This is a genomic window from Mesorhizobium sp. WSM4830, from assembly GCF_055811495.1.
Genome location: NZ_JBVVQI010000018.1, coordinates 1 through 54,749, shown reverse-complemented (window position 1 = coordinate 54,749; position 54,749 = coordinate 1). Strand labels below are relative to the sequence as shown.

General features: G+C 62.2%; 53 protein-coding genes, 1 tRNA gene and 1 pseudogene (1 of these 55 running past the window's edge). 24 read left to right on the top strand and 31 right to left on the bottom strand.

Annotated features, from left to right (window positions below; genetic code table 11):
• Positions 1-620, bottom strand: partial view of an AAA family ATPase gene (locus tag AC0L2Y_RS22005; protein WP_473559459.1) — the 5' end (the start) only. The gene continues 3,250 nt to the left of window position 1, outside the view; 620 of the gene's 3,870 nt are visible here — the first part of the coding sequence; the start codon lies at positions 618-620; its stop codon lies beyond the left edge, outside the window.
• 447 nt (positions 621-1,067) lie between these two features.
• Here AC0L2Y_RS22005 and AC0L2Y_RS22000 point away from each other — a divergent pair, with 447 nt between their 5' ends.
• The 3 genes from AC0L2Y_RS22000 to AC0L2Y_RS21990 all read left to right on the top strand — a co-directional run bounded on the left by AC0L2Y_RS22000 (position 1,068) and on the right by AC0L2Y_RS21990 (position 2,802).
• Positions 1,068-1,319, top strand: a complete 252-nt coding sequence (locus AC0L2Y_RS22000) for a helix-turn-helix transcriptional regulator (RefSeq protein ID WP_473559457.1) — start codon at positions 1,068-1,070, stop codon at positions 1,317-1,319.
• A gap of 66 nt (positions 1,320-1,385) precedes the next feature.
• Entirely contained in the window at positions 1,386-1,607 is a 222-nt protein-coding gene (locus tag AC0L2Y_RS21995; protein ID WP_077383578.1) for a helix-turn-helix domain-containing protein, read from the top strand.
• Between the two features lie 4 nt (positions 1,608-1,611).
• Entirely contained in the window at positions 1,612-2,802 is a 1,191-nt protein-coding gene (locus AC0L2Y_RS21990; RefSeq protein WP_473559455.1) for a tyrosine-type recombinase/integrase, read from the top strand.
• Positions 2,803-2,918: 116 nt separating this feature from the next.
• On the opposite strand, the gene AC0L2Y_RS21985 is transcribed toward AC0L2Y_RS21990, so the two are convergent.
• Positions 2,919-2,994: transfer RNA gene (locus AC0L2Y_RS21985), tRNA-Ile, on the bottom strand.
• Between the two features lie 184 nt (positions 2,995-3,178).
• Here AC0L2Y_RS21985 and AC0L2Y_RS21980 point away from each other — a divergent pair.
• Positions 3,179-3,889 carry an SIMPL domain-containing protein gene (locus AC0L2Y_RS21980; RefSeq protein ID WP_473559453.1) on the top strand — a complete coding sequence of 237 codons (711 nt, stop codon included), beginning with the start codon at positions 3,179-3,181 and terminating at the stop codon, positions 3,887-3,889.
• A 131-nt stretch (positions 3,890-4,020) separates the two neighbouring features.
• On the opposite strand, the gene AC0L2Y_RS21975 is transcribed toward AC0L2Y_RS21980, so the two are convergent.
• On the bottom strand, positions 4,021-4,380 hold the full coding sequence (locus AC0L2Y_RS21975) for a hypothetical protein (RefSeq protein ID WP_473559451.1): 360 nt from the start codon (positions 4,378-4,380) through the stop codon (positions 4,021-4,023).
• 223 nt (positions 4,381-4,603) lie between these two features.
• Positions 4,604-5,050 carry a YcgN family cysteine cluster protein gene (locus tag AC0L2Y_RS21970; RefSeq protein ID WP_473559558.1) on the bottom strand — a complete coding sequence of 149 codons (447 nt, stop codon included), beginning with the start codon at positions 5,048-5,050 and terminating at the stop codon, positions 4,604-4,606.
• Between the two features lie 235 nt (positions 5,051-5,285).
• On the opposite strand from AC0L2Y_RS21970, the gene AC0L2Y_RS21965 reads away from it, so the two are divergent.
• Entirely contained in the window at positions 5,286-7,445 is a 2,160-nt protein-coding gene (locus tag AC0L2Y_RS21965) for an OmpA family protein (RefSeq protein WP_473559449.1), read from the top strand.
• A gap of 236 nt (positions 7,446-7,681) precedes the next feature.
• Positions 7,682-8,197 carry a TIGR00645 family protein gene (locus AC0L2Y_RS21960; RefSeq protein WP_352866311.1) on the top strand — a complete coding sequence of 172 codons (516 nt, stop codon included), beginning with the start codon at positions 7,682-7,684 and terminating at the stop codon, positions 8,195-8,197.
• A gap of 54 nt (positions 8,198-8,251) precedes the next feature.
• Here AC0L2Y_RS21960 and AC0L2Y_RS21955 read toward each other — a convergent pair whose 3' ends face one another.
• The 3 genes from AC0L2Y_RS21955 to AC0L2Y_RS21945 all read right to left on the bottom strand — a co-directional run bounded on the left by AC0L2Y_RS21955 (position 8,252) and on the right by AC0L2Y_RS21945 (position 10,745).
• Positions 8,252-9,118: an SDR family oxidoreductase gene (locus AC0L2Y_RS21955; protein WP_473559447.1), complete on the bottom strand. Its 867-nt coding sequence runs from the start codon at positions 9,116-9,118 to the stop codon at positions 8,252-8,254.
• A gap of 114 nt (positions 9,119-9,232) precedes the next feature.
• On the bottom strand, positions 9,233-9,868 hold the full coding sequence (locus tag AC0L2Y_RS21950; RefSeq protein ID WP_352566048.1) for a helix-turn-helix transcriptional regulator: 636 nt from the start codon (positions 9,866-9,868) through the stop codon (positions 9,233-9,235).
• A 7-nt stretch (positions 9,869-9,875) separates the two neighbouring features.
• Positions 9,876-10,745 carry a S1C family serine protease gene (locus AC0L2Y_RS21945; protein WP_473559444.1) on the bottom strand — a complete coding sequence of 290 codons (870 nt, stop codon included), beginning with the start codon at positions 10,743-10,745 and terminating at the stop codon, positions 9,876-9,878.
• 169 nt (positions 10,746-10,914) lie between these two features.
• Between AC0L2Y_RS21945 and AC0L2Y_RS21940 the strand changes: the two genes are divergently transcribed.
• Complete coding sequence (locus tag AC0L2Y_RS21940) at positions 10,915-11,865, top strand: S1C family serine protease (RefSeq protein ID WP_473559443.1); 951 nt, start codon at positions 10,915-10,917, stop codon at positions 11,863-11,865.
• Here the strand turns inward: AC0L2Y_RS21940 and AC0L2Y_RS21935 are convergent.
• Positions 11,862-12,287, bottom strand: coding sequence for a VOC family protein (locus tag AC0L2Y_RS21935; RefSeq protein ID WP_473559441.1), 426 nt, complete (start codon positions 12,285-12,287; stop codon positions 11,862-11,864). The genes AC0L2Y_RS21940 and AC0L2Y_RS21935 overlap by 4 nt on opposite strands.
• A gap of 66 nt (positions 12,288-12,353) precedes the next feature.
• Between AC0L2Y_RS21935 and AC0L2Y_RS21930 the strand changes: the two genes are divergently transcribed.
• Positions 12,354-12,980 (top strand): TetR/AcrR family transcriptional regulator, encoded by a 627-nt coding sequence (locus AC0L2Y_RS21930; RefSeq protein ID WP_473559439.1) that lies wholly within the window; start codon positions 12,354-12,356, stop codon positions 12,978-12,980.
• On the opposite strand, the gene AC0L2Y_RS21925 is transcribed toward AC0L2Y_RS21930, so the two are convergent.
• Entirely contained in the window at positions 12,913-13,869 is a 957-nt protein-coding gene (locus AC0L2Y_RS21925; RefSeq protein ID WP_473559437.1) for a LysR family transcriptional regulator, read from the bottom strand. The two genes, AC0L2Y_RS21930 and AC0L2Y_RS21925, sit on opposite strands and share 68 nt — an antisense overlap.
• 109 nt (positions 13,870-13,978) lie before the next feature.
• On the opposite strand from AC0L2Y_RS21925, the gene AC0L2Y_RS21920 reads away from it, so the two are divergent.
• The 3 genes from AC0L2Y_RS21920 to AC0L2Y_RS21910 all read left to right on the top strand — a co-directional run bounded on the left by AC0L2Y_RS21920 (position 13,979) and on the right by AC0L2Y_RS21910 (position 18,709).
• Positions 13,979-14,623: an FMN-dependent NADH-azoreductase gene (locus AC0L2Y_RS21920; protein WP_473559435.1), complete on the top strand. Its 645-nt coding sequence runs from the start codon at positions 13,979-13,981 to the stop codon at positions 14,621-14,623.
• Positions 14,624-14,753: 130 nt separating this feature from the next.
• Positions 14,754-16,136: a 3' terminal RNA ribose 2'-O-methyltransferase Hen1 gene (locus AC0L2Y_RS21915; protein WP_473559433.1), complete on the top strand. Its 1,383-nt coding sequence runs from the start codon at positions 14,754-14,756 to the stop codon at positions 16,134-16,136.
• Positions 16,133-18,709, top strand: coding sequence for a polynucleotide kinase-phosphatase (locus tag AC0L2Y_RS21910; RefSeq protein ID WP_473559431.1), 2,577 nt, complete (start codon positions 16,133-16,135; stop codon positions 18,707-18,709). Before AC0L2Y_RS21915 ends, AC0L2Y_RS21910 begins: the two co-directional genes overlap by 4 nt.
• 8 nt (positions 18,710-18,717) lie before the next feature.
• Here AC0L2Y_RS21910 and AC0L2Y_RS21905 read toward each other — a convergent pair whose 3' ends face one another.
• Together AC0L2Y_RS21905 and AC0L2Y_RS21900 are read right to left on the bottom strand one after the other, a co-directional pair.
• On the bottom strand, positions 18,718-19,008 hold the full coding sequence (locus AC0L2Y_RS21905) for an HlyU family transcriptional regulator (RefSeq protein WP_023678291.1): 291 nt from the start codon (positions 19,006-19,008) through the stop codon (positions 18,718-18,720).
• A 114-nt stretch (positions 19,009-19,122) separates the two neighbouring features.
• Complete coding sequence (locus AC0L2Y_RS21900; protein WP_352566061.1) at positions 19,123-19,803, bottom strand: PadR family transcriptional regulator; 681 nt, start codon at positions 19,801-19,803, stop codon at positions 19,123-19,125.
• A 272-nt stretch (positions 19,804-20,075) separates the two neighbouring features.
• Here AC0L2Y_RS21900 and AC0L2Y_RS21895 point away from each other — a divergent pair, with 272 nt between their 5' ends.
• Complete coding sequence (locus tag AC0L2Y_RS21895) at positions 20,076-20,333, top strand: DUF2798 domain-containing protein (RefSeq protein WP_473559556.1); 258 nt, start codon at positions 20,076-20,078, stop codon at positions 20,331-20,333.
• A gap of 58 nt (positions 20,334-20,391) precedes the next feature.
• Here AC0L2Y_RS21895 and AC0L2Y_RS21890 read toward each other — a convergent pair whose 3' ends face one another.
• From AC0L2Y_RS21890 to AC0L2Y_RS21870, 5 genes are all read right to left on the bottom strand, one after another.
• Positions 20,392-20,772 carry a thiol-disulfide oxidoreductase DCC family protein gene (locus AC0L2Y_RS21890; RefSeq protein ID WP_473559429.1) on the bottom strand — a complete coding sequence of 127 codons (381 nt, stop codon included), beginning with the start codon at positions 20,770-20,772 and terminating at the stop codon, positions 20,392-20,394.
• Between the two features lie 107 nt (positions 20,773-20,879).
• Positions 20,880-21,173, bottom strand: a complete 294-nt coding sequence (locus AC0L2Y_RS21885; RefSeq protein WP_352566065.1) for a GYD domain-containing protein — start codon at positions 21,171-21,173, stop codon at positions 20,880-20,882.
• 207 nt (positions 21,174-21,380) lie between these two features.
• Positions 21,381-23,402, bottom strand: a complete 2,022-nt coding sequence (gene rpoD / locus AC0L2Y_RS21880) for an RNA polymerase sigma factor RpoD (protein ID WP_352466688.1) — start codon at positions 23,400-23,402, stop codon at positions 21,381-21,383.
• Between the two features lie 374 nt (positions 23,403-23,776).
• Complete coding sequence (dnaG, locus tag AC0L2Y_RS21875) at positions 23,777-25,738, bottom strand: DNA primase (RefSeq protein ID WP_473559426.1); 1,962 nt, start codon at positions 25,736-25,738, stop codon at positions 23,777-23,779.
• Between the two features lie 159 nt (positions 25,739-25,897).
• On the bottom strand, positions 25,898-26,287 hold the full coding sequence (locus tag AC0L2Y_RS21870; protein ID WP_352669659.1) for an RcnB family protein: 390 nt from the start codon (positions 26,285-26,287) through the stop codon (positions 25,898-25,900).
• A gap of 378 nt (positions 26,288-26,665) precedes the next feature.
• Here AC0L2Y_RS21870 and AC0L2Y_RS21865 point away from each other — a divergent pair, with 378 nt between their 5' ends.
• The 3 genes from AC0L2Y_RS21865 to AC0L2Y_RS21855 all read left to right on the top strand — a co-directional run bounded on the left by AC0L2Y_RS21865 (position 26,666) and on the right by AC0L2Y_RS21855 (position 29,985).
• Positions 26,666-28,330, top strand: coding sequence for a Na/Pi cotransporter family protein (locus AC0L2Y_RS21865; RefSeq protein WP_473559424.1), 1,665 nt, complete (start codon positions 26,666-26,668; stop codon positions 28,328-28,330).
• Positions 28,331-28,465: 135 nt separating this feature from the next.
• A complete protein-coding gene (locus AC0L2Y_RS21860; protein ID WP_292658743.1) occupies positions 28,466-28,675 on the top strand; it encodes a DUF2061 domain-containing protein in 210 nt (69 codons plus the stop codon).
• Positions 28,676-28,803: 128 nt separating this feature from the next.
• The gene (locus tag AC0L2Y_RS21855) at positions 28,804-29,985 is read left to right on the top strand and encodes an MFS transporter (protein WP_473559421.1); all 1,182 of its coding nucleotides are present in this window, start codon (positions 28,804-28,806) and stop codon (positions 29,983-29,985) included.
• Between the two features lie 2 nt (positions 29,986-29,987).
• Here the strand turns inward: AC0L2Y_RS21855 and AC0L2Y_RS21850 are convergent, their stop codons facing one another.
• Together AC0L2Y_RS21850 and AC0L2Y_RS21845 are read right to left on the bottom strand one after the other, a co-directional pair.
• Positions 29,988-30,545 carry a GNAT family N-acetyltransferase gene (locus AC0L2Y_RS21850; RefSeq protein ID WP_473559419.1) on the bottom strand — a complete coding sequence of 186 codons (558 nt, stop codon included), beginning with the start codon at positions 30,543-30,545 and terminating at the stop codon, positions 29,988-29,990.
• 52 nt (positions 30,546-30,597) lie between these two features.
• Complete coding sequence (locus tag AC0L2Y_RS21845; protein ID WP_023678304.1) at positions 30,598-31,047, bottom strand: GatB/YqeY domain-containing protein; 450 nt, start codon at positions 31,045-31,047, stop codon at positions 30,598-30,600.
• A 263-nt stretch (positions 31,048-31,310) separates the two neighbouring features.
• Between AC0L2Y_RS21845 and carA the strand changes: the two genes are divergently transcribed.
• Positions 31,311-32,516, top strand: a complete 1,206-nt coding sequence (carA, locus tag AC0L2Y_RS21840; protein ID WP_473559417.1) for a glutamine-hydrolyzing carbamoyl-phosphate synthase small subunit — start codon at positions 31,311-31,313, stop codon at positions 32,514-32,516.
• Positions 32,517-32,571: 55 nt separating this feature from the next.
• On the opposite strand, the gene AC0L2Y_RS21835 is transcribed toward carA, so the two are convergent.
• The 4 genes from AC0L2Y_RS21835 to AC0L2Y_RS21820 form a co-directional block, all read right to left on the bottom strand.
• Positions 32,572-33,840, bottom strand: coding sequence for a TCR/Tet family MFS transporter (locus tag AC0L2Y_RS21835; protein WP_473559415.1), 1,269 nt, complete (start codon positions 33,838-33,840; stop codon positions 32,572-32,574).
• 148 nt (positions 33,841-33,988) lie between these two features.
• The gene (ypfJ, locus tag AC0L2Y_RS21830) at positions 33,989-34,906 is read right to left on the bottom strand and encodes a KPN_02809 family neutral zinc metallopeptidase (protein WP_352491508.1); all 918 of its coding nucleotides are present in this window, start codon (positions 34,904-34,906) and stop codon (positions 33,989-33,991) included.
• Between the two features lie 224 nt (positions 34,907-35,130).
• Entirely contained in the window at positions 35,131-35,586 is a 456-nt protein-coding gene (gene mntR, locus AC0L2Y_RS21825; protein WP_023678308.1) for a manganese-binding transcriptional regulator MntR, read from the bottom strand.
• 52 nt (positions 35,587-35,638) lie between these two features.
• On the bottom strand, positions 35,639-35,824 hold the full coding sequence (locus AC0L2Y_RS21820) for a hypothetical protein (RefSeq protein WP_352491509.1): 186 nt from the start codon (positions 35,822-35,824) through the stop codon (positions 35,639-35,641).
• Here AC0L2Y_RS21820 and AC0L2Y_RS21815 point away from each other — a divergent pair.
• A complete protein-coding gene (locus tag AC0L2Y_RS21815) occupies positions 35,823-37,190 on the top strand; it encodes an Nramp family divalent metal transporter (RefSeq protein WP_352466717.1) in 1,368 nt (455 codons plus the stop codon). The two genes, AC0L2Y_RS21820 and AC0L2Y_RS21815, sit on opposite strands and share 2 nt — an antisense overlap.
• Before the next feature lie 154 nt (positions 37,191-37,344).
• Positions 37,345-37,998 (top strand): dihydrofolate reductase family protein, encoded by a 654-nt coding sequence (locus AC0L2Y_RS21810; protein ID WP_473559412.1) that lies wholly within the window; start codon positions 37,345-37,347, stop codon positions 37,996-37,998.
• Between the two features lie 53 nt (positions 37,999-38,051).
• Here AC0L2Y_RS21810 and AC0L2Y_RS21805 read toward each other — a convergent pair whose 3' ends face one another.
• Positions 38,052-38,921: a LysR family transcriptional regulator gene (locus AC0L2Y_RS21805; protein WP_473559410.1), complete on the bottom strand. Its 870-nt coding sequence runs from the start codon at positions 38,919-38,921 to the stop codon at positions 38,052-38,054.
• 92 nt (positions 38,922-39,013) lie between these two features.
• On the opposite strand from AC0L2Y_RS21805, the gene AC0L2Y_RS21800 reads away from it, so the two are divergent.
• Positions 39,014-39,613: a LysE family translocator gene (locus AC0L2Y_RS21800; RefSeq protein WP_473559408.1), complete on the top strand. Its 600-nt coding sequence runs from the start codon at positions 39,014-39,016 to the stop codon at positions 39,611-39,613.
• A gap of 11 nt (positions 39,614-39,624) precedes the next feature.
• Here AC0L2Y_RS21800 and AC0L2Y_RS21795 read toward each other — a convergent pair whose 3' ends face one another.
• The gene (locus tag AC0L2Y_RS21795) at positions 39,625-40,416 is read right to left on the bottom strand and encodes an SDR family NAD(P)-dependent oxidoreductase (protein WP_473559406.1); all 792 of its coding nucleotides are present in this window, start codon (positions 40,414-40,416) and stop codon (positions 39,625-39,627) included.
• A 196-nt stretch (positions 40,417-40,612) separates the two neighbouring features.
• On the opposite strand from AC0L2Y_RS21795, the gene AC0L2Y_RS21790 reads away from it, so the two are divergent.
• Complete coding sequence (locus tag AC0L2Y_RS21790) at positions 40,613-41,071, top strand: MarR family winged helix-turn-helix transcriptional regulator (protein ID WP_473559404.1); 459 nt, start codon at positions 40,613-40,615, stop codon at positions 41,069-41,071.
• A gap of 37 nt (positions 41,072-41,108) precedes the next feature.
• Here AC0L2Y_RS21790 and AC0L2Y_RS21785 read toward each other — a convergent pair whose 3' ends face one another.
• Entirely contained in the window at positions 41,109-42,287 is a 1,179-nt protein-coding gene (locus AC0L2Y_RS21785; RefSeq protein WP_473559402.1) for an MFS transporter, read from the bottom strand.
• A 193-nt stretch (positions 42,288-42,480) separates the two neighbouring features.
• On the opposite strand from AC0L2Y_RS21785, the gene AC0L2Y_RS21780 reads away from it, so the two are divergent.
• Positions 42,481-42,837, top strand: coding sequence for an ArsR/SmtB family transcription factor (locus AC0L2Y_RS21780; RefSeq protein ID WP_023719360.1), 357 nt, complete (start codon positions 42,481-42,483; stop codon positions 42,835-42,837).
• A 94-nt stretch (positions 42,838-42,931) separates the two neighbouring features.
• Positions 42,932-43,678: a metallophosphoesterase family protein gene (locus tag AC0L2Y_RS21775; protein WP_473559400.1), complete on the top strand. Its 747-nt coding sequence runs from the start codon at positions 42,932-42,934 to the stop codon at positions 43,676-43,678.
• A gap of 96 nt (positions 43,679-43,774) precedes the next feature.
• Here AC0L2Y_RS21775 and AC0L2Y_RS21770 read toward each other — a convergent pair whose 3' ends face one another.
• Positions 43,775-46,201, bottom strand: a complete 2,427-nt coding sequence (locus AC0L2Y_RS21770) for a DNA/RNA non-specific endonuclease (RefSeq protein WP_473559398.1) — start codon at positions 46,199-46,201, stop codon at positions 43,775-43,777.
• 281 nt (positions 46,202-46,482) lie between these two features.
• Between AC0L2Y_RS21770 and AC0L2Y_RS21765 the strand changes: the two genes are divergently transcribed.
• Together AC0L2Y_RS21765 and carB are read left to right on the top strand one after the other, a co-directional pair.
• The gene (locus AC0L2Y_RS21765) at positions 46,483-47,334 is read left to right on the top strand and encodes an SH3 domain-containing protein (protein ID WP_473559396.1); all 852 of its coding nucleotides are present in this window, start codon (positions 46,483-46,485) and stop codon (positions 47,332-47,334) included.
• A 257-nt stretch (positions 47,335-47,591) separates the two neighbouring features.
• Positions 47,592-51,095 carry a carbamoyl-phosphate synthase large subunit gene (gene carB / locus AC0L2Y_RS21760; RefSeq protein WP_473559394.1) on the top strand — a complete coding sequence of 1,168 codons (3,504 nt, stop codon included), beginning with the start codon at positions 47,592-47,594 and terminating at the stop codon, positions 51,093-51,095.
• A gap of 151 nt (positions 51,096-51,246) precedes the next feature.
• On the opposite strand, the gene AC0L2Y_RS21755 is transcribed toward carB, so the two are convergent.
• The 5 genes and pseudogenes from AC0L2Y_RS21755 to AC0L2Y_RS21735 all read right to left on the bottom strand — a co-directional run bounded on the left by AC0L2Y_RS21755 (position 51,247) and on the right by AC0L2Y_RS21735 (position 54,558).
• Positions 51,247-51,885 carry a HEPN domain-containing protein gene (locus AC0L2Y_RS21755; protein WP_473559393.1) on the bottom strand — a complete coding sequence of 213 codons (639 nt, stop codon included), beginning with the start codon at positions 51,883-51,885 and terminating at the stop codon, positions 51,247-51,249.
• Between the two features lie 30 nt (positions 51,886-51,915).
• Positions 51,916-53,109, bottom strand: a complete 1,194-nt coding sequence (locus AC0L2Y_RS21750; protein WP_473559391.1) for a GmrSD restriction endonuclease domain-containing protein — start codon at positions 53,107-53,109, stop codon at positions 51,916-51,918.
• A gap of 190 nt (positions 53,110-53,299) precedes the next feature.
• Positions 53,300-53,598: pseudogene (locus AC0L2Y_RS21745) on the bottom strand (RidA family protein).
• Positions 53,599-53,709: 111 nt separating this feature from the next.
• On the bottom strand, positions 53,710-54,174 hold the full coding sequence (locus AC0L2Y_RS21740; protein WP_473559389.1) for a DUF6644 family protein: 465 nt from the start codon (positions 54,172-54,174) through the stop codon (positions 53,710-53,712).
• Positions 54,175-54,558 carry a DUF6152 family protein gene (locus AC0L2Y_RS21735; RefSeq protein WP_473559387.1) on the bottom strand — a complete coding sequence of 128 codons (384 nt, stop codon included), beginning with the start codon at positions 54,556-54,558 and terminating at the stop codon, positions 54,175-54,177.
• Between the last annotated feature and the right edge of the window lie 191 nt (positions 54,559-54,749).

Below are 54,749 nucleotides of genomic sequence, written 5' to 3'. Positions count from 1 at the left end.
GCTATATTGCCGTCATCATCCTGAAATGAAAGTCGGACCCAGGCTTCAGCAGTGCCTGTTAGTTTCAACGCATTGGACGGATAGGCGACCGTCGGCGGCCAGTCGCCGATCTGCACGCCGGAATCGTTGAACACAGGCATGCGCTGGCCGTCATCCTTTACAAGACCGTCCTGGTCCCGGCAGCGATAGCCCGTCAGCGCCCAGATGATCGCACTGGCGATCGACGTTTTGCCCGAACCGTTTTGCCCTTCGAGGCACCAGTTTTCCCGGTTAGCGGCCAGCATGAAGGGAGGACCATCCAGCAGGTTCAGGCCCCCGAAACCTCCCGCCTCCATCCTGGCAAGCCGCCAGCGTGCGCCGTCCGCCGCCGCTTTGGTGGTGGTTTGCTGCGAAGCAGGATCGAATGATGCGTTGTTCCAGGCGGCGATAAGGCCTTCGAACAATTCCTCGCTGGCCGCCGCAACTTTGGTTTTGTCCGAGGATAGCAGGAAATGAAATAAGCGCCTTCTGGCAGGGGAGGACAATTGAATCTGCCCGGCCTTGATTTCCCCGAAGCTCTTCCAGCTAAGGGGTTTTCCCGAGAGCAGTTTGTTTGTGGCCTCCGACAGTGAAATGGCCATGATTCCCCCCGCCCTAAAAAGACTAGAAGAGAAGCTCCTTGCGGGCCATCAAAAAATGTCAGCAATACATAACCGATGTGGTCGCGAGTCGACCTTACGGCTGTTGACATTGAGGTCGGTGGCGGAACGACAGCTAGCCGAAACTTCGCTGAAACCGGACTGTCGGCAATCGGCCTTCACCGAAGGCGACGTCTGAGTAGTGGCTCCCTGATCGCCAGCTCAGCGAAAAGCCGACCGCCGCGGCCCACGGATTGCTCTCCTGCCGGGATGACCCCAGTTCACACGTTGCTGCCAGTTTAGGCCGAACGAACTAGTCAGGCCGCTTCCGCTTAACGAGGCTCATCCTATTTTAGCCCAACACGATCTCGTCGCTACGAATGGCAATTAGGATGTGGCTTTGTGCTTCGATGCCAACACGCCCGGATTATCAGGATCGAGGCAGCGTCCATGAAGAATGACGCAATCTCATATGCCCCAAGAGGGCTATCTCGTGAGGAAGCAGCTCGTTACATCGGTGTCGGATCGACGCTTTTTGACGAGATGGTTGCCGATGGGCGGATGCCGAAACCCAAGCGCATCAACAGCCGCGCTGTCTGGGATCGTGTAGCCCTGGATTTTGCTTTCACCTCGTTGCCGGACAAAGATAGCGGCCTTCAAGAGCTGTTGGAACGAAGCAAACGGGACGTAGAATCAAGATAAGCAACTACGCTCGTTGCGTATGCGCTGTAGGCGTAGTACGATGATAGCCGGCGCGGAAGGCATGACGTGAACGAAAATGAGAAACTTGCGCAAGATGTGAAAGCATGGCGGGCCAAGGAAGGGTTCACTGCCGAAGCCGCGGCCAAGGTGCTGGGAATACCGAAGCGCACCTTTGAAGGTATAGAGCAAGGCAGAGGCTTTCCTTACCCAGTCCTGCTGCGTGCTGCCATGAAAAGTGAGGACTTGTTGCAGAAGCCCCTACGCGAGGACTTGCAGCGCGGAGAGTAATTCAATGGCCAAACATCCTGACTACCCTGGAGCTTCTTCGCGCCTGGTCAATGGCAAGGAGTACTGGCGCTTCCGAGCTAATCGCCATGCTCGACAAATAACCTTACCCGGCCAGCCCGGCGACGAAGCGTTTGAGATCGCCTACCGGCGTGCCGTTGAAGGTCGCGCTGGCAGCGCGGAAATTATCAACATGCCGGGGCGCGCCTTGCCGCGTACTTTTGGGCATGCAGCACGGCGACTCGAAACTACCATGGAATGGCTGGACTTTGACGAGGCAACGCAGCGGAAGAACCTGCGGCTCATTGAACGCTTCCTTGAGATGCAGGTCGATCCTGACTATCCACTGACTTGGCGCGATACCCCGGTGGAACATCTTGATGCCGATCGTCTGCGCGCGATAATCGAGGGCATCTTTCTTGCCAACCGGACGGTCGCCAAGCACCTTCTTGTCGCGATCAAAAAACTGCTGTGGGTGGCAATTCAAGTCGAGAAATGGATCAAGCCGCAGGACGACCCATCGCTGTCCATTCGTGTACGCGTGCCCAGGTCCACCAAGAACCCGGCCTGGCCAATCGGGATCAGAGAAAAGTACGAAGAGCGGCATCCAATTGGTACCCCTGCTCGGACCTGCTACGCACTCGGTTTCTGGCTCGGCAATCGGCGCGGCGATATCGCTGCCCTTGAATGGTGCGATCTGGTGAGCGAGGAGATCGAGCTGTTCGACGGCTCGCTGGCGTTGATCGAAGCCTTTGACTTTCGGCAGAAGAAAAACCGCAATCGCCACGGGGGTCGAGAGATGTTCATTCCGGTCGTAGACAAGCTGGCAGTCGCGCTTGAACCTCTCGACCGCTCGAAAGGCGGCACCGTCTTAAAGACCGCTTATGGTACGGCTTTCTCGGAAAAGAGCCTTTCCGGCATGATGCGGCATTGGACCCGGCAGGCTGGAATAGGCGATGGCTATACGCTTCATGGACTGCGCCGCACATTCGGTACCTACCTCGCCGAGTGTAACATCCAAGCGCGCGCCATAATGGAGGCTATGGGACATTCGTCGATGACGGTGACCGACGAATACGTCCGTGAGGCCAACAAGAAGCGCATTGCCGTCGACATTGCGAGAGCGATAAACCAGCGCGAAGAAAAGCGCGATCAGGCGAAGCGGCGGGCCAATTTGCGCATCGTCGGCTCACAATGAATCACGAACTGTTCGAAGTGCGCCCGTTAGAGGATTTTTTGCTGCCAAAGCGCCGTGGGCAAAGCGTGGGCAGGGCGTGGGCAAAGGCCAAATTTCTTCAATAAAATCAAAGGTTATGGTGGGCCCGGAGGGACTCGAACCCCCAACCAAGCGGTTATGAGCCGCCGGCTCTAACCATTGAGCTACAGGCCCCACGGCGCTGGATTAGTGTTTTTCCCTGAACCGCACAAGGCTTTCCCTGGGGCTTTCCGAGCAGACGTTCCAAGGGGCTGGCAGAGATCGCCCAAATCAGCCCATATTGATAACCTATTGCACGTCGCCCATTGGACGCCGGCCAACACTCGGTTGTCTTGGGATCGCAGATCGAGGAGATTTCATGACCAGACGTTTTTTGCCCCTGGCGATTGCCGCCGCAATCGCATTTCCGGCGATCGCGGCCGCCGCCGATGCGCCACCGCCGCCGCGTATCGTCGTCACCGGTGAAGGCGAGGCGGCGATAGCACCCGATCTGGCTCTGCTGACGCTCAGCGTCATGCGCGAAGCCAAAACGGCACGTGCGGCGCTCGATGCCAATAACGACGCCATGGCCGCGGTGATCGCTGCGATGAAATCGTCCGGCATCAAGGAGCGCGACCTGCAGACCGCGGGCATCCAGATCAACCCGCGGTATAACTACACCAACAAGCCCGACGGCAGCCAGGAGGCCGAGCTTGTCGCCTATCAGGTGACCAACACGCTGTCGGTGCGCATCCGCGACATCGACAAGACCGGCGACATTCTCGACAAGGCGGTGTCGCTCGGCGTCAACCAGGGCGGCGGCATTTCCTTCTCCAACGACGATCCGGCGGCAGCCGTCACCGAGGCCCGCAAGAAGGCCGTCGCCAATGCGATGGCCAAGGCCAAGACGCTGGCCGAAGCGGCGGGCGTCGGCATCGGCCGGGTCCTGGAAATCACCGACCAGAATTTCGCACCGCCACCGATGCCGATCAATGCCAAGGCTTTCGATGCCGCCGGCGCATCGGTCCCCGTACAGGCGGGCGAAAATTCCTACACCGCGCAGGTGACGGTGACTTTCGAACTGAAGTAGCCGTCGATCGCATGAAAAACCCCGGAGGATCGATCCTCCGGGGTTTTCGAGCCGCGCCCTTCCGTTCTGGCGGAAAGGGACTCCGCTACTCTACCGGCTGAAAGATCGCCGGCCGCAAAGCTCCGACGGGCTTAGCGATAGATGATCGGACAGCCGCGCTCGTTGGCGAATACGATCACGACGCGATCGCCATACTGGCGGCCGGCAACCTTGACCGTGCGGCGGTTGATGTCGATGATGCGGGCGCGGTGCAGGCCCATGCGTTCGGCCTTGTCGATGGCACGCTCCGGCGAGCAGGACCGGCGCCAGCCGCCATGACGGCGGTGTTCGCGATAGTAACCATCATCCTCGTCGCCGGTATAGACGCCGACGCGCGGATCCTGGTTGTTGCCGAAGCCGAGATAGATGCTGTCAGCATGAGCGGGAATGGCAGCAAGCGTGCCAAGGCCGACAACAGCCGAAAGAGCCGCAGTCTTGATGGTGTTGAACATTGTCTTCTCTCCTTGTTGAGGGTTTCCACCCGTTTTCGTCGAACCGATGGGAGGAGAATGCACCTGCCTGTCTGAATTTTTTGCCAACCGGCCATTCATCCGCCGTTCATGCGGCAAGAATGGGCCAGCCGTTTAGTCTCTGCGTTTCTGGAACCGTTCTATGCAGGGCAAATGGGGAGCGTACCGTTTGCCATGGTCCCGGTCTTCGTTACCAGAGGAAATCCTAAGGCTCGTCCGCGAGCATATGGTCGAAATAGTCGTCCGGCTCGGCAAGGTCGGTCTCGCTGGCGCTGACCCGGCCGCGCATCGAGATGCCGGCCTCGTGCACGGTCTCGTCGCTTCCCGACACCAGCCTGTGCCACCAATAGAGATCGCGGCCCTCGGCAACCAGCCGGTAAGCGCAGGTCTTGGGCAGCCAGCTGATGGTGCGCACATTCTGCGGCGTCAGCCCGACGCAATCCGGAACACGCGCCAGCCGGTTGACATAGTCGGAGCAGCGGCAGCTTCCAGCGTCGAACAGCCGGCAGCCGACGCTGGTCCAATAGATCTCTCCGGTGTCCTCGTCTTCGAGTTTGGACAGGCAGCATTTGCCGCAGCCGTCGCAGAGTGATTCCCACTCGGCCGGGGTCATCGCCTCGAGCGTCTTGGTTTTCCAGAACGGCTTTTCCATCGTCGGCATGTGGCCCTCGGACGCTTCAAGGTCAAGCACGGCAACCGTGCACCCTCGTCCGAACGATACGCCGGGACCATACGCCGGAATATATGCCAGGACCATACGAATGACATGAAGTCGCCTTCAAAACGCCGGTCAATCGCCCTGTGCCACAGCTAGAACCTACAAACAGGAACCAAACATGGTTGCTGAAAGTTTGGGCAGGGATGGGACGCCACAAGGAGTGTTTATGATGAAACGCCAACCACGGATTCTGGCAGGCACGGCGCTTGGCCTGTTGATGGCGTCCGCGCCGTTGGGCGCGTTCCCGCTGCAAGGCACTGCCGCATTCAGCCCCGTGCAACGCACCGCAGCGCCGCTCATCCCAGTGCAATCGAGTTGCGCCGAGAGCGAGTCGGCGGAGGCCTGCGCGCAAAGCCAGCAGGCAGAGCAGCCCAGAAAGAAGAAGCGCGACCAGCAGCAAACGGAATCCGCTCCGGCCGAGCAGGCGGCTCCAGCCGAGTCGGAGCAGCCCCGCAAGAAGCGGCGCAATCAGCAGCAGCAAACAGAATCCGCTCCGGCCGAGCAGATCGCTCCGGCCGAGACCGAGCAACCCCGCAAGAAGCGGCGCAACCAACAGCAGCAAACGGAATCTGCTCCGGCCGAGATCGCTCCGGCCGAGACCGAGCAACCCCGCAAGAAGCGGCGCAACCAACAGCAGCAAACGGAATCTGCTCCCACCGAGCAGATCGCTCCGGCCGAGACCGAACAGCCCCGCAAGAAGCGGCGCAATCAGCAGCTGATCGAAGCGGCCCCATCGGAACAACCGGCCGAGCAGGCAGCGCCGGCAAACGACAACCAGCCCAACGTCAATCCGCGCAAGAAGAAGCAAAAACAGAACCAGCAGATCGAGGCCGCCCCGGCAGAACAGGCTCCGACTGTCGAGCCGGGACAAAAGCCGGGCAAGCGCAAGAAGCCTGCTGAATTGACCGGACCCGCCACGGAGCCGGAAGGCCAGCCGGCGCCGACCAATAAGGAAGCGACCCCACAGGCCCAACCGGCTCCGACCGAGCAGCAGGCCGCTCCCGTCCAGGGCGAACAGCCCCAGGACAAGATCAAGAAACGTGGCAAGAGGCCTGTCGGCGAACAGCCGGTGACAGGAGAGCAACAGCCCTCAACCGGCGAACAGCCTTCGACTGGCCAGGCCGCGCCGGTCCAGGGTGAAAATCCGGTCCAGGGTGAAGCCCAGGCCAATCCGAACGAGGCACCTGTTCTGGACAGCCAGAAGGATGTCTTGCGCAAGCGCAAGGGTGGCAAGGAGCGCGGCCAAAATGCCGGTAAGCAGCAGGGCAACCAGCCCGCCCAGCAGGGCGAAAACCAGGTGGAAGCCCCGAAGCCGGCTCCGGTCGAGGAGGGACCGCCACCTACCGACGACAAGGCGGCCCAGCAGGCGATCAAGCCTGAAAAGATCGTTCCGGTGACGGAGGAAAAGGGCAAGCGTGTCGAGCGTGCGCCCGACATCGAGGATGTTCGCCGCCGTCCGCGTCCCCAGGGTGCCAACGTCGTCAGGGAATTCGGCGACCGCGTCATCCTCCAGTTCAACAACCAGACGTTCGTCGAAAGCAGCGATGCCCCGCGCATGCATCGTGGCGCCAGGAATATCTATTATGAGGACCTGTCGGGCGATCGCACCCGGGAAATCGTCGAGCGTGACAATGGTGTCCGGATCGTCACTATCCGCAACCGTTACGGCGACGTTATCCAGCGTTCACGCATCGCGCCCGACGGCCGCGAATATGTGCTGAGCTATGTCGACGAGCGGAACTATGACTATGATGCAGACTGGCGCGACCCGGGCGACGACCTGCCGCCGATGCGCCTTACCATCCCGCAGGAGGAATACATTCTGGATTCCGAGGAGGTCGAGGATCCGGACGACTACTACACCTTCCTCGAACGGCCGCCGGTCGAGAGGGTCCAGCGCCTCTATTCGATCGACGAGGTCAAGCGCTCGGCCCGCGTGCGCGACATCGCCCGCCGCATCGACCTCGACACGCTCAACTTCGAATTCGGTTCGGCCTCGATTTCCGACACCGAAGTCCAGAAGCTGGAGGGTGTTGCCAACGCCATGGACAAGCTGCTGAAGAAAAACCCGGCCGAGAGCTTCCTGATCGAGGGCCATACCGACGCTGTCGGCACACCGGAAGCGAACCTTGCTCTGTCCGACCGCCGCGCCGAGGCGGTCGCCGAAGCCTTGACCAACGCGTTTGGCATCCCGCCGGAGAACCTGACGACGCAGGGCTATGGCGAGGAGTATCTCAAGGTCAACACGTCGGGACCCAACCGCGAGAACCGCCGCGTCGCCATCCGCCGGATTACCCCGCTGGTGGCGCCGGTGGCCAGCGCCCAATAAACCGGAATGTGAACCGCGCGATTTGATCAACTATTGAATCGCGCGGTCATCAATCTTGAAACGTGTGGTTACCCATCCCAGATTCTGGACAGGGCGTTCCCTGCCCTGTCCCGACTCCAGCGGGACACACGAGCCCCGCCGGTTCCCCTCCCCGGCGGGGTTTCGTTTTTTTGGAGCCTTGCAAACCGCCGCAGCCTGCCCGAAATACGGCACTCCGACAACGGAGCCCGAACCGCATGAAGCGCCTCGAACTTGCCATCGAATCGATCATTCTCGCCTCGCGCTGGCTGCTGGTCGCCTTCTATCTCGGACTGGGTGCAGCGCTTGCCATCTATGCCGTGTCATTCGGCAAGAAGCTGTTCGAGTTCGTTCCCGTCGCTTTCACGCTCGATGACACCGACACCATCCTGAAAATGCTCGGCCTCATCGATGCCGCGCTGGTCGCCTCACTGGTGGTGATGGTGATCATCTCGGGCTACGAAAACTTCGTCAGCCGCTTCGATGAAAATGACGGCAAGGTGCATTGGCTGGGCACGATCGATGTCGGCTCGCTGAAGGTCAAGGTCGCCTCGACAATCGTCGCAATCTCCTCGATCCACCTCTTGCAGGTGTTCTTGAACTCGGTCTCCTACACGACCGACCAGCTGATGTGGCTGACCGTCATTCATCTGGCCTTCGTTCTCTCGGCACTGATGCTTGCCTATATCGACCGGCTGATGGGTCTTGGCAAAGCCAAGAAAGCCGAGGAATAAGCACGCGTCTGTGCCGGTCTTTTGAGACATACTTCTGTAGCTAGATGCTTTCCGTCAGTAGATAGCTTTGATTTCGGTATCCGTCCGGCCGAACACCTCGTCCGGCACAAAAAAGTCACCGGCGAGCGGGCCTGTCGCACCCGGCGCATAAGCCGAGAAATCGCTGACGCCCTCCGCACGCAGCACTTCTTCGTCGATGTAGAAATTGCCGGTTGCCTCGCGCGAGGGCCTGACCAGGATAGCGTGTGCGGCATCGGCCATGATGTCGGGCGAACGGCTCATCGCCGCCACCGTCGCTCCGCCCAGGAGGTTGCGCACCGCCGCCGTGTCGATGGTTGAGATCGGCCATAGCGAATTGACCGCGATGCCATCCCTGGCAAACTCGGCGCTCATCCCCAGCGTGCACATCGACATGCCGAACTTAGCCATCGTATAGGCGACATGGTTCTTGAACCATTTGGCCTTCATGTCGAGCGGCGGTGCCAGATTCAAGATGTGAGGATTTTCCGCCAACCTCAAGTGCGGAATGCACACTTTGGAGACGAGAAAAGTGCCGCGCGTGTTGATCTGGTGCATCAGATCGTAGCGCTTCATATCAGTCTCCAGCGTGCCGGTGAGTTGGATGGCGCTGGCGTTGTTGATGCAGATATCGATGCCGCCGAACCTCTCCACGGTCTTGGCGACGGCTTCGGCGACCTGTGCTTCATCCCGGATGTCACACAACACCGGCAGCGCCTTGCCGCCGGCCTGCTCGATCTCTTGCGCCGCCGTGTATATCGTCCCGGGCAGCTTCGGATGCGGCTCGGCGGTCTTGGCCGCGATCGTCACATTGGCGCCGTCGCGCGCGGCGCGCAGCGCAATCGCCAGCCCGATGCCGCGCGACCCGCCGGAGATGAAAAGCGTCTTTCCCTTGAGCGACATCCTTGCGCCTCCCTGCAACATGAAAAACACGATCCTTGCGCGGCTGAGAACCGCCGCGCAAGGCCCAACACACCGGATGCGGGTTACGCTGCGTCGGCCTTGAGACAATCCGAGCTAAACCAGCACCAAGCCCTGCCGCATGGCGATGGCGATCGCATCGGTGCGGTTGGCGGCACCGAGCTTCGTCAGGATCGCAGCGACGTGGAACTTCGCCGTGTGCACGGAGATGTTCAGCCGGCGCGCAATAACCTTGTTGGGCGCGCCTTCTGTCAGCAGCGCCAGCACCTCGCTTTCGCGCGGCGAAAGCGTCGGCCGAACGATTTGCTCGTCGGTCGGTTCGTCTTCGAACCGGTCGCTGTCATGGAAGGTCAAATCGTGATGCCGTTCGGATAGAGCATGGCTGTCGCGCGAAATCCGGTAGCCCGCCGCCGCCAGCCGCGCGGCCGCGGCGATCAGCAACTCGTCCGCTTGCACCGGCAGCACGGCAAACACTGTATCGGCCGGCAGCTCCCGGGCCGCTCGCGACGATAGCAGCACCCGAGGCATAGCCGCGTCGAAGAGACTGTCTTGTACCCCATGATCATCGACGATGGCGACATCCGCCGCCTCACGCCCGTCGACTTCGCCCGCCAGAACCGGCCGCAGATCATCGGTCGCGGCGAGAGCCGCGGACAGACTTCGTGCGCGCTCGGCGTCACCGAGCGCGATCAGCACTGTCAGCCGTCTGCCAGCGACCTCACCGCTTACCATCTATCCCTCAGCTCAGTGGCTTTTCACCGATGGTCAGGGAAACCTCGCGATTCTCGCCGCCGCGCACCACGCCGAGTGTCACCAAGGCACCGGCGCTGTCCGGTCCGAGCTTGCGGATCAGCTCGCGCGGGCCATGCACCGTCTCTGCGTTCCACGACACGATGATGTCGCCGAGGCTGAGACCGGCTGCTTTCGCCGGCCCGTTATCGTCGAGGCTCATCACCATGGCGCCCTGTGTATCACCATTGCGCACCGGATGCAGGCCGGCGCCAAGATAGCCGCGCGCCACATGACCCTTCTCGCGCAGCGTCGTGACTGCCCGTTCGATCGTTTCGTAAGGCATGACCAGCGCCCGCCGGCGCGGCCCGAACAGCAGCATGCCGATCAGTCCGCCCTTGGCGTCGAGTACAGGGCCGCCCTCGAAACGGCCGCCGGCATTGACGGCAAGATTGATGCGCCGGTCGATGGTGCCGCCGCGCATCGAACGCCAAGCCGGGCCGACCTCGCCGACCGTGCCGAAGGTAGCGAGCGAGGTGCCGTCGCTATTGCCCGCTACGACTGCCAGATTGCCCGGCCGCACCGCATCCGCCTTTACCAGTGACGGGGCGCTCGGCGCGCCGGCCGGTTTCAAAACGGCCGTGCCGGTGGACGGGTCGCGGCCGACCAGTTCCGCCTTGACGACTTCGCCCGAAGAAAACGTCAGCTCGATCTCCTCGCCGGCCTCGACCGCCTCCTCGGCAGTGACGAAATAGCCGTCCCGCCAGTGGAAAGCAGTTGACGTCCGGTGGTGCGTCGCGAAGCTGGCCGTCGCTGGTGCCGTGGCTGCCGCGATGTCGGCAATGGCGTCGGAAAACGTGCTCAGATTGAAATCGCTCATGATTTGTCTCCTGGGTTCTTCGTGACCCAGATATCGCCCGGCAGGGCGTTGGCGGATACTCGCCTGACGGCTAGTTGGGCATTTGACTGGCCATCTGGTCAGGTCGCGGCCGGTCCGGCAGCTCCGCACATATAGGCATTGTTCATCTTGTTCAAAACGGAGCCCTCAGATGGCCCTGCCCGCCCAGCAATTGCAATATGACGATAGCCTTCTCGATGCCTATTCGGCGACGGTCGCCGATGCCGTCGACCGCATCGGGCCCGCCGTCTGCCGCATCGAGCGCATCGGTGGCCCGGGCGGCCATGGCTCCGGCTTCGTCATCGCGCAGGACGGGCTGGTCGTCACCAACTTCCACGTCGTCGGCGATGCGCGCAGCGTGCGCGTGTCAATGCCGGACGGCGCCTCCAGGGAAGGCCGCGTGCTGGGCCGCGATCCCGACACCGACATTGCGCTGGTGCGCGCCGACGGCAACTTTGCCGACGTTGCGCCGCTTGGCGATTCCAAGCGTTTGAGGCGCGGCCAGATTGCAATTGCCATCGGCAATCCGCTCGGCTTCGAATGGACCGTCACCACTGGCGTCGTCTCGGCACTCGGCCGCTCGATGCGTGCCTCCACCGGCCGGCTCATCGACGACGTCATCCAGACCGACGCCGCGCTCAACCCTGGCAATTCCGGCGGACCGCTGGTGTCCTCGGCCGGCGAGGTGATCGGCGTTAACACCGCGATGATCCATGGTGCGCAAGGCATCGCTTTCGCGGTTGCCTCCAACACGGCCAATTTCGTCATCTCGGAAATCATCCGTTTCGGCCGCGTGCGCCGTGCCTTCATCGGCGTTTCCGCCGACACTACCAACCTGCCGCGCCGCGCAGCCCTTTTGTCGCAAGTATCGAGCAGCACGGCGGTGCGCCTGCGCACCGTCGAAAAGAACAGCCCGGCAGCCAAAGCCGGCCTCAGGGAAGGCGACATTATTGCCGCCATCGACGGCCGCCCGGTCACCGGCGTCGACGATCTGGTGCGCATGCTCGACGCCGAGCGCATTGGCCGCGAGACACTGTGCACCGTGGTGCGCCGCTCCGGCATTACGCAGGTCACGGTGATGCCGTTGGCGCGGGCGAGTTAGCGCGCCGCAGCACCCTGCGCATATTGCGCCAGGAATTCTGAGCTCGGCGGGATCGGCCTGATCACGTCGATCAGCACGCCGTTGGGATCCCTGGTGATGAAATGGCGCTGGCCGAAGGGTTCGTCGCGCAGCGTTCGCAGGATCGGCAGGCCAGCGGCGGTGATCCGTTCATAGACGGCATCCGGATCCCTGACCTCGAAATTGATCAGCAGGCCAGATGTGCGGCCCCGCCCTTCCTCCGGGATCGTCTCATGATCGCCCTGGACGATGCCGAGGTTGACGCTGCGGTCTACGGCTGAGCGCAGCTGTACGTACCAGTCGGCCTCAAACAGCGGCTTGAAGCCGAAATGCGCAACATAAAAGGCTGCCGTGCCGGCGACGTCGCTCGTCATCAGCACCGGATAATAGCTCGTCGTCCTCATCTTTCCTTCTCCCGGCGAATAACATACAGTCTGCATGTAAATGCATTTAACATACAGGCTGCATGTATGCAACAAGGGCTCGCTCGTCGCTCCAACCGTGATCGCACCGAGGCGACACGCGCCGAGCTCATCGCCGCGGCGCGAAAACTGTTCACCGAAAAGTCCTATGCCGAGACCGGCACACCCGAGATCGTCGCCGCTGCCGGGGTCACGCGCGGCGCGCTCTATCATCACTTTGCCGACAAGCAGGCGTTGTTTGCCGCTGTGGTCGAACAGGAGGCGCAAGCCGTCTCGGAAGAGATCGAACGGGCGTCGCCGCCTTCGCTATTTGCCCGCGATGCGCTGATTGCCGGCTCGGATGCCTATCTGGCTGCCATGCGTGCCCCTGGCCGCACGCGGCTCTTGCTGCTTGATGGCCCGGCCGTGCTCGGCCGCGCCGCCATGGATGCGATCGACGATCGCCACGGCAACCGTTCGCTGCGCGAGGGCCTTGTTGCCGCGATGCGCTCGCACTCTATGACGAGACTGCCTGTAGAAGCACTGACCGCTTTGCTCGCCGCTGCCTTCGACCGCGCAGCGCTCGCCATCGAAGCTGGAGCATCGATCGAGGACTATCGCGCCGTTCTCATGGCGCTGATCGACGGCCTGTCTCCGGCTCATCCTCAGGCACCTCACCCGGTTCGAATTCGTTGAAACAGCCTAGCTGGCGCTTGAACTGGTCGATCAGCCAGGCGGCCGCCGGTTTCGGGCTGCGATCGGCGCGGTGCATGGCATAGAGCGGCGCGCGAACTTCGCTATAAGGCTCAAGATCGAGTTCGACGAGCCGGCCGTTCGCCAGATCATCGGCAATCAGCCATCGCGGCAGCCCGCCCCAGCCCAGCCCCTCGCGCATCAGCACGTGCTTGGTGCGCACATCCGTCAACCGCCAGGTGCGGTAGGCGAAGACGCCATAGTCACGCCCGCGCGTACGCTCGGACTGATCCGAGACGACCAGTTGGATATGTTCGCGGACATCCTCTAGCGCCACTGGTCTCGGCAGCAGCGCGAGCGGGTGATCAGGCGCTGCGGCTGGCACCAGGGAGATGAAGCCGATGCGAAGCAGATTAACGTCCGTCTCACCCAGAAGCCCCCCGATGCCGAGATCGGCCTGTCCGCCGACAACATGATCGAGGATAAGGCCAAGCGAGCCGATATGCAGACGCAGCGTCACGGCCGGGAACTGCGCCTCGAATGCCTTTAGCACCCGAACCAGCACCGGCGACGGTAGCGTCACGTCGACCGACAGCGTAACTTCGGCCTCCAATCCCTGCCGGTATCCGTCGACACGCGACCGGATGCGTTGCAGCACGCCGACCATACGCCGCGCATCTTCCAGCGTCGCCTTGCCGACATCGGTCAGTTGCGGTTCACGCGTGCCCTCGCGCTCGAACAGCTTCAGCCCGAGCTGCGCTTCGAGGTTGGCGATGGCGTAGCTGATCACCGATTGCGCGCGGTTCAATTTGCGCCCGGCGGCCGAGAAGCTGCCGGTCTCGGCCACCGCAACCAATATCTGCAGTTGGTCAAGCGTCGGGTTCGGTTGCATCGTTCAATCCACAATTTAGATGGATAATATACAAAATATACCAGTTTTTCAAATGGGTCTGCGCGCACATATTTGTCGGGAGATTTTGATCCAACCTGGAGACCCCATTATGTCCATCCTTCTTGTCACATCCAGCCCGCGCGGCGCTGCCTCACACTCGACCCGTATTGCTACTGAATTCGCTGAAAAGCTTGTTGCCGCCGATCCGTCGAACACGCTTGTCGTGCGCGACCTCGTCGCCAATCCGCTGCCGCACATCGATGCCGATTATGCGACTGGCATCTACACGCCGGCCGAAGCGCGCACCCAGCGCCAAGCTGAAGTCGTTGGCGTTTCCGATGTCGTGCTGGATGAACTGTTCGCCGCCGATACGGTGATTCTCGCCACCGGCTTCATCAACTTCAACATCTCCTCGACGCTGAAGTCCTGGGTCGATCACGTCGCCCGTTCCGGCAGGAGCTTTGCCTATGGCGAGAGCGGCCCTAAGGGCCTCGTCACCGGCAAAAAGGTCTATGTCGTGCTGGCTTCGGGCGGCATCTATTCCGAAGGTGCGGCCGTGCAGTTCGATCACGCCATTCCCTACCTGCGCAGCGTGCTCGGCTTCCTCGGCATGACCGATGTCGAGGTCATCCGCATCGAAGGAGTCGGGATGGGCGCCGATGCGGTGGCAGCAGCGCTGGCCAAGGCCTCGGCCAAGGTCGACGCCATTGTGGCCGCGACCGGTGATGCCGAGCGCGTTGCCACCGCGGCGTAAAGCGTCAGCATCGTCTGAATTGTACAAGGGCAGGCGCCCGGCGCCTGCCCTTGTTTTTCGTTAGCGACAGCTTGTGGTGGGCCACACAACCGCCATTGGTTATTCCGCTTGTCTGCGCTATCGGTCGCGGATGTTCCTGTCTGTTGCCACAACGCACCGTCCGGCCACCGATCTCGGTTTCTTGCTGCACAAGCATCCGGATCGTCTGCACGAGACCGACCTGTCTTTCGGCAAGGCGTGGCTGTTCTATCCCGAGGCAACCGAAGAGCGTTGCGAGGCTGCACTCCTGCTCGACGTCGACCCGGTGGGACTGGTGCGAGGCAAAGGCCAGGCAGAAGGCTTGCTCGACCAATATGTGAACGACCGGCCTTACGCTGCATCATCCTTCCTGTCGGTGGCGCTGAACAAGATGCTGCGGACGACGATGACCGGTATATCGAAGGAGCGCCAGGAACTAGCCGACAGCGAACTGCCGCTGGAAGCCGTGGTTACGCCATTGCCAATGCGCGGCGGTGAGGTTCTGGTTCGAAGTTTGTTCGAATCCTTGGGCTGGACAGTCGATCTGACGCCAATCGAAGGAGTCGGGGGGGCTGCAGGCGAGCCCCGATATGGCCATCTGAAGCTGACCGGCACCGGCCGGCTCAGCGCCTTGTTGAATCACCTCTATGTGCTGATCCCGGTGATGGACGATGCCAAGCACTACTGGGTCGGCGAAGCTGAGATCGACAAGCTGCTGTCCAAGGGAGAGGGGTGGCTGGAAAACCATCCGGCCAAAGACCTGATCGTGCGTCGCTATCTTGGCAATCGCAGGGCTTTGGCCCGCATCGCCCTGGAGCGGCTGGCTCCCGAGACGGCTGGCGAGGCACAACCTGCCGAGCTGCGCGTTACACCCGAGGAAGTGCTGGAGACGCCGATCCGGCTCAACGATCTGCGCATGGAAGCTGTGGTCCAGGCCATTCAGGCGACGGGGTCAACCTCGATTGCAGATTTGGGATGCGGCGAAGGCAAGCTGCTCGGTCGGCTCGTGCGCGAGCGATGGGTGCATAAGCTGTTCGGGCTGGATCCGGCGGCACGCGAACTGGAATGGGCTGCAAAGCGTCTCAAGCTGAACGAATTAGGCGGGCCACCCGAGGGCCGGGTCACGCTGCTGCATGGATCGCTGACCTACCGGGACAGCCGTTGGGCCGCAGCCGACGTCGCCGTTCTGGTCGAGGTCATCGAGCATCTCGACGAGGACAGGCTGCCCCTGGTCGAACGCATCGTTTTCGGTGAGACGGCGCCCAAATCCGTTATCGTGACCACTCCGAATGCGGACTACAACGCTCTGTTTCCAAGACTGGCCGCCGGCGCATTCCGCCATCCCGATCACCGTTTCGAATGGAGCCGGGCTCAGTTCCAAGCCTGGGCGGCCAAAATCGGCGAGATCTATGGCTATTCGGCCACCTTCAGCGGTATCGGAGCCGAGGACCCGACCCTCGGCGCCCCCACACAGATGGCGGTGTTCACTCGATGAGAGAACCCAACAAGACCAACCTCACCATTCCTGACTTCGCCCTCGTCGTGCTGATCGGCTCGACCGGATCGGGCAAGTCGACTTTCGCCGCCAAGCATTTCCTGGCGACCGAGATCATCTCCTCGGACCAGTGCCGGGCGCTGATCTCCGACGACGAAACCGATCAGGACGTTTCTGCGGATGCCTTCGATCTGGTTCGCGAGATAGCCGGCAAGCGGCTTAAACGCCGCAGGCTGGCCGTCATCGACGCCACCAATGTGCGAGCCGCCGACCGCAAGGCCTGGATTGAGCTGGCGCGCAAGTGGCACGCTTTGCCCGTCGCCGTGGTCCTCGATCCAGGCGTCGAGGTGTGCGTCGCCCGCAATGCGGTGCGAGCCGACCGGCCGTTTGGCGCCGGGGTCGCCCAGCGCATGACAACCGAGATCCGCAAAGGTCTTGGCGGCCTGCAACGCGAGGGCTTCCGCCAGGTCTGGAAGCTTACCAGCGAGGCCAGCATCGACGCGGCCGAGGTGTCGCGACAGCCGCTGTGGACCGATAAGCGCGACGATCATGGCCCGTTCGATATCATTGGCGACATCCACGGCTGTTCGGATGAGCTTCATACCCTGCTCGCTCGATTGGGCTACGGCATCGTCTGGTCTGAGCATCTGGGCGACCGAACGGTCACGGTGGTTCCACCAGAGGGCCGCAAGATCGTCTTTGTCGGCGACCTCGTCGATCGCGGCCCCAACTCGCCCGACGTACTGCGCATCGCCATGAGCATGGTCGCGGCTGGAACGGCTTACTGTGTCCAGGGCAACCATGAACGCAAGCTCAGCCGCTGGCTAGAAGGCCGCAAGGTCACGGTCGCCCACGGCCTCCAGCAGACTATCGATCAGCTAGGTGCACAGGACCGAGGCCTGCGCGAGGCGCTGCCCGCCTTTCTCGACGGCCTGCGCAGCCATGTCTGGCTCGATGGCGGAGGCCTCGCCGTCGCCCATGCCGGCCTCAAGGAAGAGATGATCGGACGCGGTTCCGGCGCTGTGCGCGAGTTCGCTCTGTACGGCGAGACCACAGGCGAGACCGACGAGTTCGGGCTGCCCGTCCGTGCCGACTGGGCTGCGGCCTATCGTGGCAAGACGGCCATTATCTATGGACATACGCCCACGCTATCGGCCGAATGGGTCAACAACACCCTGTGCATCGACACCGGTTGCGTATTCGGCGGCAAGCTGACGGCCTTGCGCTGGCCGGAACGCGAACTGGTCGAGGTGCCGGCAATCCAGACCTGGTCGGAGCCGATACGTCCGCTGGGCGGGCCCGGTCAGGACAAATCGGCGCAGGCCGACGCCGACGGCGTGCTCGATTATCAAGACGTTTCCGGGCGCCGTTGGATCGAGACCGGACTGAGGGGCCGGATTGTCGTGGCCGAGGAGAACGCGTCGGCAGCACTGGAGGTGATGAGCCGCTTCGCGCTCTCGCCGCAATGGCTGGTCTATCTGCCGCCGACCATGTCGCCGTCCGAGACCAGCAGCCAGGACGGCTGGCTGGAACGTCCGGAGGATGCCTTCGCTTATTTCCGCGAGCGCGGCGTTGCCCAGATCGTGTGCGAGGAGAAGCACATGGGTTCGCGGGCAGTGATCGCGCTCTGCCGGAACGCGCAGGCGGCACGCAGCCGCTTCGGGATCCCGGGCGACGAAACCGGCGCAATCTGGACCCGCACCGGACGGTCCTTTTTCAACGACAGTGCCATGACGGAGGACCTGCTCGCCCGTCTTCGCACCGAGGTCGACGCGGCGGACCTGTGGAAAGAATTGAACAGCGACTGGCTGCTGCTGGACGCCGAGATAATGCCTTGGTCGGCCAAGGCCGGCAGTCTGATCGAAAGCCAATATGCGCCGGTGGCGATATCTTCTGCCGCCGGATTCAAAGCCAGCCGTGAGGCGCTGGCCCGTGCGATGGCGCGCGGCGTCGATGCAGCCGGCCTGAACGCACGCCTTGAAGACCGTGCCGCCCGCGCAGCCAAATACGCCACCGCCTGGGCGCCCTACGTATGGCCAGTTTCGGGCGTCGAGGACCTTAAGGCCGCGCCTTTCCACCTGCTGGCCAGCGAAGGACGTGTCTGGTTTGACCAGGACCATGTCTGGCACATGTCGCTCGCGGACCGTCTGGCTGCCCGTGGCGGCGTGGTCACGCCGACTCGATGGCGTATGGTTGATCTGGCCGACGGCAGCGCGTGTGCCGAGGCCGTCGCCTGGTGGGAGGCGCTGACTGGCTCGGGCGGCGAAGGCATGGTGGTCAAACCACGCGACTTCGTCAGCCGTGGCAAGAAGGGGCTCATCCAGCCGGCCCTGAAGGTCCGCGGCCCGGAGTATTTGCGCATCATCTATGGTCCCGAATATGACGCGCCCGACAATCTCGTCCGCCTCCGAGAACGCGGCCTGGCCGGCAAGCGCAGCCTGGCGCTCAGAGAGTTCGCGCTTGGTCACGAAGCGCTAACGCGATTTGTCGCCAGGCAGCCGCTTCGCCGGGTTCACGAGTGTGTCTTCGCCGTGCTGGCGTTGGAAAGCGAGCCAATCGACCCAAGGCTGTAGTAGCCGATCTACCCGAAGATCTTCTCGCCTTGCTCATCGACCAGCTGGATGCCCTTTTTGATCGAGATGTCGACAGCGTCATCAAGTCCGGCGAAACGGTCGGCGCGGATGAATTTGTGCTCCTTCATCACGCCGTCGATCTCCTTAGAAACCACGCCGCAGGTCTGGTACTGGCCCTCCGCCTTGTAGGGAGTGGCGCTGATCAAAAATCCCTTGTGCTCGATCTGCTTTGCCGGCGCCGCTGTCTTTGGCTCGGCGGCTTCGTTGCCTCCGCCGAAAAGACGCTTCAGAAAAGACATGGGGGTATCCTCCAACGGCAATCATCCTGCACCACATAGCGCGGTGCAGGATGATTTTCAGTACCGGTCCTTGGCCGAGCGGGCAAGGGCCGCAGCTGGCTTGGCACTCAGAGGTCAGTCGCGCGACAACGCTTCCAAGGCCTCCGCGGCAGCTTCCAATATGCTGATTGCCTCGGCCTGCTTTGCTTCAGGCGCATCGACGATTTCGCCGAGCGCGGCGCGCAGCCGGTGGCGCACGGCGCGAAACTCGTCGCGCTTTTCCGAGCGGCCGCGGCCGCGCCGGCCACCGTCGCCGTCATCGTTCCAGCCGAACCAGTCGCGCGCCTTAGCCATCTTGCGGCCGAAGCGCTCGAGATGGTCGAGCACGTGGTCGATCATCTCGCGATTTTCGTTGAGGTGCGCCTGCCCTGCCTCGGTGATCGAAAACACCTTCTTGTTGCCTTCCGCCGCAGAAACGGCATAGCCGGCCTCTTCCAGGAAGGTCAGCGTCGGGTAGACCACGCCGGGGCTCGGGCTGTAGACGCCGCTGGTGCGCTCCTCCAGCGCCTTGATGATATCGTAGCCGTGCCGCGGCGCCTCGGCCAACAGCGACAGCGTGATCAGCTTGAGGTCGCCGTCGGCCAGCATGCGCCCGGCGCGGAACATGTCGCCCGGTCCGCCGCGTCCGCCGCCTCTCATGCCATGCCCGAACGGGCCGAAGCCGCCGCGCCCACCGAACTTGCCGGCCATATGCATGAAAACACGTTCGGCGTGTTCGCCAAAACGATGATGCCCGAAATGATTGCCTTTGTGCATTGTCCGCTCCTTGAGTTATGTCTTACGATATATCTCAATTAGATATCTACAGCGACCGAGTCAAGATATATCTTACGATGTATCTGAAATGGCGCCAGCAGGATTGATTTCGGCGGAGAACGCAGCTAGGAAGCGCGTGAGGGTCGAAGACCGCTCCGTAAGCGTCTGACGTGAAGCAACGCATCCACCCCGGTCGTTCCGGGCAGTGACGCCGAAAAGACCGGCGAATGGATGCCACGGCGACGGACCGGATGCTTCAGGGAAAATCCCAGATGATCGTGAAAACCTCGCGCAGAAAGCTGCCAGCGCACTATGCCGCCATCGTCAGCCCGCTAGTGCTGTCGTTGCTGATGACGTTCATCGTATCGTTTATCTCGACACTGAAAAGCCTTGGCTTCCAGCCCGACATGCCTGCCACCTGGCTGACGGCCTGGGCCCTGTCCTGGCTGGTAGCGTTTCGGACGCTGCTGCTGGTGCTGCCGGCGGTGCGCCGCATCGTTGGCTGGCTTTGCGAGCCTGTGGCCCGATAGCCGGCCCATGCGAAGGCCCGGAAACAATCTCCGGGCCTTTGCCAAGTGAACGGACCCGTCACCAGCGGCCTTTGCGCCGATTCCAGGCGTAGAGCAGATCGGCGAAACGATCATAGGCATAGCGCGTCAAAGGCAGTGCGGCGGGATTGCCGAACAGCGTCGCCAACCAGCCCTCGCCCGGCGTTATCAGCCACACCGCAACGGCAACATCGGCGCCGACCAGCAATTTGCCACCGGCGTCGGTCGCATGCAGCCGGCGGCGGATATCCTCCAGCCTTATGCCGTAGCGGGCCAGCGCCGTCGGTTCGGCATTGATGTCGCGAAATTCGATCCGCCCGGCCTTGACCGCCTCGATCAGCCGCCGCTTCTGCCGGCTGATGCCGGCATCGCAGACCGGACAGCGCGTATTATACCAGACGGTCAGCAGCGGCTTGCTCATGTTTCGAAACGGCACCAGAGGGACGCGCACGGACTATCCGGCAAACGCCATTACGCCGCAACGCAACACTTCACCCGCGAAATGGCCGGCCAAGCCTGGAGCGCAACTCACCCGAGCGAGGTGATGATCTCGCGATAGGCATCCTCCGGGAAAGCCTTGAGCGTCCGCGTCCTGACGTTTCCGCCCGCCGCCAGCATCAGCGAGAAGCGGGCCAGGACGGCATCGTCGGGCGCTTCGAGCACGGCCACCATGTCGCAATCCCCCATGGTGAGATAAAATGCCTTGAAGGACCCGCCCATGTCGCCCAGCAGCTTCTTGGCGGCATCGAGCCGCTTCGGCGACTCGCGCACATTTTTTGCGCCTTGCTCCGTCCAGTTGATCAGCACGATGTAAGTTGTCATGCCACACCTCCCTCCGGTGCCACGGAGCACGGCGTCCAACCGCCGGGGCGGGCATCCGGGTTTATCGCCCAGAGAATGCGTCCGTCGCGGAATTATCCTCTCGTAGGGCACGACCCGCAAGAGCGGCATGTCCAATCGTGATCGCCTGTGCCAAAACGGAAAAGGGCGCCACCGGCGCCCCTTAAACTGCTTATCCGTCACCCGGCCTCAGCTGTCGAGGAAGCTTCTGAGCTTGCGCGACCGGCTCGGGTGCTTGAGCTTGCGCAGCGCCTTGGCTTCGATCTGGCGGATGCGCTCGCGGGTGACCGAGAACTGCTGGCCGACTTCCTCCAGCGTGTGGTCGGTGTTCATGCCGATGCCGAAGCGCATTCTGAGCACGCGCTCTTCGCGCGGCGTCAGCGAGGCCAATACGCGCGTCGTCGTCTCGCGCAAATTGGCCTGGATCGCCGCGTCGATCGGCAGGATCGCCATCTTGTCCTCGATGAAGTCGCCCAGATGCGAATCCTCCTCGTCGCCGACCGGCGTTTCGAGCGAGATCGGCTCCTTGGCGATCTTCAGCACCTTGCGCACTTTTTCCAGCGGCATGGCGAGCTTTTCCGCCAGTTCTTCCGGCGTCGGCTCACGGCCGATCTCATGCAGCATCTGGCGCGAGGTGCGCACGATCTTGTTGATCGTTTCGATCATGTGCACCGGAATGCGGATGGTGCGCGCCTGGTCGGCGATCGAACGGGTGATCGCCTGCCGGATCCACCATGTCGCGTAGGTCGAGAACTTGTAGCCGCGGCGGTATTCGAATTTGTCGACCGCCTTCATCAGGCCGATATTGCCTTCCTGGATCAAGTCGAGGAACTGCAGGCCGCGATTTGTGTATTTCTTGGCGATGGAGATGACGAGGCGCAGATTGGCCTCGACCATTTCCTTCTTGGCGATCGCGGCTTCGCGCTCGCCCTTCTGCACCTGGTTGACGATCTTCCGGAATTCCTGGATCGAAATCGCCGTCTCGGTGGCGAGGTTCTGGATCTCGGCGCGCAGGTCGCGGATGGCGTCCTTCTCGTTCTTGGTGAATTCCTTCCAGCCGCGCGAGGTCAAATTGCCGATCGAGCGAGTCCAGTTCGGATCGAGCTCCGAGCCCTGATATTCCCTGAGGAATTCCTCGCGGCGCACGCCATAGCTTTCGGCCAGCCTGAGCAGCTTGCCTTCGTTCTGCACCAGGCGCTTGTTGATGTCGTAGAGCTGCTCGACCAGCGCCTCGATGCGCGCCGTGTTCAAGGACAGCGACTTCACCGCCTTGATCAACTGGTCCTTCAGCTCCTTGAGCCGGCGATCCTGGCTGGGCGACAGCGTGCCGGCGGCAGCCAGCCGGTTCTCGACCTGCTGGTCCTGCAGCTTGCGCAGTTTCTTGTAGGTGTCGGCAATGACGTCGAGCGTCTCCATCACCTGCGGGCGCAGTTCCGCTTCCATCGCCGCCAGCGACAGGCTCGCCTCGTCATCGTCCTCCTCGTCGTCGTCCACCAGGCCACGGGTGTCGCCGCCGACATTGGTGATGTCGTCCTCGTCCTCGCGCGAACGGCGCGACTTTTCCTCGGTCTTGGCTTCCTCGATACGCTCGACAACCGGCGCCTGCTTGGCCTCCGGCCCGGCATAGGTCGCCTCGAGGTCGATGATCTCGCGCAGCAGGATCTTCGATTCGTTGAGCTCGTCACGCCAGATGATGATGGCCTGGAAAGTCAGCGGGCTTTCGCACAGGCCCGCGATCATCGTCTCGCGGCCGGCCTCGATGCGCTTGGCGATCGCGATTTCGCCCTCGCGCGACAGAAGCTCGACCGAGCCCATCTCGCGAAGATACATGCGGACCGGATCGTCGGTGCGGTCGGTCGGCTCTTTCTTGGTCGTGGTGGCGGCGACGGCGGTGCCGGTCTGCTCGGCCAGCTCGTTGGCATCTTCCTCGGCATCAGCGGCGGTATCGGCGGCTTCGGGCTCCTCGCCCTGCTCGTCGTCCTCGACCACATTGATGCCCATGTCGGAAAGCATGGCCATCGTGTCCTCGATCTGCTCGGAGGTCACTTCCTCCGAGGGCAGCACCGAATTCAGCTCGTCCATGGTGACATAACCGCGCTTCTTGGCGGCCTTGATCATCTTCTTGACAGCATCGTCGGAAAGGTCGAGCAGAGGGCCATCGGTCGCGGCCTCGCGTTCGGTCTCGACTTCTTCCTTTTCTTTTGTCGCCATAGTCTTTATTTTCTCCAAGCGGCTGAGTATCAAAGCCGCGTACGCTGCCGGTCCGGTCAAATTGGATGCGCTCCTTCCAGAACGCGCTTTACCGGGCCAGTAACTGCATCTCTCGTTAAGTCCAGATTAACCCTGATATCTGTGGCAAGCTGACTGCCTGTCCAGTGATCAGTACCTTACATCGCTGCATTCCCGTCGATGCCGGGGCGGGTTAACGTTTCGAATCGACCTGATTCCGCCATTCTGCCGGAAGGTCAAGCGCCTCTCGCATGATTCGCATGAAAAAAGCGAATCAATTACCCGACTTAGAGCACCGCACGCTTGATTCAACGTGCAAGCACGTCCTTACATTTCAGTCTTCTGGAGGCTTCGATCTAGACGCGCCCAGCCCTGCCCGATGATACGCCAAACCCTTCGATCAGCGCTTCCGTTGCCTGCACATCACGAAATTGCGCCTGGATTTCGACCAGGTGCCGGTAGTTCTCGTCCGTGGGATCGCTGGCGAGCGCTGCTTCCGCCTGCTTCAGCTCCTTATGTAAGGTGCGCGCGCTGCGCTGCAAGTGGAGAGCCTGGCTGAACGCATCGCGAGCATCGTCGAGTGCTGCCGTTTCCAGCGCCGGCCATTGCCGCGCACGTTTGATCAGCGCCACCGCGCGCTGCCAGATCTCACCGCAGCCGGCCCGCTCGATCGTCGCGATTACAGCCTCGCGGTTGTTGGCCATATCGTGCGCCATGGCGTCGAGGATGGCCGCATGCAGCCGCTTCAGATCGGAGTTGGCGAGATCGAGGAACTCGACATGGGCGAAATTCTCGTCGATCAGCACGGGATGGTTGACGAGGGCCGCAATGATCGTCGCCTCGCGCACCGACATGCCCTCGCCGCCGCGTTTGACCAGCGCCGAGCGGCCGAGGCTTTCGGTGATCGCGGTGCGCCCACCGGCACCGCCGCCACGTGCAAACTGTCCGCCGGGTGCTGAGACCCTGCCCGGGAAGCGCTCCCCGGACCGTCCGTCCTGACGTCCCTGGCGTCCGCGCTGGGTCCCGAAGAAGCTCTGTACCCGCTCGCGCATTTCCTGTTGGTAGTGATAGCGAAGGCTCTCGTCGCGGATGCGGCTGGTCAGTTCGCGCAGCGTCTTTTCGAGTTCCGCCCGCCGTTCCGGCGTGTCGAAGATGCCGCCGGCCGTCTCGCGCATCCACAAGAGGTCGGCCAGCGGCCGCGCCTCGGAAAGCACGGCGCGGAACGCATCCGGTCCGTCACCCTTGACCAGATCGTCGGGATCCTTGCCCTCCGGCAGCAGGGCGAAGCGCACGGAGCGGCCCGCCTGGACCGCCGGCAGCGCCATGTCGGCGGCGCGCCACGCTGCCTTCAACCCGGCCTGGTCGCCGTCGAAGCACAGCACCGGCTCGCCAGCCATGCGCCATAGAAGTTCGAGCTGGTTTTCAGTCAATGCGGTGCCGAGCGGCGCCACCACGTTTTCGAAGCCGGCCTGCGCCAGCGCGATCACATCCATATAACCTTCGACAGCAATGACCGTGCCGCCCTTTCCCAGCGCCCCCTTTCCGAGCGTTTGGCGCGCACGGGCGAAATTGTAGAGAACGTTGCCCTTGTGGAAGAGCTCCGTATCGGGCGAGTTCATGTATTTGGCCAGCGCATCCGGCGCCAGTGCCCGCCCGCCGAAGGCGATGATCTTGCCCCTGGAATCCGGGATCGGGAACATGATGCGGTCGCGGAACCAATCGTAGGAAACCGGGACGTCGTCGCCATGGCGCACCAGCCCGCACGCCTCGATGTCGGCCTTGGGGACACCCTTGGCGGCAAGATGCTCCTTCAGCGCATTGCGGCTGTCGGGGGCATAGCCGAGGCGAAAAGACTGCTGCGTCGTCGGTGTCAGCCCCCGGTCGCGCAGATAGGCGCGGGCCTTTGCCCCTTCCGGTCCCTGCAGCCGTTCCTGGAAGAACACCGTCGCCATCTCCATGACGTCGGTCAGGCTGGCGCGTTCCTTTTCGCGCCGCTCCTCATCGGCGTCGCGAACCGGCATCGGCACGCCGGCCATGTCGGCGATCTTCTCGACGGCCTCGGGAAAGCTCATCCCATCGAGTTCGGTCAAGAACTTGAAATGGTCGCCCGAAACCGAGCAGCCGAAACAGTGGTAGCGGCCCTTCTTGTCCTCGCAATGGAAGGACGGGCTCTTCTCGCCGTGGAACGGACAGCACGCCCAATAATCGCCGCGCGGCGCGTTGGTCTTCTTCCTGTCCCACGCGACGCGCTGGCCGATCACCGAAGAAATCGGTACGCGGTCGCGGATCTCGTCAAGGAAAGCAGGCGGAAAGCGCATGGGGGGACAGCTCGTTTGGCTTCCATATAATCACACGGGCGAAGCCCGACGACTCCTAATGGTGAACATACCCGGTTTTCACAGGCCAAAAAGAGAAGGCGGCCCGCGGGCCGCCTTCTCGATCTAAGCCCGACGCAGCGCCCGTCAGCCGTTCCGGGCTCACTGCGCGGCGATGGCGCCGAAGATCAGCCCGGAGAGAACGCTGACCAGCAGATAGTCGTTGCCGACCCGTATCCATTCCTGGCCGGGACCCGGACGGCGCAGGCCATAGTGGCGATAGTCGCGGATCGGCTGGTGACGTTTCCAGCTCGAATATCTCTGGCCGTTGCGCCAATGGCTGCGCTTCACCACGACCTTCTTCTTCACTATGACGCGCTTGTTCACGTCGACATGCTTGTTCACCTCGACATGCCTGCCGGGCTTTTGCCAGTCGACCTGGCTGTAGTTCGACTGCGGCGCGTTTGGTGTGTTCAGAGGTGCAGCCTGGCCCTGCAAGGTGGTTGCAGCCAGCATCGAGAAGGCAATGGCGGAAAGAACGATGCGTTTCATGGCGGGTACTCCTTGGTTGTCGATGCCTACGGAATAGAGCCGGAAGGATGAACCGAAACTGAACACACAGATTACGTTTTCGTAATGATTACTTATATTTAGGCCGCCTAATTGAGTACTACCTTTAAAGCGATCACTCCGCCTGGGCTGCGTGACCCTCCGCAGCCCAGCCGGCAATGCAACCATTTTGCCAGCCATCCATTTCCGACACGCCCCGTCGCGTGGCAACAGGCGTCCGAGCCGGGCAAAATTTATTATTCGGCTAAAATAAATCGGAGTAACATCAACCTCTGCAATGTCCACGATTCGCGCCCACTTTCGCCCCTTTGACTTCACCGCGCCCGCGTCGCTGGCACCTGTCGCGTTGCGGGGCCGGGCATGAGTGGCTCAGTCGTTTTGCTGCACCTTGCCGGTGCGGTGGCACTGATGCTGTTTGCCACCCGTCTGGTGAAGACCGGCGTCGAGCGCGCCTATGGCGATGTGCTGCGTCACAAGCTGCGCGCCACCATGCGCAATCCGTTGATGGCGGTTCTGGCCGGCTGCGGCCTGGCGGTCGCACTGCAAAGCTCGACCGCCGTCACCTTGCTGGTCGGCTCATTCGCCGGCTCCGGCATCGTCAGCGGCATGTCGGGCCAGCTTGCGGTGCGCGGCGCCGAGATCGGCTCGGCGCTCGTGGTCAAGCTGCTTACCTTCGATCTGTCGCTGCTGGTGCCGGTCTGCCTGGTCGCCGGCACCGTCATGTTCATGGCCACCGAGCGGCGCGACTGGCGCCAGTTCGGCCGCATCCTGGTCGGCATCGGCCTGCTGCTTCTGTCGCTGGAGATGATCGGCCAGGCGTCGGAGCCGCTGCGCCAGAGCACGCTGATGCCGCTCATCGTCGACTACTTCTCCGGCGATCCGGTCACCGCCTATCTTCTGGCGGCGTTGGTCACCTGGCTGTTCCATTCCTCGATCGCCGCGGTGCTGCTGATGGTGACGCTGGCCGGCCGCGGCTTCATCCCGCCCGAACTCGGTATCGTGCTGGTGCTCGGCGTCAATCTCGGCTCTTCGATCATCGCGCCGCTTCTAACCCGCAACGCAGAACCCGGCGTTCGTATCGTGCCAATCGGCAATCTCCTGATGCGCGGCATGGGCTCGCTGATCATGCTGATCCTGTTCCTGACGTTCAAGCCGCCGGTCGCCTTCTTGGGAAGCACTGTGCCCGAGCAGATCGTCAATGCCCACATCGTCTTCAACATCCTGATCCTGATCGCCGGCCTGCCGCTGGCGAGCCTGGTCTATCGCGCCTCGGAAAAGATCGTGGCGTTGGGCACCAAGCCGCAGCCCGCCAATGCGCTCGACGTCGTCGAGCTTTCGGCGCTCAACGAAAGTGCGCTCGACGTGCCCAGCCAGGCATTGGCCAACGCCACCCGCGAGGTGGTGCGGGTCTGCGAGACGGTCGAGATCATGCTGAAACGGATCATCGAGCTCTATGAGAGCGCCGATGCCGACAAGATCGGCGCGCTGGCCGCGCTCGACGATCGTGTCGACAGGAAGCACGCGGCGATCAAGCTCTATCTGGCCAAGGTCACCAAGAACCCGCTGAGCGAGGACGAGGCCCTGCGTTGCCAGGAGTTGATTGGCGCCTGCGTCAAGCTGGAGCAGGTCGGCGACATCATCGTGCGCAACATGCTGGTCCACGTGAAGAAGAAATTCGAGCGCGGACTGGAGTTCACGCCGGAAGGCTGGCGCGAGCTTTGCGCCTTCCATGCTCTGGTGCTTGCCAATGCCAGGCTAGCCTTCAACGTGCTGGTATCCCGCGATCCGGAGACCGCTCGCCAGTTGGTACTGGAAAAGGACCGGCTGCGCGACCGCGAGAAGGAAACCAGCCAGAGCCATTTCGTGCGGCTGCGCGACGGCACCGCCAAGAGTGTCGAGACCAGTTCCATCCATCTCGACACCATTCGCGACCTCAAGCAGATTAACTCGCTGCTCGCCTCGATGGCCTATCCCGTGCTTGAAGAGCGCGGCCTGCTCACCGGTTCGCGGCTGAAGGCCGGATAGATTGCGTCCACAGGCCGGGTTGCTTCAGGACATCGCCTATGAAAATTGCAGTGGGCCAAGGCGCAAAAATTATCTTTGCGCCGCTTCCCGTCTGTCGGCTAAAGGGTCGTCCAATATCTACGGGGAGGAAAGTCGATGGATACCCATTCGCGCAGCTTCGCCAAAGCGCTTTCCTGGCGCATCACCGGTACCATCGACACGATGATCATTTCGCTCGTTGTGACGGGAAGCATCAAGCTCGCCGCGGCCATCGGCCTGACCGAGGTCGTCACCAAGTCGCTGCTCTACTATCTTCACGAACGGGCGTGGCTGAAAATTCCTTACGGGAGGAAGGCAGCCGCCTAGCTCTTGCCTCCGCGGCGGGCGCCTGACCGGCGATCAAGAAAAGCTAAAGCGGCGTCGACAATTTCTGGATTGCCCGCTGCCCTCATCCGTGGTTTGAGGCGACCTTATCCGAGGATCGCCTTTCCGCCATGCTCCCCCTCATTGCCCTGTTCATTGCCGCCTTCGCCTTCGGCACCACCGAATTCGTCATCGCCGGCGTGCTGCCGCAGGTGGCCGGTGGCCTTGGCGTCGCGATCCCGACCGCCGGTTATCTCGTGTCCGGCTATGCCGGCGGCATTGCAGCCGGCGGCCCGCTGCTGGCGCTCGCTACCAAAAGGTTCTCCCGCAAGGCCCTGCTGCTTGGACTGACTGCAGCCTTCACCATCGGCCAAGCCGCCTGCGCGCTGGCGCCCGACTTCGCCTCGATGCTGCTGTTGCGGATAGCCGTGGCCGTGGCGCACGGCGCCTATTTCGGCGTTGCCATGGTGGTGGCCGTCGGCCTGGTGCGCGAAGACCAGCGCGGCATGGCGGTGGCGCTGATCCTGTCCGGCCTCACCGTATCGAATGTCATCGGCGTTCCGGCCGGCACGGCAATCGGCAACATCTGGGGATGGCGCGCGACATTCTGGGTGATGTGTGGCCTCGGCGTGGTGGCCTTCGCGGCCATCGGCGCTCTGCTGCCGCGCAAGACGGGATCGTCGAGCCCGTCGGCGAGCCTTGGCAGCGAGGTCCGCGTGCTCGCACGCCAGCAGGTCTGGACCTCGCTCATTATCATGCTGATGCTGATGATCGGCCAGTTCGGCCTGTTCACCTACATCACGCCGACGCTGCTCGAGATCACCGGCCTCGACGAGAAATGGATACCTTGGGTGCTCCTGCTCAATGGGGTCGGCGCAACGATCGGCGTCTTCGTCGGCGGGCGGCTCGCCGACTGGAAGCTGATGCCGTCGCTTATCGCCATGCTTTTCCTGCAGGCGGCAATGCTCGCCTTGATCTACGCCGTCAGCCCTTACCCACTGCCGATGGTGATGGCGATCTTCGTCTGGGGCGGCCTCAACTTCGCCATCGGCACGCCGATCCAGACCCGCATACTGACCTGGACCGCGGATGCCTCCAACCTTGCCTCGTCACTCATTCCGTCGGGCTTCAATGTCGGCATCGCGCTCGCCGCATCGCTCGGCGCGGCGATGCTCAATGCCGGCTATGGCTATCGCAGCCTGGCGGTGGTTGGCGCGATCGCCATGCTGGTCGCCGTCGCGGTTGCGCTTGCCTCGCATGTCTGGGAATGGCGCAGCCGGGCTGCGCCGCCGCTGCCGGCTGCCGCCGAATAGGGCTATAGATCAATCCGGTAGCGCAGGCTTTCCGCACCGCCGTAGGAAGCATCCTCGAAGAAACGCCCGACGAGCCGGCCGCCATTGGCCAGAACGACCTTCTGCGAGGGCACATTGTGTGGCTTGCAGGTGATTTCGACGAAGGGCAGGCCAACCGCCCTCGCCTCCACCAGCATCAGCCGCAGCGCCTCGGTCGCATAGCCGCGCCCCTGCTTCCACGGCACCACCGCATAGCCGATGTGACCGAGCACGTGCGACGGCAGCGCCGCGGTGCCGGGTTGCCAGCGCAAGCCGATCGAGCCTGCGACCTCCCCGTCCCAGATCCAGCGCCGGAATCCGGGCAGCCGCGGCACCGTCGAACCGTCCGGCAAGGCAATCGGCGGTCCCTTGCCGTCAGGATCGTCGAGATCGGCTAGGAAAGTCGCAGGATCCTTTTCAATAGCCGCAAGCTGCTCGCGCGTGGCGTCGAGCAGCCGCACATTGTCCGGCGACCAGCCGCGCTCGAGGGCCGCCTTGTAGGACGGCAGGTGTTCAAACGCCGGTTTGACGAGTTCGATCACGGGCGCGAGCTTTTGCCGGATTGCGGGCGCGACGGCAAGGCCCTTCCGCAGCTTACTGAAGCAGGCTCTTGACGATGCCGCTCGCCTTGGAAAAATCCATCTGCCCGGCATATTTCTCCTTGAGCGCTGCCATCACCTTGCCCATGTCCTTGACACCGCTGGCGCCGGTCTCGGCGATGGCGGAACGGACGGCGCTTTCCGTCTCGGCCTGGCCCAGTTGCGTCGGCAGGAAGTCGCGAATGATGGCCATCTCGTCGCGCTCCTGCGCGGCAAGCTCCGGCCGCTTGCCGTCATCGAACGCCTTGGCCGATTCCTCGCGCTGCTTCACCATCTTGGCCAGGATCTGCAGGATCTCGTCGTCACTGGCCGGCTCCTTGCCGGCGCCGCGATTGGCGATGTCGCGGTCGTGAATGGCCGCCTGGATCAGCCGCAATGTGGGCAGCCGACGCTTGTCCTGCGCCTTCATCGCGCTCTTCAGGGATTCGGCGATTTTTCCTCGCATGGTGCTTTCTCCTTCGAATGCGGCGGACAATAGTCGTGCCGATAGCTCAAGGCAAACTCGATAGCGCCCGGCAAACCGCTGATATTATTCGACGAAATAAATTCAGGCTCGCACGGCGCGGCATCATTGACCGCCTTGGCGCCTTCCCCTATGTACTGGGCCTTGCATGAACCAAGTCTGGTTGCGCGCGGAGGCTATGAAAATCGCTGCTGCGCGCCTTTTGCTGCGCCGAGTGAAAGGCGCAGCCTTTTAGGAGTGCCGCGATGGCAACGATGACCGCCCCCTGGGCCGCCGAGAAGCCGACAGCCTTGCTGGTGCTGGCCGACGGCACGGTCATCGAGAGCCACGGCCTTGGCGCCACCGGCTCCGCCGTCGCCGAAGTCTGCTTCAACACTGCACTGACAGGCTATCAGGAAATCCTCACCGACCCGTCCTACGCCGGTCAGATCGTCACCTTCACCTTTCCGCATATCGGCAACATCGGCACCAATGACGAAGACATCGAGGACCTCAACCCGCTGGCCCGCGCCGGCGCCGTCGGCGCCGTGTTCAAGGCCGATGTCACCAACCCGTCGAATTACCGCGCCGGAACCGGTCTCGACCAGTGGCTGAAGAAGCGCGGCATCGTCGCGCTTTCAGGCATCGACACGCGGGCACTGACCGCGCTGATCCGCGAAAAGGGTATGCCCAACGCCGTCATCGCGCACGCGCCCGACGGTATCTTCGACGTCGATGACCTCAAGCGCCGCGCCGCCGCATGGTCGGGGCTTATCGGGCTTGATCTCGCCAAGGAGGTCACCTCCGGCCAGTCCTCGGTCTGGCGCGAGACGCCCTGGGTCTGGAACGAGGGCTTTGGCGAACAGGCTGATCCGTCGATGCACGTCGTTGCCGTCGACTACGGCGTCAAGCGCAACATATTGCGCCTGCTGGCCGGCCTCGGCGCCAAGGTCACCGTGGTGCCGGCAAAAACCGGCGCCGAGGAGATCCTGGCGATGCGGCCCGACGGCATTTTTCTATCCAACGGCCCTGGCGATCCCGAAGCCACCGGCGGCTACGCCGTTCCGGTCATCCAGGACCTGTTGAAAACCGATATCCCTCTGTTCGGCATCTGCCTCGGCCACCAGATGCTGGCGCTGGCGCTCGGCGGCAAGACTGCAAAAATGCATCAGGGCCACCACGGCGCCAACCATCCGGTCAAGGACCACACCACCGGCAAGGTCGAGATCGTCTCGATGAACCATGGCTTTGCCGTCGACGCCGACTCATTGCCGAGCGGCGTCGAGGAAACCCATGTCTCGCTGTTCGACGGTTCGAATTGCGGCATTGCGCTCACCGGCAGGCCGGTCTTCTCGGTCCAGCATCATCCCGAAGCCTCGCCCGGCCCGCAGGATTCGCACTATCTGTTTCGCCGCTTCGTCAATCTCATCCGCGAAAAGCGCGGCGAGCCGGCACTGGCCGAGCGTGTCTAGCGCATTGCGTAAAAACGGATTTGACTGACGGCGCCGGCCGGGCTCCCGGCGCCGATCAAGCCCCGTCCGTCACCGCTTCCTGCGCGTGCATGCGTTTGACTTCCTTCGGCGTCGGCTTGGCCACCCTGCTTACGAAGACGACGAGCGCCAGCGTGAGGAAAATCGCGCCGAGCAGATACGGGGCACCGCCGAAAACCACGGGCGCGCTCGGCCCCGTGAACCAGGAAAAGATCGCCGTATAAAGCAGCGGTGTGATGATCGAGGTGATCGAGAAGATCGACGTCATCGCGCCCTGGAGTTCGCCCTGGGCGGAAGGTGGCACCTTGGCGGCCGCCAGGCTTCTGAGCGGCGGGTCGGCCAACGCCTCGAGACATCCGACGACGATCACCGCGTAGATCATCCAGCCTTGTGACGCGAAGGCGTAGCCGAAGGCGCTGAGTGCGGTAAATGCCAGACCGACTACCGCCGTCTTCCACTCGCCAAGCTTAGGGATCACGCGCGGCAGGACTGTCGCCATGACGATCGCCCCGCACAGGCCGAAGGCGCCGAGCGAGAAGCCGATCTGTTGTTCGCTCCAGCCATAGCGATAACTGGAGACGAACGACCAGACGGCGGGATACATCATGTGCCCAAGCGTCATCAGAAAGAAGACAAGTCCAATCCAGCCGATGCCTTCGTAGTTGCGCATCTGGACGAGAGTGCCGACCGGGTTCGCGCGTTTCCACTCGAAGCGGCGACGGTGCTTGTTATCAAGCGTTTCCGGCAACAGAAACAGCGCGATCAGAAAGTTTGCGAAAGCAAGCCCGGCAGCGAAATAGAACGGCACACGTGGCCCGAACGTGCCGAGCAACCCGCCCAGAACCGGCCCTATGACGAAGCCGACGCCGAAAGCGATGCCGAGCAGCCCGAAATTCTTCGCACGGTTTTCGTCGGTCGAGATGTCGGCGATAAACGCCGATGTCGTGGAATAGCTGGCGCCGGAAACGCCGGCCAGCACGCGGCCGATGAACAGCATCGGATAGGACCAGGCGATAGCGCAGATCAGGTTGTCGATAGCGAACGTCAGCACCGAGGCAAGCAGGATAGGCCGCCGTCCGAACCGGTCGCTCAACCCGCCCATCACTGGTGCGAAAACGAACTGCATCGCCGCATAGACGAAGAACAGCCAGCCGCCCTCGATAGCCGCCTCACTGATGCCGACGCCGGTCAATTCCCTGAGATAGGCCGGCAGCACCGGCATAATAATGCCGAAGCCGATGACGTCGAGCAGCAGGGTGGTGAAAACAAGCGCAAGGCCCCGCCTGGCGGTTTTAGGGTCTATCATGATGGTATCTCCTCGGGCCGCCCGAGCGAACGGGAACACACCTTATAGGCGAGCACATCGCTGGGAACAATGAGGGAACAGGCAGAGTGTTTTCGTCCTGACATCCCCTGACTGCGATCCAGTCTCGGATTACGAGAAAGCCGTCGGCTCAGATCGGATTGTTGAACGTGTCGCAGTCCGATAGCTTGCCGTTCTGGAAGCCCCGCGCCAGCCAGGTCTGCCGCTGCTGCGACGTGCCGTGGTTGAAGCTTTCCGGCACGACGTAGCCCTGCATCTTCTTCTGCAGCGTGTCATCGCCGATCTGCTTGGCGGCGTTCAGTGCCTCCGCCATGTCGCCCTGTTCCAAGATGCCCTTCTGACCGGTGAAATGTGCCCAGATGCCGGCAAAGCAGTCGGCCTGCAGCTCGACCTGCACCGACATGTGGTTGGTGTCGGCTTCGCTCATATTCTGCCGCATCTGATTGAATTTGGGCAGGATGCCGACGAGGTTCTGCACGTGATGGCCGACCTCATGCGCGATCACATAGGCCTGTGCGAAATCGCCGGACGCGCCGAACTGCTGATCGAGCTGCTGGAAGAAGGTGGTGTCGAGATAGACCTTGCGATCGTTGGGACAGTAGAATGGTCCGGCCGCTGACGAGGCAGAACCGCAAGCGGAGCCGATCCGGCCGCTAAACAGGACCAGTTTTGGATCTTGATAGGTCAGGCCCTCGGACTGGAAAATACCGGTCCAGGTATCCTCGGTCTCGGCCAGCACGGTCGATACGAACTGCTTCATCTCGTCGGACGCGGGCGCACCGGTACCGCCGCCTTGCTCGCCGCTATTGTCGGTGATCTCGCCGCCGCCGGGCTGCAAGCCGCTGTTATCGAGGATCTGGCTCGGGTCGAAGCCGAAATACCACCCTGCCAGGAAAATCAACCCTACGATGATGATGCCCGACATGCCGCCGCCGCCGGCGCGACCGCCGATCGGGATGCGAAACTGCCCCGGCCCGCCACCAAGCCCGCCGCTCTGGCCGCGCTCGTCCTCGACATTGTCACTCTGACGACGGCCCTTCCAGAGCATGGCAACCCCCGTTTATGCAATTTTCCGGCTGATCGGGCCGTGTCCCGGTTCGATCGGACACGACAACAATTATCTCAACGGTTACGCCAAGTCACAGTATTTTTCGTGCGAACAAGCAATGCTTGCTGACGCTTGTCTGGTCTGGCCGAGACATCGCAAGGTCTGTGCCGCTCACCCTGCTCGTGGGAAGCGAGTGGCGCGACGAGATGCGCTGGCCGTGCTTTTCAGCGGGCGGCGATTATTGCCTTGCGAAAGGCTTCGAGCGTCTCGGCGCTGACATGATGCTCGATGCCCTCGGCGTCGATGCGCGCCGTCTCGGCGCTGACCCCGAGCGAGCGCAGGAAGGCCTCGACCGTCTGGTGGCGAATGCGGCTCTCTTCCGCAACCTTGCGGCCGGCATCGGTCAGGAACACGCCACGATAGGGTTTCCGGGAGACCAGCCCGTCGGCGCACAGCCGCGTCAGCATTTTCGCCACCGTCGGCTGGGCGACGCCGAGCCGTGCCGCGATGTCGACCTGGCGCGCCTCGTTGCCGTCCTCGATCAGGTCGGCGATGAGCTCGACATAATCCTCGACCAGCGCGCTGCGGCGCGCTTCACGCGTCTGCCGGAAGCCTTCCGAGTGAATTTCTGCATCAGGCAGCGGCTTTTCGCGAGGAACCGGTCTTTTCTTCAGCGCCAATACGCGCTCCTCCCGGCAGTTTGAATCGGCATTGCAGTCATAGCACAGAACCCTATTGGTTCTGGCCGTTTATTTCCATTCGGTGGCCGGCGCAACCGGCGTTCACCGCCGTTCCGGCCGCACGGCCAAGCGGTTGCACGAAAAAGCTCAGACAATGAAATATAGCATATTGCATAATGTTCAGCCGTGGCATAAATAAGGACAGAATATCGATCGCTCCTGTGGAAAGCCAGTTCATGTCGGAAGCCGAAGCCACCTCAGCCCCCCGGTCCATGTGGCGATTTGCCCGCCCGGAGGACGGCGAGCAGCCCAGCCTTCGCGAAGTCAACGCCACGATCGCCGTGCCGCACTCGGGGATTTGGCTTCGCCGGCTGTTCGCCTTCATGGGGCCGGGCTACATGGTTTCGGTCGGCTACATGGATCCTGGTAATTGGGCGACCGACCTCGCCGGTGGGGCTCAGTTCGGCTACACGCTGCTGTTCATCATCATGTTGTCGAACCTGATGGCGATCCTGCTGCAGGCGCTCGCCGCCAGGCTTGGCATCGCCACTGGCCGCGACCTTGCACAGGCGTGCCGCGCCTATTATCCGCGTCCGGTCAATTTCATGCTTTGGGTCGCTTGCGAATTGGCCATCATCGCCTGCGACCTCGCCGAGGTCATTGGCACGGCGATCGCCTTGCAACTGCTGTTCGGCATTCCGCTGATCGGCGGCGCCATCATCACCGCGCTCGATGCCTTCCTGCTGCTGTTGCTGATGAACAAGGGCTTCCGTTTCCTCGAGGCCTTCATCATAGCGCTTTTGATCATCATCTTCGGCTGCTTCGCCATCCAGATCTTTGCCGCCGCCCCGCCGGTCGGCTCCATCCTGCATGCGATGTTCGTGCCATCGTCCGAGATCGTCACCAATCCGGCCATGCTTTACATCGCCATCGGCATCATCGGTGCCACGGTGATGCCGCACAATCTCTATCTGCACTCCTCGATCGTGCAGACCCGCGCCTACGAGCGCACCGATCGCGGCAAGCGCGACGCTATCAAATGGGCGACGACCGACTCGACCATCGCGCTGATACTGGCGCTGTTCGTCAATGCCTCCATCCTGATCGTGTCGGCGGTGGCGTTCCACGGCACCGGTCATCATGACGTTGCCGAGATCGGCCAGGCCTTCGAGCTTCTGTCGCCGCTGCTCGGCCTCGGCATCGCTTCCATTCTGTTTGCCGTAGCGCTGCTTGCCTCCGGCCTGAACTCGACGGTGACGGCGACGCTCGCCGGCCAGATCGTGATGGAAGGGTTCCTGCGTCTGCGCATCCCGCAATGGGCGCGCCGCCTGCTGACGCGCGGCATCGCCATCGTCCCGGTGGTGGTGGTCACTGCGCTCTATGGCGAGAAGGGAACCGGCCAGTTGCTGGTCTTCAGCCAGGTAATCCTGTCGATGCAGCTTCCCTTCGCTGTCGTACCGCTGGTGCAGTTCGTCTCGGACAAGCGCAAGATGGGCAATTTCGCCATTTCCCGCGCTGTTGCCGTGCTGGCCTGGGTGGTCGCTGGGCTCATCCTGGTGCTCAACTTCAAGCTGCTCTACGATACGGTCGTCGGTCTGGGCTGAGCGTTTCTCTTCTCCAAGCCGATGCAACAAGGTCGGCAGTCATCCGCCCTTCCAACCCTGGAAATTTGCCGGCCGCTGTCGGATAAATGCCCGTTCGCCCGTCCTTGGCTCGAACTCCGGCCATGACGGCACGGATCAGGGAAAGGAAGCTCCAATGAGGAAGATCATCGCCGCAACATTCGTCAGCCTCGACGGCGTCATGCAAGCGCCCGGCGGCCCGCAAGAGGACCCTGTCGGGGGCTTCAAATTCGGCGGCTGGACGTTTCACTACTGGGACGACGTGATGGGCGCCGCGATGGGCGAGACGTTTTCAAAACCGTTCGCGCTGCTTCTCGGCCGCAAGACCTACGACATCTTCGCCGCCCACTGGCCTTATCAGAAGAATGACCCGATCGCCGACAGCTTCAACGCCGTCACCAAATATGTGGCGACGCACAGGCCGGATACGCTGTCCTGGCAAAATAGCCAGCCGCTCGGCGGCGATGTCGTGGCGACGTTGCGCCGGATGAAGCAGGAGGACGGCCCGGACCTGCTCATTCAGGGATCGAGCGAGCTGATCCAGACCTTGCTCGCCAATGACCTGATCGACGAGATCAGCCTGCTGATTTTCCCGCTGGTGCTGGGCAAGGGCAAAAAATTGTTCGGCAGCGGCACGATACCTGCCGCGTTCAAGCTGACCCGTTCGCAGACATCGACCACCGGCGTCCTCATGGCGAGCTATGAACGCTCCGGCGAGATCAAGACCGGGTCCTTTGCCACGGAGCAGCCGTCCGAAGCGGAGATCGAGCGGCGCAAGAACTGGAAGTAGATCCTGCGGGCGATCAAGGACGGCTGAACACTGGCCGCCCTTTTTGTTGTTTTTTAAGCCGCCTCTCGTCGGCGTGCCAACCCATCGCGGAGGTGGCCCGCGAATGCCAGTGCAGCCGGCGCGACTCCGTGCTTCGGCAAATGCAGATTGATCGAAAAATTCGGCAATGACGGCAGCTCCGGATCGTTGGCCAAAATGTCGAGGTCGGCAGGCACCGTCGACGCCAACCAGGTGGTGACGGCCAAGTCCGAACGCACCGTCGCCGTCGTCGCGTCGATGCTGCCGTTTTCGAATACGGTGCGCCATTCCAGCCCATGCTCGTCAAGCGCCTCCAGCACCACCGGGCGGAACGCGCAGGTCTCGGCGACCATCGAAACCGGCAAGGGCCGCTTGCCGCGGGCGGCGCCGCCTTTGGCGCCGACCCAGACCAGCCGGTCGACAACAAGGCATTCGCCGGCCGACCGGCCGATCGGCTCCTCGATCACCGCGAGCTCTATCGTGCCGGTCGCCAAGGCTGCGGCCAACTCTGGCGACGAAGCACAGACAAGCGAGATCTCGACCTGCGGATAGGCCTCGGCATAGGCCTTCAGCACCGGCGCAAGCAAGGTGCCGACAAGGTCGTACGGCACGCCGAGCCGCACCTTACCGGCAACCGCATCGCCCGCCATCTCCGCCACGATCTCGTCATTGAGGGAAAGCAGGCGCTTGCCCTTGCCGAACAATCGTTCGCCGGAGCGGGTCAATCGCAATCCGCGCCGATCGCGGTCGAACAGGCTGCAGCCGAGAAGCTCTTCCAAACGCTTAATCTGCTGGCTGACGGCACCTTGCGTCAAATGCAGCGCGTTGGCCGCCGCCGTCATGCTGGCCTTGTCGGCAACGGTGACGAAGGTTCGAACCAGGGCAGTGTCGAGGTTACGGAGCATCTTGCCATTATATTTGCTAATGCAGATCATAGCAAACATTGCATTTACTGATGGGCCAAACAGCCTACCGTGCAGGCTTCAAAGGAAGCAGCATGTTTGAAACCGTCCTTCCCCTCGTCCTGTTCGCGCTGGTCTCAACCTCAACGCCCGGCATTGCCACGACCTTGTCGACGGCGTCCGGCGCGCAGTTCGGCTTTCGCCGCTCTATCCCGCTGATGGCCGGGAGTGCGGCCGGCCTGGCCACGGTGGCTGCGGCAGGTGCTGCTGGGCTCGCCGGTCTGCTGGCCGCCGCTCCATCGCTGCAATTGGCAATGAAAATGGCCGGTACCCTCTATCTGGTGTGGCTTGCCCTCAAGATCGGCCGCAGCGGTCCGCCCAATCTGGACGTGGGCATGACAAAGCCGAACAGCTTTTTCGGGGGCGCCGGCCTGCAATGGATGAACCCAAAGGGCTGGGCCATGGGGTTGGGAGCGGCAGCATCTTTTGCCGCGCTCGCCAACGGGCCGCTGCAGCTCGCCTTGCTGCTCGGCACGGTCTTCGGTCTTGCCGCGGCCCTATCGCTGGCGGCGTGGTGCGTGGCCGGCACGTTGCTCGCCCGGTTGCTGCGAACCGAGCGGCAGTGGCGCATGCTCAACGCCGTGCTTGGCCTGCTGCTGGCCGCCTCGATCATTCCGATGTGGCGGACAGCGTAAGACCAGTTAATTCAGGCAGCGTAGCGTGCGGCCGGTTTGCCGGCCAGCAGGCTGCCGAAGAAACCTTGCCGCGCACCAAGATAGGTTTCCAACCCAGCCGGGTCGGAGAGCCCGGGCGCGGTGACGGTTTCGCCCTTGGCCAGGCCGGCAAGCGCTGCATCGACCAGATCGTCGGCAGTCATGACGATCTCTGCCGGCAGGTTGGCAATATCGCTTCCGGCGACTTCCCAGAACTCGGTCCGCGTAGCCCCCGGCAGCACGACCTGTATGGCGACCTTGCTATCGGCGACTTCCTGCTGCAGGGCCTCGGTGAAGTTGACGACATAGGCCTTGGTGCCGCTGTAAATGCCGCCGAACGAGGTATCGAAGGCCAGCACCGAGGCGATGTTGACGATGGCGCCGCGGTTGCGCGCCAGCAGCTCCGGCAGGACCGCGCGGGTCAAACGAGTCAATGCCACGACATTGACCTTGATCATGCGCTCGGCCACATCGGCGTCGGCCGTTGCCACCACCTGCGCACCGCCAAGGCCGGCATTGTTGACCAGCAACGTCACGCTGTCGTCGGTTGATATCGCCTGCTCGACCCGTCGCAGATCGCCGTCGTCGGCGAGATCGGCGCTGATCACGTTGACCTTGCGGCCGTATTCGGCGCGCAGCTTGCCGGCCAATTCCTCCAGCCGGTCGGCGCGCCGCGCCACCAGCACCAGATCATAACCTTGGCCGGCGAGCCGGTCCGCATAGACCGCGCCGATGCCGGAAGAGGCGCCGGTGACGACCGCCGTGCCTTTGTCCTGATTGCTCATTGTCTTGTTCCTTCTGGTTCGATTCCAAATGCCAGTGCCGCAGGGCAACATTCCTGCTTCGACCGGCAGATCAATTAATGGTATATGCCACTATTGGAACGTAGGCATATACCATCATCTTGTCAATCCGTGGAGCAAGGACTATTTCTGGTTTGCATCGAGGGTCCCTTCCGGTCCCTTCATCGGAAATCCGCCAATGTCCCAAACCACCCTGCCCGGCCTGCTGCTTTGCAACAACGCCATGCTGCGCCGCGCGACGCGGAAACTCGGCCAGTTCTATGACGATGTGCTCGCGCCCTCCGGCATTAAAGCCACGCAGCAGGGCCTGCTCTATCAAATCCACGTCGGCGACGAACCGGCGATGGGTGCTATCGCTGCAGCCCTTGTCATGGACCTGTCCGCCCTCGGTCATACGCTGAAGCCGCTGATCCGAGACGGTTATGTCGAGGCCTTCGCCGACCCTGCCGACCGCCGCATCAGGCGCGTCAGGCTGACACCGCAGGGCCGGACCAAGCTCGAAGAAGCGCTGAAGCTGTGGCAAGTTGCTCAGCAGCGCTTCGAGGAGATGTTTGGAAAGGAGCAGGCGGCAAGCCTGCGAGCGGCGCTGGACGAAATCGCCGCGTTGGATCTTGACGCACCGCCGGCCGCGATTTGAACTATCGGCGGCCGGCAGCCAAGCTCCACTGACAGCCTTATTCGGCCGGCATCGCCACCGGACGCGCCGCCAGATGGCCCGCCAGCACCACGCCCAGACCAATGATCGGGAATGCCGCCGCGACCACGCCGAGGTCGGCCGGTGCGCCGTAGCGCAGCACCGCGGCGCCAACCACCGCACCCAGTGCGACGCCGAGATAGAGTGCCGAAGCGTTCAGCGACAGCACGATGGGCGCGGCATCGGGCGCCAGCTTGATGATACGGCTGGCCTGCGCCGGCGGGAATGCCCAGCCGACGATGCCCCACGGCACCATCATGGCCATCAGCGCCGGCCCGGCGATCTCGCGCGGCAGGAACATCGGGATCAGCGAAAACGTGACCAGCATGGTGGCACTCAGCGCCAGCGACCAGCAGACGGTGCGCGTCGCGCCGAAACGGTCGGCGGCCTGCCCGCCGCCGATATTGCCGATGACCGCGCCAACGCCGAAGGCGAGCAGCATTCCGGGAAGCGCGATCGGGTTCAGTCCGCCGCCTTCGATGGCGAGCGGCGCGACAAAGGCAAAGACGGTGAAGGCGCCGATCAGTGCCAGGATCGTCGTCACCAGGATAGGCATGACGCCGGGGCGGAGTGCCGCTGCCAGCCGCATCCGGAGCGGCAGCCTGGTGCCGACGATGCCGCGCGGCAGCCGATACCACAGGATCGCGCCGGCGAGGGCGCCAAGGCCGGCAATGGCAAAGAATGTGCCGCGCCAGCCGGCGACCGTCGCAACAAGCGCGCCAAGCGGCGCGCCGACCGCGACCGCAACGGTGGTGCCGCCGACGACCACGGCAATGGCGCGGGCGCGATGATGGTCGTCGACAAGCGCAACGGCCGTTCCCTGTGCGGTCGCCGCGAACAAGCCTGACGACAGCGCCATGACGATGCGCGCGATCAACAGCAATTCGAAGGAGGAGCTCAGCGCCGCGGCGACGTTGCCCAAAACGAAGAACACCAGTGTCCACAGAATGACGCGGCGACGATCCCATTCGCCGGTCAGCGTTGCCAGGATCGGCGTGCCGATCGCATAGGCGAGCGCAAACGCCGTAATCAGCGTGCCGGCGAGCGGAACGGAGATGGCGGCATCCTTTGCAATGTCGGGCAAAAGGCTGGAGATGACGAAACCTTCGGTCGAAATCGTGAACGATCCGAGCGCAAGCCAGATGAGGCGCTTATCCATGGCAATTTCCTTAGTTCAAAGGTTATTGAACAATTGGACATAACAGGGCATGATGTCAATAAAGCCACTGCAAAATAGCCGAACCATCCTGACAGCCCGGTGTCAGGACGGAGCGACGGGACGAAACTATGTGTCCATCAGCCACGAGAGGAGATGCGTTGAAATCGGCTCCGAATGTGCTTAATTCCTGGGCATGACCTTGCCCCATCCCACCGCCGACCAGATCAGCCTGCCGAACGTGCTTGCCGTGCTCGGCGACCCCACGCGGTTGGCCATCGTGCGCTATCTCGCCAGCAAGGAGGGTGTGCCGCTGAATTGCAGCCGGTTCCTCGATCTCTGCTCGAAGACCAATCTGAGCTACCATTTGGCCAAGCTGCGCGAGGCCGGCGTCACCCGGACCGAGGCGGTTGGCACCAGCCGGCTGATCACGCTGCGCCGTGACGATCTCGACCGCCGTTTCCCGGGCCTGCTCGACAGCGTGATTGCCGCGGCCGGCGACGACGCATCGTTGCCGGCGGTCGGCGGCCACGAGATCGAAGTCCGCGCCTGAACGACGCGAAGCTGGATTCCGCTCTCGCCGGCTTCGCGAGATGAGCAAAGTAGCTTCACCCGCCCTCCAGCCACTCCAATTAACGGAGCCTGCCATGCGCATTGCCGTCTTCGCCGACATCCACGGCAATGTCCTGGCGCTCGACGCCGTGCTCGATGATCTGCGGCAGCGCGGCGGCGCCGACCTCATCGTCAATCTCGGCGATTGCGTTTCCGGCCCGCTGTGGCCGCGCGAGACCATGGAGCGGCTCGAGGCGCTCGACCTGCCGACGGTACGCGGCAATCACGACCGCCGCGTTGCCCGCGACACCGCCGACGAGACCATGTGGCCGTCCGACCGCTACGCGCAGGAACGGCTGACGGCAGGCCAACGCGAGGCGCTGTTCGCGCTGCCCCTCACGCTCGATGTGGCGCCCGGCGTGATCGCCTTCCACGCCCGGCCCGACCACGACGAAAAATACCTGACTGACGCGATTGTCGACGGCCGACTGGTGCGCGCGCCGCTGGCCGCCATCGAACGGCGCCTCGGCGCGATCGATCCCGCCTGCCGCATCATGCTTTGCGGCCACAGCCATCGCAGCGAGCTGGTCCGCATTCCCGGCGGTCCGATCATCTTCAACCCGGGCAGCATCGGCTGCCCGGCCTATGACGATTCGACCCCGCCGGCGCATGTCTCCGAACAGGGTTCGCCGCACGCTCGTTACGGCCTCGTCGACTTGCACCCCGATCGTTTCGAAGCCATCGCCGTTGATTATGATCACGAGGCGGCAGCGCGTCAGGCCGAGCAGGCGGGACGGCCCGAATGGGCTCACGCGCTGCGCACCGGCTTTATGTCCGGCTGAACGCGGAACGCGTTCATGCCGCCAGGCTGAGCTTGCTCATGCCAGGCTGAACGTATGACCGCCTTCGAGCGGCAGAAGCCGCGACTGATCCAATCTTCAGTTGTCAGACGCGGATCGCTTCGATCGCTTGGCAGGACGTCGGGCGCTGGCCGCCGAAGTCTTGGGAGCCGAAGTTTTGGCCGCCGAAGTCTTGCGCGATGAAGCCTTTGGCCGTGACGTCTTGGGCGCTAGTTGCGTCGGGTTGAAGGTCTGTGCAGGAACCGATTCAGAACCGGCCCGAATGTCGGCTTCGCGCACCTGCTGGCCAAAGTTCAGGCCGGTCAGCTGTTCGATCTCGGCCACCGTCGAAAGAAACTCCGATACCCTGGCAATTTCAAGCGGGTCGTCGAGTGCCTCGGCACGCTCGCCGAACGCTTCGGGCATCACTTCCAAAACCGGCTTCTGGTCCGCCAGCAGCGCGATGGCGCGCAGGCCAGCTTGATCGGACCACAGAGCGATCTTCCAGAACTTCAGCGGAACATGGCTGTCGAAGCGGTAGGGAGGATCGTCCTCGCGGAACACTGGCCCGGCAAACACCGTGACACGGCCTCGCGTCGTATAGGCGTTGCGCAGCACATAGGTTTCCACCGCGCGCCATCTCAGCTTCCCCTTGGAGCCGGGGTGGTTAAGCGAGCTTCCCTGATTGAAGAAGCCGACTTGCGGCGCAGCATTGGTATAAAAGAACGTGTCGCGTTCTGCCGCGACCGCCTCCTGATCCACCCCCCATGCAGGGTCGCCGCGAAGCGTAATATGGCCCTTCTGGAACATTCGAGCTATTCGTTCCTTGGATTTTGCGACGGGAAATCCAGGCACATTCTGGCTCGAATAAAATTCCTGGGTCATCTGCTCGCCAAGATCGATGCGGCGATCGGGCCGGAAAGCATCGCTGGCTTCCGAACCGGAAATCGACTCCACCCCCAATTCGACAAGCGACGGGTTGTTGATGACCGTCTTGTCCTCACGATTGACCGCCTTGGTGCGGGATCCATCGATATTGCAGGCGGTGACGAAGGCAAGCCTGCGATCGGCGTTCATCAAGATCGAAAAATGATGATAGCGCAATTCGTGTGGGTCCTCGCCCGGTTTGGCAAGAAGGTTTTTGGCCAACCGGAAGGGTGAATCGGCAACCGTCGGCATTGGCAGGACAAAACCCGGTATGAAGCCGGGCTCATACCCTCCGCGATCGTCGAAATCCTCTGTTTTCCAGCCCGCGGCCTCGGCGATGGCCACCTTCGCGGGTTCGCTTGCCGGGCCTTTGCCGTCGTTTCGTCTCGCATCGCCTCCGTCGCGGTCGATCAGCGGCGCCCGGACATTTATCTCGACGGGAAAAGTCCAGGTGACCGAGCCATCGGCGTTGTGTCTCGTCGCCGGCGGATTGCCATCCGGTTCCGGTCGCTGCACCGGCTTGTCCAGCACATCTTCGCGAATGTCGGCGTTCAGCCGAACTGTCTCGTCCATCATGCGCGGCGTGCCGGCCCAAATCGCCAGAGCTTGCGAAACCGCCGATGCCGAGGAGCCCGGCAGCCTGGACTTTCTAGCACCGAGATCGTCAACGATGGCGCTGATCCGTATGCCTTCGTTGATCTCGCGTGCAAGCGCATAGCCGCCTATACCCGTCACCTCGTGGAACGGACCGGCCCAATGGTGCAGGGCGATAGGCTCCCATTCGTTGTTGAAGACCGGGGATCCGGACGAACCCTGTTCGGTATCGGCGACATAGTGCAGCACTTGTACCGTTTCGTCGCGAGCCACCAGCCGGTTTTCACGCAGCACCAGTTCCTTGAAGCGGCCATCGGGATGCTGAACGATGTTGGCGATTTCGCCGAGCATATGCTTGTCGCGCGCGTCCGACAGCGAGATAAAACCGAACTCCCCCAGTTCCTTTGGACCGGAGCGCCGCTCGCCGACCCCGATCAGCGTATAGTCCAGACCTTCTATGCTATCGGTCACGAAACAGGATTCAGGATCGAACAGGAAGGTCGTCGGCGTACGCACGGCATTCGCACCGTCCTGCTCATAATCGAACTGGACCTGGAAGCGCCGGGAATCCGCCGGCGACGAAATCACATGGTTGTTGGTGAGGAACAGCCTTGGCCCGACCAGAAAACCCGATCCTTGTGGATTGCCGTTGAGAAAGGCAACGCGGCCGACCGCATCGGCCGCACGGCGCCCACGCTCGAGGAATGCGACCCCGATGAAATCGAGCGTTGGGCCGAGAATTGCCTCCGGCCCTGGCTGCTTGGCGGCGGCCTTTCTTTCCCCGGCAGACCTCATGTCGATCGCTGCCGATATCATCTCCGCTTCGGTGCGGCTGAGCGACGCCTTTACCTGCAGCCTGTCGAGGCGCCTGGAGAGGGTCTGTTCGGCGGCCAGCGGATTGCCGTTGGCGATGTGACCAAGTGAAGCCTCAATCTCGGCGCGCGTTTTCTTGATACGCTGGCGAACTATGTTTTCCACCTGCGCAAATATTTCAAGGTCGACCATATTGCCCTCCTCAACCTTACTTGAGAGAGTGCATATTTACATGAAATGTGCAATATTTTGCCGGCTGTTAGTTCACGGAAGTGGCCTGGTCGCGATTCAACACGCGGCACCTTTTCGGGCTTACACAGCGCCGCCTCGTCGCCTATAAAAACCGGCTGGCGTGCGATGGCGCTTTCGTGCCTGGCCGCGCCTTCGGCAATTGAACCCACCGCCCATGGCAGATGATTAGGCGCACAGTAACACTCCCGACGACGCTGCTTGCGATGGTTGCCGCTCCGCTGATGCTGGCGGAGCTGCCGGCCAACGGCCAGGAGCCGGAGCCCATCATCTCGATTGTGATGGGTCTCGCTCCGGATGACCTCCTCAACGTGCGCGCCACGGCATCGGCCATGGGCAAGATCGAGGCACGGCTGCCGAGTGGTTCGAGCGTGAAGAATCTCGGCTGCGGCGACGTCAGCGGCTACAAGTGGTGCAAAGTCCAAGACATCGACGACCCGAAGTTGAGCGGATGGGCTCCGGCGCGCTACCTCGACCCCATCAATCCCCGGCAAGTGACACCGCCGGCAGCGGCCAGTGCCGAGAGCCCTGCGCCTCAACCGCTGCCCGATCTGACAACCCGCCTGGGCGCAACGGGTCCCGAAAAGACGCTGAACTCCGCTGATGCCATCGGCAGGGCGGCGATCGAGGATGCTTACCGCCTGGCCCTGGCCGGTGGAAATTCCTCGACTGGACAGGTTGATGGATCGCCGCCCGCAGCAGTGGGTCCCGTCCAGAATTTCGGCGCGGCCAACGCGGCGCCTCCGCCCGACGCACAGACCGTTGCACGGTTGCAGCCGCCGGGGACACCGGTCCCAGGTGCCGGTAACGCCATCCCCTGCGCGCGCTATCTCGGCCAGCCGATGACCAGCTGCAAGGCAAACGTCGTGCGCACCGGCGACAAGATCGACGTGACCGTGACATGGCCCGACGGCGGCACGCGCATCATCAGCTTCAAGGCCGGCAAGCCGGCCGGTGCGGACGCACCCGGCGAATTCCGCTTCACCCGCGAGGGCAGTCTGAACATCATCCGTATCGGTGCTTCCGAACGCTTCGAGATTACGGATGCTTTGGCTGGGTTAGGGATAAGGCAGTAGGGCAGTAGGGCAGTATGTTTTAAAAGGGCGCTCGAACCTCTGCCCTACTGCCCTACTGCCCTACTGCCCTACTGCCCTACTGCCCTACTGCCCTACTGCCCTACTGCCCTACTGCCCTACTCCCTCATTTTCGGGGTTACATCCGGCAAACTCTTCCCTATAAGGCCCTCCTAGCCTGATACCAGAATCGCGAGCACAACCGGCCGGGTCATCCCGTCCGGCTTTTTGTGCAAGCCGCCCGCCGAACGGACCTCGACATGCCAAGACGCACCGACATCAAGTCGATCCTGATCATCGGGGCCGGCCCCATCGTCATCGGCCAGGCCTGCGAGTTCGACTATTCCGGCACCCAGGCCTGCAAGGCGCTGAAGGAAGAGGGCTTTCGCGTCATCCTGGTCAATTCCAATCCGGCCACCATCATGACCGACCCGGAGCTGGCCGACGCCACCTATATCGAGCCGATCACGCCGGAAGTTGTCGCCAAGATCATCGCCAAGGAGCGGCCCGACGCGCTGCTGCCGACCATGGGCGGCCAGACAGCGCTCAACACCGCTCTGTCGCTGCGCCGCATGGGCGTGCTCGACCGCTACAATGTCGAGATGATCGGCGCCGACGCCACCGCAATCGACAAGGCCGAGGACCGCGCACTGTTTCGCGAGGCGATGAACAAGATCGGCCTGGAAACGCCGAAGTCGATGTTGGCCAACGCCACCGACGTCAAGAACGCCGACCGCAAGACGCACGAGGCCGAGCGCGCCGCACTGAAGGCGGAAAAGCCGGAAAATCTCGACGCCGCGCTCGACGCGCTGGAAACGCGCTGGAACCTCGGCGAAGGCGACCGCAAGCAGCGCTACATCAGCCACGGCATGGCGATCGCAGCACAAGCGCTCGACCATGTCGGCCTGCCCGCCATCATCCGCCCCTCCTTTACCATGGGCGGCACAGGCGGCGGCATCGCCTACAACCGCGCCGAATTCTACGAGATCGTCCAGTCCGGCCTCGACGCCTCGCCGACCACCGAAGTGCTGATCGAGGAGAGCGTGCTCGGCTGGAAGGAGTACGAGATGGAGGTTGTCCGCGACAAGGCCGACAACTGCATCATCATCTGCTCGATCGAGAACATCGACCCCATGGGCGTGCATACGGGAGACTCGATCACCGTCGCCCCGGCGCTGACGCTGACCGACAAGGAATACCAGATGATGCGCAACGCCTCGATCGCGGTGCTGCGCGAGATCGGCGTCGAGACTGGCGGCTCCAACGTGCAGTTTGCCGTGAATCCTGCCGATGGAAGACTCGTGGTGATCGAGATGAACCCGCGCGTCTCGCGCTCGTCCGCACTCGCCTCCAAGGCGACCGGGTTCCCGATCGCCAAGATCGCCGCCAAGCTCGCCGTCGGCTACACGCTGGACGAGCTCGAGAACGACATCACCGGCGGCGCCACGCCGGCCTCGTTCGAGCCGAGCATCGATTATGTCGTAACCAAGATCCCGCGCTTTGCCTTCGAGAAATTCCCGGGTGCCGAGCCGGTGCTGACCACCTCGATGAAGTCGGTCGGCGAGGTCATGGCCATCGGCCGCACGTTCCAGGAATCGCTGCAGAAGGCGCTACGCGGGCTGGAGACCGGCCTGACCGGTCTGGACGAGATCGAGATCCCCGGCATCGGCCACGGGAACGCGCCCGCCAGCCATGTCGACGACCGCAACGCCATCCGCGCCGCTCTGGGCACGCCAACGCCCGACCGGCTGCGCATGGTGGCGCAGGCAATCCGCATGGGCACCTCGCTGGAAGACGTGCATGCCATGTGCAAGATCGACCCGTGGTTCCTCGAGCAGATCGCCGGCATCCTCGCGATGGAGGATCGCATCCGCGAGCACGGCATCCCTGAGGACGCCGCCAATCTGCGCATGCTGAAGGCGATGGGTTTTTCCGACGCCCGCCTCGCATCGCTGGTCAGGAAAGACGTCGAAGAAATCCAGAAGATACGCGACAAGCTCGACGTTCATCCCGTCTACAAGCGCATCGACACGTGTGCCGCCGAGTTCGCCTCGCCCACCGCCTACATGTACTCGACCTATGAAGTGCCGTTCGCCGGCGCACTCGCCAACGAGGCTCAGGTCTCGTCGCGCAAAAAGGTCGTCATCCTCGGCGGCGGCCCCAACCGCATCGGCCAGGGCATCGAGTTCGACTATTGCTGCTGCCATGCCGCTTTTGCGCTGCGCGACGCCGGCTTCGAGGCGATCATGGTCAACTGCAACCCCGAGACCGTGTCGACCGACTACGACACCTCCGACCGGCTCTATTTCGAGCCGCTGACGCCGGAGGACGTGCTGGAGATCCTGCGCGCCGAGCAGGCGTCGGGCGAACTGGTCGGCGTCATCGTCCAGTTCGGCGGCCAGACGCCGCTGAAGCTCGCGGATGCGCTGGAGAAGGCCGGCATCCCGATCCTCGGCACCTCGCCCGACATGATCGATCTCGCCGAAGACCGCGACCGCTTCCAGAAGCTCTTGCACAAGCTCGGCCTTAGCCAGCCGAAGAACGGCATCGCCTATTCGGTCGAGCAGGCCCGCCTCGTCGCCGGCGAGCTCGGCTTCCCGCTGGTCGTGCGCCCGTCCTATGTACTCGGCGGCCGCGCCATGCAGATCATCCACGACGAAAGCATGCTGCAATCCTATCTGCTCGACACCGTGCCCGGCCTGGTGCCGGAGGACATCAAGCAGAAATACCCGAACGACAAGACCGGCCAGATCAACACGCTGCTCGGCAAGAACCCGCTGCTGTTCGACACCTATCTCTCAGGTGCCATCGAGGTCGATGTCGACTGTCTCTGCGACGGCAGGTCGACCTACGTCTCCGGCATATTGGAACACATCGAGGAGGCCGGCATCCATTCCGGCGACTCAGCCTGCTCGCTGCCGGTGCACTCGCTGCCCTCCGAGCTGGTCGACGAGCTCGAGCGCCAGACGGCCGCCCTTGCCCGCGCGCTCAATGTCGGCGGCCTGATGAACGTGCAATATGCGATCAAGGACGGCACCGTTTACGTGCTGGAGGTCAACCCGCGCGCATCGCGCACCGTGCCTTTCGTCGCCAAGACTATCGGCCGGCCCATTGCCAAGATTGCTGCCCGCATCATGGCCGGCGAGAGCCTGGAAGACGCCTTCGCCCATTACGGCGCCATGCCCGACCCGCGCAACCCCGGCCACATCGCGGTCAAGGAAGCGGTGTTTCCCTTCGCCCGCTTCCCCGGCGTCGACATCTTGCTCGGCCCGGAAATGCGCTCGACCGGCGAGGTCATGGGCCTCGACCGCGACTTCGCTTTGGCCTTCGCCAAGAGCCAGCTCGGGGCGGGTGTTGATCTCCCCCGCTCCGGCACGCTGTTCGTCTCGGTGCGCGACGAGGACAAGAAAGGCATATTGCCGGCGGTCAAGCGCCTCGCCGGCCAGGGTTTCAAGGTGCTCGCCACCTCGGGCACCGCCCGCTTCCTCGCCGAAAACGGCGTCGCCGCAGAGAAGATAAACAAGGTGCTGGAAGGCCGCCCACACATCGAGGACGCCATCCGCAACCGCCAGGTGCAGATCGTCTTCAACACCACGGACGGCCAGAAGGCCGTGTCGGATTCGAAATCGCTGCGCCGGGCGACGCTGATGCAGAAGGTGCCGTATTACACCACGCTGTCGGGCGCGGCTGCGGTGGCGGAGGCCATTGCGGCGCTGAAGGCGGGGAGCCTCGAGGTCAGGCCGCTGCAGGAGTATTTTGCATAGGCGATTAGCCAATCTCCCTCCTTGTGGGGGAGATGGCCGGCAGGCCAGAGGGGGGCGCTGTCCCGCCGGCGCACCCGAGTGTTCAAGGGTCGCTCAACTTGTTTGCCGCCAAGACGCCAATCTAATCTCACAGGTCATGCGAAAGGTTCTATTATTTTGGAGCTTTTGACGCCCTTAAAAGGCGATCGAATTCGACGTCGATTGTCTCCAACGAGGCAATAATCTTCTGCAGTGTCGTATATTCGTCCTTCGGGTCGACTGCCTTCTGTACGTGACCCTTCCCACTCGTATGTGCCACTGCTCCCCGAGCTTCTCCAAAATTATTCATTGTCTGCAAAAATATTGGGTCACATCTTCCCATATCGAATCCAATCGGAACGAACATTTCCATAATGTTTCTTTCTTTTACTCCATGATTTTCGAATTTAATTCTCTTGTGAAATTCCGATACACACTTCGAAAATCGATCATCAATCGAAGTTCTGCTCGGCCATTCTTTTAATTTATTCTGCTCGGTTGCGTGTAAAGTCTCAGGTGGACGATCTGTTGATCTTCCGCCGAAACCGATCAAATGGAATGTAACAATAGAAACAAATTTGTTCGTCTCCCAAGCGTCAAGAGCTGTTGCGGCCACTTCAAGAACGCGGTCTTCAAAATACGTCTCCACCTCCGCATGTGTCAGAACGCGAAAAGAAAGCGCACGGGTCGTTACGCGCAGCGGATCTTTGTAAGAGCCGGTCGGGTCGAATTTGGATGGCAAAAGCATGCGCTTCAATTCTCTGACGCGCATCTTAAGATCTTCAAGGCGAGTCGACGCCATCTAGTGAAAGCCGTCGAACGTTATACGCGAGCTCCCATCTTTCCTAGTTTCGAGAGCGGGCACATTAATGTCTTGTTGAAGAGCGGCACGAAGTCCGCCCCCCCAAATTGACAAGCGGTCGAACGTGTGCGGCATACCGGCTGTATCACTTTCGATGGCCTCCGAGAACGACGCATCAGCGAGGCATGAGGTGTATAGCTGTCGGACTTTCTCAGCGTTAGCCGCCATTGCCGTTCTGATTTCATAATCCGCAGCATAAAAAACAAGGACATCGAAAATTGCTCTGTTGAAGGATCGCGAACCAGGCTTTCGGGCCAACATGTCATCGCCAAATATATCCATAAGAACATCAACAGCTGCGTTAAATTGCTCAATATCGAGACCAACAGAAACCTGGACTTTTTCCCACGTTTCGTTAAGCACCATACAAGTGTTGTCAAGAAATTCTTTCATTCTCCCTGAGTACCTAGGAAGGAACCGCCGATAAGCCAAGTACCGAACAATAAGCTCTACGTCACGCATACGAGGATCCGGCGTCGTTCTACTCATTAGTCTCTGGACGTGAACCGACGCAATCGCGGTATCATCAATAAAGTCCGAAAATGGCCCGGGTACCATAGCTTGGCGCAATTCTTGAGGAGAAAGTTTAACACTTCCCGTATTTAATCGAAGGAATACAGTATGAAGAAAATTTGTATTTGGCCAATTTCGAATTACTACGGTTCGAATTGTATTATTGAAAAAGGCGTTTAGATCATCCCTTCTTGCGGGATCCTTCTCCAACTGAGAGAAATTCTTTCGAAGAAGATCCGTTCGAACTTCCAACCCAGAAAGGCGAAAAGCATTCTTTGCGCCTTCAGCGTTTCCCGTAAATTGCAACAGAGATAGCAACCTTTGCTTTCCATCCAATACGATAAATTGGCCTCTTTGATTTTTCTTTTCGGCGAGAACTATCTGCGGGATAGGAAATCCTAAGATAACACTTTCAATAAATCTTCCTTTCCCCCCAATCGACCAAGCATCTCTCCTTTGGAACCGAGGGCTCATGTCGATGTTTTTATTCGTCAATTGGGATATGACAGTTTGAACCGTCCAATCGGACGAATATAGAACGGCTTCTGAAAAAGAAGCTGTATCTTTTGGATCTAGGACCGCATCGTCCTCATCGACAAATTCAAGATCTGCTTCAGCCATCGCTTCTCTCATCTTTCCCGTGTCTTAGCCAAGAATTAGCTCGTTACCGCAAGGCCGACGGCATTGGTAGCACTGATTTGAGCATTCAGGCAGGGCTTGAACAGCTCGATCGAGTCTTGGCCAAGCTCCGGCGGCGGACCAACCAGAGTGCCAGCGTAACGCTAGGAAACTGGTCTTCACAACGTCACCTTCACCCCACAGCCACACACTCGATCTCGATATCAAACTCCATCGGCCATGACGCCACCGGCACAAAGCTGCGCGCCGGCGGATTGACGCTGAAATACTTCGCGTAGACCCGGTTGATGGCGTTGTAGAAGGCGGAATTGACGGCGTAGATGCGCCATCACCACATTGTGTCGAGCGAGGTGCCCGCCGCTTCCAGGCAATGTTTCAGCGCCTTCAGCGACGCTTCGGTCTGCGTTTCGATGTCGCCGCGCACCATCTCGCCCTCACCGCCGTCGAGCACGGCAGGCCGAGCGCCCGCACCTAGGCCGACATCACCGGCACCTCGATGACTTCTTTCTTCATGGCAAGCCTCCCTGGATTTTGCCGGGAGCTTATCTGTCCGTCCCGGGAACGCCAGTGCCGACGCTCGCCTCAGTTCAGAAACCCAATAAACCGCCCCGCAAACAGCACGGACGTCCACAGCATCAGCGAAAGCACACCCAGCACGGTCGTGACCCCACCAGCCGCCTCGTCACCGCTTTTTGCGCGGCGCATGAAGACGAGGAAATTGGCGCCGGCGAGGAGGATGAGGGTCATCTTGGCGAGAAAGATCGGCATCGCCGCATACTCACTCGCCCTCACCGAAAAAAGCAGCGAGCCCGTGACAAGCGCGCCGCCGAAGGCGGCCAATGCCGTACGGCGCAGCAGCGCGACGAACGCCGCTTTCGGCAGCGAGCGGAAGGCGCCCAGGATCCTGAGGTCCATCAGCCAGACGCTGGTCACCAGTGCGCCGATCGACATGATGTGCAGCGCATTGACGATGGGGTAGGCGACGAAAGAAGCCTTCAGTCCCCGCACAAGCGCGAGTTGCTCGATGCCGGCGAAGAACCCGTCCATTCAGGCCGGCGGCACGCGGTCGGGATAGACGTCATAGGTCTTGCCGCCGATAATGATGCGGACTGCCTTCATGCGCTTTTCGCTCTCGTCGCGCGAGCGATGGCCGATCGCCGTCACCTCGTCCCCGACCTTGGCAACACCTTCCGTGAAGCCGGCGGCGATGGTGCGGGACGGCGGCGCCATCTCCACCCGCCAGACTTCTCCCTCGGCGTCGACGTCCAGAGTGGCGTGCGGATTGCCGATATAGATGGCCGTGATCCTGCCCTTGAGTTCGAAGAACCCATCCTGCGTCCACGACCAGCCATGATGGGCATAGGCCGCGGTGGCGCCGGCAAGCATCACCGCCGCTGCCAGCGCAACGCTCCGGTTGAAAGGTGACAGCATCGCCCGTCTCCTCGGTTCCGGCACTAGAGGGTAGGTCACGGCGCGGCAGCGTCAAATCACATGAGGTCTGCGCCGCCCCTCATTGCCCTGCCGGGCATTTCTCCCCGTATAGTGACCTATCGCATTCACACATCTGGGTTGCGCTTTGCGGCGAAGCTCGATTCTATTTCGGCGGGAAAGCCGAAGGAGGA

What these genes read in the sequence shown, in the direction of transcription:
- AC0L2Y_RS21890 (WP_473559429.1), bottom strand. Translation starts at nt 20,772, where the DNA reads ATGAGCAAGCCGCTGCTGACCGTCTGGTATAATACGCGCTGTCCGGTC.
- AC0L2Y_RS21895 (WP_473559556.1), top strand. Translation starts at nt 20,076, where the DNA reads ATGATCGTGAAAACCTCGCGCAGAAAGCTGCCAGCGCACTATGCCGCC.
- carB (WP_473559394.1), top strand. Translation starts at nt 47,592, where the DNA reads ATGCCAAGACGCACCGACATCAAGTCGATCCTGATCATCGGGGCCGGC.
- AC0L2Y_RS21975 (WP_473559451.1), bottom strand. Translation starts at nt 4,380, where the DNA reads ATGTTCAACACCATCAAGACTGCGGCTCTTTCGGCTGTTGTCGGCCTT.
- AC0L2Y_RS21955 (WP_473559447.1), bottom strand. Translation starts at nt 9,118, where the DNA reads ATGTCGCTCAAGGGAAAGACGCTTTTCATCTCCGGCGGGTCGCGCGGC.
- dnaG (WP_473559426.1), bottom strand. Translation starts at nt 25,738, where the DNA reads ATGCGCTTTCCGCCTGCTTTCCTTGACGAGATCCGCGACCGCGTACCG.
- AC0L2Y_RS21950 (WP_352566048.1), bottom strand. Translation starts at nt 9,868, where the DNA reads ATGGTAAGCGGTGAGGTCGCTGGCAGACGGCTGACAGTGCTGATCGCG.
- AC0L2Y_RS21740 (WP_473559389.1), bottom strand. Translation starts at nt 54,174, where the DNA reads ATGGACGGGTTCTTCGCCGGCATCGAGCAACTCGCGCTTGTGCGGGGA.
- AC0L2Y_RS21860 (WP_292658743.1), top strand. Translation starts at nt 28,466, where the DNA reads ATGGATACCCATTCGCGCAGCTTCGCCAAAGCGCTTTCCTGGCGCATC.
- AC0L2Y_RS21900 (WP_352566061.1), bottom strand. Translation starts at nt 19,803, where the DNA reads ATGCACAAAGGCAATCATTTCGGGCATCATCGTTTTGGCGAACACGCC.
- AC0L2Y_RS21785 (WP_473559402.1), bottom strand. Translation starts at nt 42,287, where the DNA reads ATGGATAAGCGCCTCATCTGGCTTGCGCTCGGATCGTTCACGATTTCG.
- AC0L2Y_RS21925 (WP_473559437.1), bottom strand. Translation starts at nt 13,869, where the DNA reads ATGCAACCGAACCCGACGCTTGACCAACTGCAGATATTGGTTGCGGTG.
- carA (WP_473559417.1), top strand. Translation starts at nt 31,311, where the DNA reads ATGGCAACGATGACCGCCCCCTGGGCCGCCGAGAAGCCGACAGCCTTG.
- AC0L2Y_RS21755 (WP_473559393.1), bottom strand. Translation starts at nt 51,885, where the DNA reads ATGCGCGTCAGAGAATTGAAGCGCATGCTTTTGCCATCCAAATTCGAC.
- ypfJ (WP_352491508.1), bottom strand. Translation starts at nt 34,906, where the DNA reads ATGCTCTGGAAGGGCCGTCGTCAGAGTGACAATGTCGAGGACGAGCGC.
- AC0L2Y_RS21855 (WP_473559421.1), top strand. Translation starts at nt 28,804, where the DNA reads ATGCTCCCCCTCATTGCCCTGTTCATTGCCGCCTTCGCCTTCGGCACC.
- AC0L2Y_RS21945 (WP_473559444.1), bottom strand. Translation starts at nt 10,745, where the DNA reads ATGAGCGATTTCAATCTGAGCACGTTTTCCGACGCCATTGCCGACATC.
- AC0L2Y_RS21805 (WP_473559410.1), bottom strand. Translation starts at nt 38,921, where the DNA reads ATGCTCCGTAACCTCGACACTGCCCTGGTTCGAACCTTCGTCACCGTT.
- AC0L2Y_RS22000 (WP_473559457.1), top strand. Translation starts at nt 1,068, where the DNA reads ATGAAGAATGACGCAATCTCATATGCCCCAAGAGGGCTATCTCGTGAG.
- AC0L2Y_RS21800 (WP_473559408.1), top strand. Translation starts at nt 39,014, where the DNA reads ATGTTTGAAACCGTCCTTCCCCTCGTCCTGTTCGCGCTGGTCTCAACC.
- AC0L2Y_RS21930 (WP_473559439.1), top strand. Translation starts at nt 12,354, where the DNA reads ATGCAACAAGGGCTCGCTCGTCGCTCCAACCGTGATCGCACCGAGGCG.
- AC0L2Y_RS21990 (WP_473559455.1), top strand. Translation starts at nt 1,612, where the DNA reads ATGGCCAAACATCCTGACTACCCTGGAGCTTCTTCGCGCCTGGTCAAT.
- AC0L2Y_RS21750 (WP_473559391.1), bottom strand. Translation starts at nt 53,109, where the DNA reads ATGGCTGAAGCAGATCTTGAATTTGTCGATGAGGACGATGCGGTCCTA.
- AC0L2Y_RS21845 (WP_023678304.1), bottom strand. Translation starts at nt 31,047, where the DNA reads ATGCGAGGAAAAATCGCCGAATCCCTGAAGAGCGCGATGAAGGCGCAG.
- AC0L2Y_RS21735 (WP_473559387.1), bottom strand. Translation starts at nt 54,558, where the DNA reads ATGCTGTCACCTTTCAACCGGAGCGTTGCGCTGGCAGCGGCGGTGATG.
- AC0L2Y_RS21780 (WP_023719360.1), top strand. Translation starts at nt 42,481, where the DNA reads ATGACCTTGCCCCATCCCACCGCCGACCAGATCAGCCTGCCGAACGTG.
- AC0L2Y_RS21910 (WP_473559431.1), top strand. Translation starts at nt 16,133, where the DNA reads ATGAGAGAACCCAACAAGACCAACCTCACCATTCCTGACTTCGCCCTC.
- AC0L2Y_RS21965 (WP_473559449.1), top strand. Translation starts at nt 5,286, where the DNA reads ATGAAACGCCAACCACGGATTCTGGCAGGCACGGCGCTTGGCCTGTTG.
- AC0L2Y_RS21870 (WP_352669659.1), bottom strand. Translation starts at nt 26,287, where the DNA reads ATGAAACGCATCGTTCTTTCCGCCATTGCCTTCTCGATGCTGGCTGCA.
- AC0L2Y_RS21905 (WP_023678291.1), bottom strand. Translation starts at nt 19,008, where the DNA reads ATGTCTTTTCTGAAGCGTCTTTTCGGCGGAGGCAACGAAGCCGCCGAG.
- AC0L2Y_RS21790 (WP_473559404.1), top strand. Translation starts at nt 40,613, where the DNA reads ATGTCCCAAACCACCCTGCCCGGCCTGCTGCTTTGCAACAACGCCATG.
- AC0L2Y_RS21795 (WP_473559406.1), bottom strand. Translation starts at nt 40,416, where the DNA reads ATGAGCAATCAGGACAAAGGCACGGCGGTCGTCACCGGCGCCTCTTCC.
- AC0L2Y_RS21970 (WP_473559558.1), bottom strand. Translation starts at nt 5,050, where the DNA reads ATGGAAAAGCCGTTCTGGAAAACCAAGACGCTCGAGGCGATGACCCCG.
- AC0L2Y_RS21885 (WP_352566065.1), bottom strand. Translation starts at nt 21,173, where the DNA reads ATGACAACTTACATCGTGCTGATCAACTGGACGGAGCAAGGCGCAAAA.
- AC0L2Y_RS21935 (WP_473559441.1), bottom strand. Translation starts at nt 12,287, where the DNA reads ATGAGGACGACGAGCTATTATCCGGTGCTGATGACGAGCGACGTCGCC.
- AC0L2Y_RS21960 (WP_352866311.1), top strand. Translation starts at nt 7,682, where the DNA reads ATGAAGCGCCTCGAACTTGCCATCGAATCGATCATTCTCGCCTCGCGC.
- AC0L2Y_RS21980 (WP_473559453.1), top strand. Translation starts at nt 3,179, where the DNA reads ATGACCAGACGTTTTTTGCCCCTGGCGATTGCCGCCGCAATCGCATTT.
- AC0L2Y_RS21820 (WP_352491509.1), bottom strand. Translation starts at nt 35,824, where the DNA reads ATGAACTGGCTTTCCACAGGAGCGATCGATATTCTGTCCTTATTTATG.
- rpoD (WP_352466688.1), bottom strand. Translation starts at nt 23,402, where the DNA reads ATGGCGACAAAAGAAAAGGAAGAAGTCGAGACCGAACGCGAGGCCGCG.
- AC0L2Y_RS21865 (WP_473559424.1), top strand. Translation starts at nt 26,666, where the DNA reads ATGAGTGGCTCAGTCGTTTTGCTGCACCTTGCCGGTGCGGTGGCACTG.
- AC0L2Y_RS21810 (WP_473559412.1), top strand. Translation starts at nt 37,345, where the DNA reads ATGAGGAAGATCATCGCCGCAACATTCGTCAGCCTCGACGGCGTCATG.
- AC0L2Y_RS21915 (WP_473559433.1), top strand. Translation starts at nt 14,754, where the DNA reads ATGTTCCTGTCTGTTGCCACAACGCACCGTCCGGCCACCGATCTCGGT.
- AC0L2Y_RS21835 (WP_473559415.1), bottom strand. Translation starts at nt 33,840, where the DNA reads ATGATAGACCCTAAAACCGCCAGGCGGGGCCTTGCGCTTGTTTTCACC.
- AC0L2Y_RS21770 (WP_473559398.1), bottom strand. Translation starts at nt 46,201, where the DNA reads ATGGTCGACCTTGAAATATTTGCGCAGGTGGAAAACATAGTTCGCCAG.
- AC0L2Y_RS21815 (WP_352466717.1), top strand. Translation starts at nt 35,823, where the DNA reads ATGTCGGAAGCCGAAGCCACCTCAGCCCCCCGGTCCATGTGGCGATTT.
- AC0L2Y_RS21920 (WP_473559435.1), top strand. Translation starts at nt 13,979, where the DNA reads ATGTCCATCCTTCTTGTCACATCCAGCCCGCGCGGCGCTGCCTCACAC.
- AC0L2Y_RS21775 (WP_473559400.1), top strand. Translation starts at nt 42,932, where the DNA reads ATGCGCATTGCCGTCTTCGCCGACATCCACGGCAATGTCCTGGCGCTC.
- AC0L2Y_RS21765 (WP_473559396.1), top strand. Translation starts at nt 46,483, where the DNA reads ATGCTGGCGGAGCTGCCGGCCAACGGCCAGGAGCCGGAGCCCATCATC.
- AC0L2Y_RS21940 (WP_473559443.1), top strand. Translation starts at nt 10,915, where the DNA reads ATGGCCCTGCCCGCCCAGCAATTGCAATATGACGATAGCCTTCTCGAT.